The sequence below is a fragment of the Streptomyces sp. NPDC001717 genome, from assembly GCF_042892775.1.
Classification (GTDB): Bacteria; Actinomycetota; Actinomycetes; order Streptomycetales; family Streptomycetaceae; genus Streptomyces.
This window is the reverse complement of sequence record NZ_JBIAUK010000019.1, coordinates 1-53,426: the sequence shown is the minus strand read 5'-3', so window position 1 is coordinate 53,426 and position 53,426 is coordinate 1. Positions and strand designations below refer to the sequence as shown.

62 protein-coding genes and 2 pseudogenes (1 of these 64 running past the window's edge) are annotated in these 53,426 nt (G+C 71.6%); 34 read left to right on the top strand and 30 right to left on the bottom strand.

Going from position 1 to position 53,426, the window contains the following annotated elements; genetic code table 11:
• Nucleotides 1-1,092, bottom strand: the 5' portion of a protein-coding gene (locus ACFYZL_RS26245) for an FUSC family protein (protein WP_384747527.1). Its footprint begins 33 nt before the window's first position; only the first 1,092 of its 1,125 coding nucleotides appear in the window; it begins with the start codon at nt 1,090-1,092; its stop codon lies beyond the left edge, outside the window.
• Nucleotides 1,093-1,296: 204 nt separating this feature from the next.
• Here ACFYZL_RS26245 and ACFYZL_RS26240 point away from each other — a divergent pair, with 204 nt between their 5' ends.
• From ACFYZL_RS26240 to ACFYZL_RS26230, 3 genes are all read left to right on the top strand, one after another.
• Nucleotides 1,297-2,073 (top strand): ATP-grasp domain-containing protein, encoded by a 777-nt coding sequence (locus ACFYZL_RS26240; protein WP_384747537.1) that lies wholly within the window; start codon nt 1,297-1,299, stop codon nt 2,071-2,073.
• A gap of 237 nt (nt 2,074-2,310) precedes the next feature.
• Entirely contained in the window at nt 2,311-2,961 is a 651-nt protein-coding gene (locus ACFYZL_RS26235) for a DUF4360 domain-containing protein (protein ID WP_384747524.1), read from the top strand.
• A 190-nt stretch (nt 2,962-3,151) separates the two neighbouring features.
• The gene (locus ACFYZL_RS26230) at nt 3,152-3,424 is read left to right on the top strand and encodes a hypothetical protein (RefSeq protein ID WP_388682286.1); all 273 of its coding nucleotides are present in this window, start codon (nt 3,152-3,154) and stop codon (nt 3,422-3,424) included.
• 3 nt (nt 3,425-3,427) lie between these two features.
• Here the strand turns inward: ACFYZL_RS26230 and ACFYZL_RS26225 are convergent, their stop codons facing one another.
• Nucleotides 3,428-3,583 (bottom strand): hypothetical protein, encoded by a 156-nt coding sequence (locus ACFYZL_RS26225; RefSeq protein WP_388682283.1) that lies wholly within the window; start codon nt 3,581-3,583, stop codon nt 3,428-3,430.
• A 104-nt stretch (nt 3,584-3,687) separates the two neighbouring features.
• Here ACFYZL_RS26225 and ACFYZL_RS26220 point away from each other — a divergent pair, with 104 nt between their 5' ends.
• Nucleotides 3,688-4,197: a hypothetical protein gene (locus ACFYZL_RS26220; RefSeq protein WP_384747516.1), complete on the top strand. Its 510-nt coding sequence runs from the start codon at nt 3,688-3,690 to the stop codon at nt 4,195-4,197.
• A gap of 76 nt (nt 4,198-4,273) precedes the next feature.
• Here the strand turns inward: ACFYZL_RS26220 and ACFYZL_RS26215 are convergent, their stop codons facing one another.
• From ACFYZL_RS26215 to ACFYZL_RS26190, 6 genes are read right to left on the bottom strand one after another with little or no spacing between them, the layout of a single operon-like run.
• A complete protein-coding gene (locus ACFYZL_RS26215) occupies nt 4,274-5,530 on the bottom strand; it encodes a cytochrome P450 (protein WP_388682280.1) in 1,257 nt (418 codons plus the stop codon).
• Nucleotides 5,527-6,756 carry a cytochrome P450 gene (locus ACFYZL_RS26210; protein WP_388682278.1) on the bottom strand — a complete coding sequence of 410 codons (1,230 nt, stop codon included), beginning with the start codon at nt 6,754-6,756 and terminating at the stop codon, nt 5,527-5,529. Before ACFYZL_RS26210 ends, ACFYZL_RS26215 begins: the two co-directional genes overlap by 4 nt.
• On the bottom strand, nt 6,753-7,391 hold the full coding sequence (locus tag ACFYZL_RS26205) for an ATP/GTP-binding protein (protein ID WP_384747507.1): 639 nt from the start codon (nt 7,389-7,391) through the stop codon (nt 6,753-6,755). Before ACFYZL_RS26205 ends, ACFYZL_RS26210 begins: the two co-directional genes overlap by 4 nt.
• The gene (locus ACFYZL_RS26200; RefSeq protein WP_388682275.1) at nt 7,372-7,728 is read right to left on the bottom strand and encodes a DUF742 domain-containing protein; all 357 of its coding nucleotides are present in this window, start codon (nt 7,726-7,728) and stop codon (nt 7,372-7,374) included. The genes ACFYZL_RS26205 and ACFYZL_RS26200 overlap by 20 nt, the downstream gene beginning before the upstream one ends.
• Nucleotides 7,725-8,126 carry a roadblock/LC7 domain-containing protein gene (locus ACFYZL_RS26195; protein WP_384747501.1) on the bottom strand — a complete coding sequence of 134 codons (402 nt, stop codon included), beginning with the start codon at nt 8,124-8,126 and terminating at the stop codon, nt 7,725-7,727. The genes ACFYZL_RS26200 and ACFYZL_RS26195 overlap by 4 nt, the downstream gene beginning before the upstream one ends.
• A complete protein-coding gene (locus tag ACFYZL_RS26190) occupies nt 8,123-9,748 on the bottom strand; it encodes an ATP-binding protein (protein WP_388682272.1) in 1,626 nt (541 codons plus the stop codon). The genes ACFYZL_RS26195 and ACFYZL_RS26190 overlap by 4 nt, the downstream gene beginning before the upstream one ends.
• 260 nt (nt 9,749-10,008) lie before the next feature.
• Between ACFYZL_RS26190 and ACFYZL_RS26185 the strand changes: the two genes are divergently transcribed.
• The gene (locus ACFYZL_RS26185; RefSeq protein ID WP_384747496.1) at nt 10,009-10,278 is read left to right on the top strand and encodes a hypothetical protein; all 270 of its coding nucleotides are present in this window, start codon (nt 10,009-10,011) and stop codon (nt 10,276-10,278) included.
• 190 nt (nt 10,279-10,468) lie between these two features.
• Here ACFYZL_RS26185 and ACFYZL_RS26180 read toward each other — a convergent pair whose 3' ends face one another.
• Nucleotides 10,469-11,017 (bottom strand): GNAT family N-acetyltransferase, encoded by a 549-nt coding sequence (locus ACFYZL_RS26180; RefSeq protein WP_384747493.1) that lies wholly within the window; start codon nt 11,015-11,017, stop codon nt 10,469-10,471.
• A 345-nt stretch (nt 11,018-11,362) separates the two neighbouring features.
• Here ACFYZL_RS26180 and ACFYZL_RS26175 point away from each other — a divergent pair, with 345 nt between their 5' ends.
• Both ACFYZL_RS26175 and ACFYZL_RS26170 read left to right on the top strand, forming a co-directional pair.
• Complete coding sequence (locus ACFYZL_RS26175) at nt 11,363-11,866, top strand: hypothetical protein (RefSeq protein ID WP_384747491.1); 504 nt, start codon at nt 11,363-11,365, stop codon at nt 11,864-11,866.
• Nucleotides 11,867-12,136: 270 nt separating this feature from the next.
• Nucleotides 12,137-13,588, top strand: a complete 1,452-nt coding sequence (locus ACFYZL_RS26170) for an amidase (protein WP_384747489.1) — start codon at nt 12,137-12,139, stop codon at nt 13,586-13,588.
• A 184-nt stretch (nt 13,589-13,772) separates the two neighbouring features.
• On the opposite strand, the gene ACFYZL_RS26165 is transcribed toward ACFYZL_RS26170, so the two are convergent.
• Nucleotides 13,773-14,210 carry a glutaredoxin domain-containing protein gene (locus ACFYZL_RS26165; protein ID WP_384747486.1) on the bottom strand — a complete coding sequence of 146 codons (438 nt, stop codon included), beginning with the start codon at nt 14,208-14,210 and terminating at the stop codon, nt 13,773-13,775.
• A gap of 135 nt (nt 14,211-14,345) precedes the next feature.
• Between ACFYZL_RS26165 and ACFYZL_RS26160 the strand changes: the two genes are divergently transcribed.
• The 3 genes from ACFYZL_RS26160 to ACFYZL_RS26150 all read left to right on the top strand — a co-directional run bounded on the left by ACFYZL_RS26160 (nt 14,346) and on the right by ACFYZL_RS26150 (nt 16,379).
• Nucleotides 14,346-14,612: a hypothetical protein gene (locus ACFYZL_RS26160; protein WP_384747483.1), complete on the top strand. Its 267-nt coding sequence runs from the start codon at nt 14,346-14,348 to the stop codon at nt 14,610-14,612.
• A 206-nt stretch (nt 14,613-14,818) separates the two neighbouring features.
• A complete protein-coding gene (locus ACFYZL_RS26155; protein ID WP_388682266.1) occupies nt 14,819-15,529 on the top strand; it encodes a hypothetical protein in 711 nt (236 codons plus the stop codon).
• A gap of 37 nt (nt 15,530-15,566) precedes the next feature.
• Nucleotides 15,567-16,379 carry an alpha/beta fold hydrolase gene (locus ACFYZL_RS26150; protein ID WP_388682263.1) on the top strand — a complete coding sequence of 271 codons (813 nt, stop codon included), beginning with the start codon at nt 15,567-15,569 and terminating at the stop codon, nt 16,377-16,379.
• 34 nt (nt 16,380-16,413) lie between these two features.
• On the opposite strand, the gene ACFYZL_RS26145 is transcribed toward ACFYZL_RS26150, so the two are convergent.
• Both ACFYZL_RS26145 and ACFYZL_RS26140 read right to left on the bottom strand, forming a co-directional pair.
• Nucleotides 16,414-16,755, bottom strand: a complete 342-nt coding sequence (locus ACFYZL_RS26145; RefSeq protein WP_384747475.1) for a VOC family protein — start codon at nt 16,753-16,755, stop codon at nt 16,414-16,416.
• Nucleotides 16,756-16,889: 134 nt separating this feature from the next.
• Nucleotides 16,890-17,804 (bottom strand): hypothetical protein, encoded by a 915-nt coding sequence (locus tag ACFYZL_RS26140; protein ID WP_388682430.1) that lies wholly within the window; start codon nt 17,802-17,804, stop codon nt 16,890-16,892.
• Nucleotides 17,805-18,378: 574 nt separating this feature from the next.
• Between ACFYZL_RS26140 and ACFYZL_RS26135 the strand changes: the two genes are divergently transcribed.
• On the top strand, nt 18,379-18,651 hold the full coding sequence (locus ACFYZL_RS26135) for a hypothetical protein (protein WP_384747472.1): 273 nt from the start codon (nt 18,379-18,381) through the stop codon (nt 18,649-18,651).
• 51 nt (nt 18,652-18,702) lie between these two features.
• On the opposite strand, the gene ACFYZL_RS26130 is transcribed toward ACFYZL_RS26135, so the two are convergent.
• Entirely contained in the window at nt 18,703-19,296 is a 594-nt protein-coding gene (locus tag ACFYZL_RS26130; RefSeq protein ID WP_384747469.1) for a TetR/AcrR family transcriptional regulator C-terminal ligand-binding domain-containing protein, read from the bottom strand.
• A gap of 104 nt (nt 19,297-19,400) precedes the next feature.
• Here ACFYZL_RS26130 and ACFYZL_RS26125 point away from each other — a divergent pair, with 104 nt between their 5' ends.
• The 3 genes from ACFYZL_RS26125 to ACFYZL_RS26115 all read left to right on the top strand — a co-directional run bounded on the left by ACFYZL_RS26125 (nt 19,401) and on the right by ACFYZL_RS26115 (nt 21,700).
• Nucleotides 19,401-20,627, top strand: coding sequence for an alpha/beta fold hydrolase (locus ACFYZL_RS26125; RefSeq protein ID WP_388682259.1), 1,227 nt, complete (start codon nt 19,401-19,403; stop codon nt 20,625-20,627).
• A gap of 61 nt (nt 20,628-20,688) precedes the next feature.
• The gene (locus ACFYZL_RS26120; protein WP_384747463.1) at nt 20,689-21,081 is read left to right on the top strand and encodes a nuclear transport factor 2 family protein; all 393 of its coding nucleotides are present in this window, start codon (nt 20,689-20,691) and stop codon (nt 21,079-21,081) included.
• 397 nt (nt 21,082-21,478) lie between these two features.
• Entirely contained in the window at nt 21,479-21,700 is a 222-nt protein-coding gene (locus tag ACFYZL_RS26115; protein WP_388682256.1) for a hypothetical protein, read from the top strand.
• An 80-nt stretch (nt 21,701-21,780) separates the two neighbouring features.
• Here ACFYZL_RS26115 and ACFYZL_RS26110 read toward each other — a convergent pair whose 3' ends face one another.
• Complete coding sequence (locus ACFYZL_RS26110; RefSeq protein WP_384747461.1) at nt 21,781-22,104, bottom strand: DMT family transporter; 324 nt, start codon at nt 22,102-22,104, stop codon at nt 21,781-21,783.
• A complete protein-coding gene (locus tag ACFYZL_RS26105; RefSeq protein WP_384747458.1) occupies nt 22,101-22,754 on the bottom strand; it encodes an FMN-dependent NADH-azoreductase in 654 nt (217 codons plus the stop codon). The genes ACFYZL_RS26110 and ACFYZL_RS26105 overlap by 4 nt, the downstream gene beginning before the upstream one ends.
• A gap of 110 nt (nt 22,755-22,864) precedes the next feature.
• Between ACFYZL_RS26105 and ACFYZL_RS26100 the strand changes: the two genes are divergently transcribed.
• Nucleotides 22,865-23,470, top strand: coding sequence for a TetR/AcrR family transcriptional regulator (locus ACFYZL_RS26100; RefSeq protein ID WP_384747455.1), 606 nt, complete (start codon nt 22,865-22,867; stop codon nt 23,468-23,470).
• Between the two features lie 198 nt (nt 23,471-23,668).
• On the opposite strand, the gene ACFYZL_RS26095 is transcribed toward ACFYZL_RS26100, so the two are convergent.
• A complete protein-coding gene (locus ACFYZL_RS26095) occupies nt 23,669-24,280 on the bottom strand; it encodes a hypothetical protein (protein WP_384747453.1) in 612 nt (203 codons plus the stop codon).
• A 262-nt stretch (nt 24,281-24,542) separates the two neighbouring features.
• On the opposite strand from ACFYZL_RS26095, the gene ACFYZL_RS26090 reads away from it, so the two are divergent.
• Entirely contained in the window at nt 24,543-24,845 is a 303-nt protein-coding gene (locus ACFYZL_RS26090) for a hypothetical protein (RefSeq protein ID WP_388682251.1), read from the top strand.
• A 68-nt stretch (nt 24,846-24,913) separates the two neighbouring features.
• Here ACFYZL_RS26090 and ACFYZL_RS26085 read toward each other — a convergent pair.
• Nucleotides 24,914-25,254, bottom strand: a pseudogene (locus tag ACFYZL_RS26085) (winged helix-turn-helix transcriptional regulator).
• Between the two features lie 10 nt (nt 25,255-25,264).
• On the opposite strand from ACFYZL_RS26085, the pseudogene ACFYZL_RS26080 reads away from it, so the two are divergent.
• Nucleotides 25,265-25,523: pseudogene (locus tag ACFYZL_RS26080) on the top strand (Rid family hydrolase); the annotation flags it as partial.
• Between the two features lie 147 nt (nt 25,524-25,670).
• Complete coding sequence (locus tag ACFYZL_RS26075) at nt 25,671-26,045, top strand: UTRA domain-containing protein (protein WP_388682248.1); 375 nt, start codon at nt 25,671-25,673, stop codon at nt 26,043-26,045.
• Nucleotides 26,046-26,069: 24 nt separating this feature from the next.
• On the opposite strand, the gene ACFYZL_RS26070 is transcribed toward ACFYZL_RS26075, so the two are convergent.
• Genes ACFYZL_RS26070 through ACFYZL_RS26055 form a run of 4 tightly spaced genes read right to left on the bottom strand, consistent with a single transcriptional unit; the run spans nt 26,070 to nt 27,719 of the window.
• Nucleotides 26,070-26,648: a phosphonate degradation HD-domain oxygenase gene (locus ACFYZL_RS26070; RefSeq protein ID WP_388682245.1), complete on the bottom strand. Its 579-nt coding sequence runs from the start codon at nt 26,646-26,648 to the stop codon at nt 26,070-26,072.
• Nucleotides 26,645-26,932 (bottom strand): TauD/TfdA family dioxygenase, encoded by a 288-nt coding sequence (locus ACFYZL_RS26065; RefSeq protein ID WP_388682428.1) that lies wholly within the window; start codon nt 26,930-26,932, stop codon nt 26,645-26,647. Before ACFYZL_RS26065 ends, ACFYZL_RS26070 begins: the two co-directional genes overlap by 4 nt.
• A 32-nt stretch (nt 26,933-26,964) precedes the next feature.
• On the bottom strand, nt 26,965-27,450 hold the full coding sequence (locus ACFYZL_RS26060; protein ID WP_388682242.1) for a TauD/TfdA family dioxygenase: 486 nt from the start codon (nt 27,448-27,450) through the stop codon (nt 26,965-26,967).
• Nucleotides 27,354-27,719 carry a hypothetical protein gene (locus ACFYZL_RS26055; protein ID WP_388682240.1) on the bottom strand — a complete coding sequence of 122 codons (366 nt, stop codon included), beginning with the start codon at nt 27,717-27,719 and terminating at the stop codon, nt 27,354-27,356. Before ACFYZL_RS26055 ends, ACFYZL_RS26060 begins: the two co-directional genes overlap by 97 nt.
• A 301-nt stretch (nt 27,720-28,020) precedes the next feature.
• On the opposite strand from ACFYZL_RS26055, the gene ACFYZL_RS26050 reads away from it, so the two are divergent.
• The 5 genes from ACFYZL_RS26050 (at nt 28,021) to ACFYZL_RS26030 (ending at nt 31,204) form a co-directional block, all read left to right on the top strand.
• Nucleotides 28,021-28,677, top strand: coding sequence for a maleylpyruvate isomerase N-terminal domain-containing protein (locus tag ACFYZL_RS26050; protein ID WP_388682238.1), 657 nt, complete (start codon nt 28,021-28,023; stop codon nt 28,675-28,677).
• Nucleotides 28,678-28,748: 71 nt separating this feature from the next.
• Complete coding sequence (locus ACFYZL_RS26045) at nt 28,749-29,162, top strand: contact-dependent growth inhibition system immunity protein (protein ID WP_384747447.1); 414 nt, start codon at nt 28,749-28,751, stop codon at nt 29,160-29,162.
• Between the two features lie 73 nt (nt 29,163-29,235).
• Complete coding sequence (locus tag ACFYZL_RS26040) at nt 29,236-29,430, top strand: hypothetical protein (protein WP_388682234.1); 195 nt, start codon at nt 29,236-29,238, stop codon at nt 29,428-29,430.
• Nucleotides 29,431-29,604: 174 nt separating this feature from the next.
• Nucleotides 29,605-30,102 (top strand): restriction endonuclease, encoded by a 498-nt coding sequence (locus ACFYZL_RS26035; RefSeq protein WP_388682426.1) that lies wholly within the window; start codon nt 29,605-29,607, stop codon nt 30,100-30,102.
• Between the two features lie 91 nt (nt 30,103-30,193).
• On the top strand, nt 30,194-31,204 hold the full coding sequence (locus ACFYZL_RS26030; protein WP_384747440.1) for a helix-turn-helix domain-containing protein: 1,011 nt from the start codon (nt 30,194-30,196) through the stop codon (nt 31,202-31,204).
• Between the two features lie 91 nt (nt 31,205-31,295).
• Here ACFYZL_RS26030 and ACFYZL_RS26025 read toward each other — a convergent pair whose 3' ends face one another.
• Together ACFYZL_RS26025 and ACFYZL_RS26020 are read right to left on the bottom strand one after the other, a co-directional pair.
• Nucleotides 31,296-32,057 (bottom strand): hypothetical protein, encoded by a 762-nt coding sequence (locus ACFYZL_RS26025; protein WP_384747437.1) that lies wholly within the window; start codon nt 32,055-32,057, stop codon nt 31,296-31,298.
• Between the two features lie 3 nt (nt 32,058-32,060).
• Nucleotides 32,061-32,555, bottom strand: a complete 495-nt coding sequence (locus ACFYZL_RS26020) for a helix-turn-helix domain-containing protein (RefSeq protein ID WP_384747434.1) — start codon at nt 32,553-32,555, stop codon at nt 32,061-32,063.
• A 610-nt stretch (nt 32,556-33,165) separates the two neighbouring features.
• On the opposite strand from ACFYZL_RS26020, the gene ACFYZL_RS26015 reads away from it, so the two are divergent.
• From ACFYZL_RS26015 to ACFYZL_RS25990, 6 genes are all read left to right on the top strand, one after another.
• The gene (locus tag ACFYZL_RS26015) at nt 33,166-35,094 is read left to right on the top strand and encodes a helix-turn-helix domain-containing protein (RefSeq protein WP_384747431.1); all 1,929 of its coding nucleotides are present in this window, start codon (nt 33,166-33,168) and stop codon (nt 35,092-35,094) included.
• Nucleotides 35,095-36,252: 1,158 nt separating this feature from the next.
• Nucleotides 36,253-36,999 carry a hypothetical protein gene (locus ACFYZL_RS26010; protein ID WP_384747429.1) on the top strand — a complete coding sequence of 249 codons (747 nt, stop codon included), beginning with the start codon at nt 36,253-36,255 and terminating at the stop codon, nt 36,997-36,999.
• A 103-nt stretch (nt 37,000-37,102) separates the two neighbouring features.
• The gene (locus ACFYZL_RS26005) at nt 37,103-37,957 is read left to right on the top strand and encodes a class II aldolase/adducin family protein (RefSeq protein ID WP_388682230.1); all 855 of its coding nucleotides are present in this window, start codon (nt 37,103-37,105) and stop codon (nt 37,955-37,957) included.
• 9 nt (nt 37,958-37,966) lie between these two features.
• Nucleotides 37,967-38,776, top strand: a complete 810-nt coding sequence (locus ACFYZL_RS26000; RefSeq protein WP_388682228.1) for a TetR/AcrR family transcriptional regulator C-terminal domain-containing protein — start codon at nt 37,967-37,969, stop codon at nt 38,774-38,776.
• The gene (locus tag ACFYZL_RS25995; protein ID WP_388682225.1) at nt 38,773-39,648 is read left to right on the top strand and encodes an alpha/beta fold hydrolase; all 876 of its coding nucleotides are present in this window, start codon (nt 38,773-38,775) and stop codon (nt 39,646-39,648) included. The genes ACFYZL_RS26000 and ACFYZL_RS25995 overlap by 4 nt, the downstream gene beginning before the upstream one ends.
• A gap of 150 nt (nt 39,649-39,798) precedes the next feature.
• Nucleotides 39,799-41,715, top strand: a complete 1,917-nt coding sequence (locus ACFYZL_RS25990; protein WP_388682222.1) for a peroxidase — start codon at nt 39,799-39,801, stop codon at nt 41,713-41,715.
• Nucleotides 41,716-41,801: 86 nt separating this feature from the next.
• Here ACFYZL_RS25990 and ACFYZL_RS25985 read toward each other — a convergent pair whose 3' ends face one another.
• A complete protein-coding gene (locus tag ACFYZL_RS25985) occupies nt 41,802-42,737 on the bottom strand; it encodes an NADP-dependent oxidoreductase (RefSeq protein ID WP_388682219.1) in 936 nt (311 codons plus the stop codon).
• A 403-nt stretch (nt 42,738-43,140) separates the two neighbouring features.
• Here ACFYZL_RS25985 and ACFYZL_RS25980 point away from each other — a divergent pair, with 403 nt between their 5' ends.
• Nucleotides 43,141-43,779 carry a TetR/AcrR family transcriptional regulator gene (locus tag ACFYZL_RS25980; RefSeq protein ID WP_384756587.1) on the top strand — a complete coding sequence of 213 codons (639 nt, stop codon included), beginning with the start codon at nt 43,141-43,143 and terminating at the stop codon, nt 43,777-43,779.
• A 197-nt stretch (nt 43,780-43,976) separates the two neighbouring features.
• Complete coding sequence (locus ACFYZL_RS25975) at nt 43,977-45,194, top strand: hypothetical protein (protein WP_388682215.1); 1,218 nt, start codon at nt 43,977-43,979, stop codon at nt 45,192-45,194.
• A 138-nt stretch (nt 45,195-45,332) separates the two neighbouring features.
• On the opposite strand, the gene ACFYZL_RS25970 is transcribed toward ACFYZL_RS25975, so the two are convergent.
• Entirely contained in the window at nt 45,333-46,352 is a 1,020-nt protein-coding gene (locus ACFYZL_RS25970) for an alpha/beta fold hydrolase (RefSeq protein ID WP_388682213.1), read from the bottom strand.
• A 207-nt stretch (nt 46,353-46,559) separates the two neighbouring features.
• On the opposite strand from ACFYZL_RS25970, the gene ACFYZL_RS25965 reads away from it, so the two are divergent.
• Nucleotides 46,560-47,807, top strand: coding sequence for an NAD(P)/FAD-dependent oxidoreductase (locus ACFYZL_RS25965; protein ID WP_388682210.1), 1,248 nt, complete (start codon nt 46,560-46,562; stop codon nt 47,805-47,807).
• A gap of 229 nt (nt 47,808-48,036) precedes the next feature.
• Nucleotides 48,037-48,396: a UBP-type zinc finger domain-containing protein gene (locus ACFYZL_RS25960; protein WP_388682207.1), complete on the top strand. Its 360-nt coding sequence runs from the start codon at nt 48,037-48,039 to the stop codon at nt 48,394-48,396.
• Nucleotides 48,397-48,420: 24 nt separating this feature from the next.
• Here ACFYZL_RS25960 and ACFYZL_RS25955 read toward each other — a convergent pair whose 3' ends face one another.
• Nucleotides 48,421-48,891, bottom strand: coding sequence for a hypothetical protein (locus ACFYZL_RS25955; RefSeq protein WP_384756572.1), 471 nt, complete (start codon nt 48,889-48,891; stop codon nt 48,421-48,423).
• 173 nt (nt 48,892-49,064) lie between these two features.
• A complete protein-coding gene (locus ACFYZL_RS25950) occupies nt 49,065-49,901 on the bottom strand; it encodes a class II glutamine amidotransferase (protein WP_384756569.1) in 837 nt (278 codons plus the stop codon).
• 256 nt (nt 49,902-50,157) lie between these two features.
• On the opposite strand from ACFYZL_RS25950, the gene ACFYZL_RS25945 reads away from it, so the two are divergent.
• A complete protein-coding gene (locus ACFYZL_RS25945; protein ID WP_388682203.1) occupies nt 50,158-50,451 on the top strand; it encodes a hypothetical protein in 294 nt (97 codons plus the stop codon).
• Nucleotides 50,452-50,495: 44 nt separating this feature from the next.
• Here ACFYZL_RS25945 and ACFYZL_RS25940 read toward each other — a convergent pair whose 3' ends face one another.
• From ACFYZL_RS25940 to ACFYZL_RS25930, 3 genes are all read right to left on the bottom strand, one after another.
• Entirely contained in the window at nt 50,496-51,440 is a 945-nt protein-coding gene (locus ACFYZL_RS25940) for a hypothetical protein (protein ID WP_388682201.1), read from the bottom strand.
• A gap of 186 nt (nt 51,441-51,626) precedes the next feature.
• A complete protein-coding gene (gene dapE, locus ACFYZL_RS25935) occupies nt 51,627-52,760 on the bottom strand; it encodes a succinyl-diaminopimelate desuccinylase (RefSeq protein ID WP_388682198.1) in 1,134 nt (377 codons plus the stop codon).
• Between the two features lie 116 nt (nt 52,761-52,876).
• On the bottom strand, nt 52,877-53,332 hold the full coding sequence (locus tag ACFYZL_RS25930; protein WP_384756558.1) for a hypothetical protein: 456 nt from the start codon (nt 53,330-53,332) through the stop codon (nt 52,877-52,879).
• Nucleotides 53,333-53,426: the final 94 nt, after the last annotated feature.

Genomic DNA, 53,426 nt, shown 5'->3' with positions numbered 1-53,426 from the left:
GCTGCCGTCCGGATCCCCCCGCCCGGCGGCGCGGAGGCGGAGGTGGTCGGCGAGGGCTTCGTGGGTCAGGTGGAGTCCGGCCCTCAGCACCGCGTCGTGCCGGCCGGGGTGGGCCCTGCGGTGGGCGAGGTCGAGGGCGCGGGCCCGGTCGAGGAGCTCGGCGAAGTCGCTGCCGAGCAGCGCGGCGTCCAGGGCATCGGCGGTGACCCGGACCAGGGGTGCGAGGGCGTGGAGGGCCGGATCGGGCGTACCGTCCGCGGCGGGTCCGGTGGGCGCGGCGCGGCTGCCGTGCCGCGTCCGTTCACCGAGCTCCTCGGTGAAGTACTGGAGGGTCAGGGCCGTACGGGATGCCAGGACCAGGCGTCCGTCGAGTCCGTCCGGCGGGCTGCCGGCCCGGCGGCGCAGCAGGGACCGGCCGGCCGCCGCACGGTCGAAGGCGTCCCGGCACGCCTGCGGGCGCAGCCAGAGGCCCGCCCGCTCCGGCAGCGAGACCGGCGCCACCGCCGCCGCGGGGTCGGGGGCCGCCGCGCCCCGCTCCAGTGCGCCGGTGATCCCGCTCAGGAGTTCCCCCACCGCGATCCGATGGCCGTCCAGTCCCTCGGCGGCGGACCGGTAGGGGTCCGGAGGCCACAGCAGCGGCCCGAGGAGGACGACCACGGCGATGCCGACGAGGCTCTCCTCCAGTCGCGCCAGGGGGTACCCGGGGACCGCCGTCGCGTAGACCATGAGCGCCGTGATGAGCACCTGTTGGTTGGGTGAACCGGGCCGCCCCAGCAGGTACATCCCGGCACAGCCGCAGAGCAGCACGAGCGGGAAGGACCACGCCGGATCCGTCACCCAGTGCAGCAGGACGGTGCTCAGCACCACGCCCACGACCACCCCGGCGAGACGCTCCCACCCCAGCCGCGGCCAGGCGTACACGTCCTCCCGCAGGATCAGGACCGCCGGGAGCGCGGCGGGAACGGGGGTCGTGCTCGTGCCCCACCACAGACAGAGGTACCAGGACACGGCCGCGCACAGGACCAGCCGCGCGGCGGACCGCAGCCGGCTGACGGGGGTGAACACGTACGGAACGGCGACCAGACCGGACATGACGGACATCCTAGTGAGGGGTCGCCGGGGAAACGGTGTACCGGTGCGGCCGGTTGACCGCGAAGGGCGGGTTCGAATGCGTTGGACTGTCCGGCCGAACCGATGGCATCGTCGACGACCGTGACGAAGCATGGATTCCTGGCGTTGGCGCCGCAATACACCACCACGTCCGAGTTGCTCTCGGCGTCGGCGCACCGGCGGGGGATGGATGTGGAAGTACTCCCCGCCCATGGTGGTGCGGGCACTGCCGCGGGGAGGCGCGGTGGCCACTACTACGGCGGCCCCGCTTTCGCGGCGCGTGTCGTGGACGCCCTAGAGGTCGCGCTCTTGGAGCCGGCTGACGACTGGCTGGTCGCATTGCCCTACGAGTACACCCGACGGCGCATCGCCATGGCGACCCTGGGGGAGGCGCGCCGTCTGTCCCGACCGGCGTTCGTGAAGCCGCCGAGTGACAAGAGCTTCCCCGCCGCCGTCTACGCCGACGGCGGACGCCTCCCGACGGGGCCTGAGCTTTCACCGGAGGTGCCGGTGCAGGTCGGCGACGTGGTGACCTGGGCGGCGGAGTTCCGTCTGTACGTCCTGGACGGCGAGGTCCGTACGGGTTCGCAGTACGCCACCTTCGGCCATCTCGACGCCGAGCCGCTGGAGGGACACCGCCGTGAGGGCGCTGTCCGGGAGTTCGCGGACGACCTGCTGGCCACGTGCGGCGATGGCCTGCCCGGCGCGGTGGTGGTGGACGTCGGGCTCCTGGCCGCACCCGAGGACGGCGCCGCCGACCGGTGGGCGGTGGTCGAGGCCAACATGGCGTGGTTCAGCAACAGCTACGCCTCGGATCCCGACCGGGCCCTGGACGTCGTCCTGCGGTCCGCCGGCCCGCGGACACGGATGGCGGAGCGGGACCGCAGGTTCTGCCGGAGCGTCGAGGACACCCCCGCCGCGTCGCGCACTTTCGGTCAGCAGCGGGACGCGAGGCTCCCCTGAGGGACGAATGGCCGAACTGCGTGCTGGCCCGACCCGGGACCGGATCCTACGATGTCGCTGTCCGGCCCCGCGGACCGCCATGTTTGTCATGAACATGACGCAGATGCCTCCTCGCAGTCCCATGGCAACCGCCATGACAGCCCGACTCGGCCTCCGCCGGCTGTTGTGCCCCCACCCCGCGTGACCCAGACCGCGGCCCAGTGGCGCCCGGTTTCCGAAGCAGCGGATTGGAGAATCATGGCCGGAGGTTTTCTGGCGAGCGGCGCGATAGGCCTGCTGCTCGCAACGGCCCTGCCCGCCCAGCACGGCCCCTCGGCGATCACGGACCCGCCGCCGGACCGGATCGTCATCGACGTGGCGACGGTCAACGGGTCCGGATGCCCCAAGGACACGGCAGCGGTCGCCGTGTCCCAGGACAACACCGCCTTCACGGTGACCTACAGCCAGTACATCGCCCAGGTCGGCGCGGGCGCACCGCCTACCGCCGCGCGCAAGAACTGCCAGCTCAACCTCATCGTGCACGTGCCCCACGGCTTCACCTACGCGATCGCCAGTGCGGACTACCGCGGCTACGCTTCGCTCGCCCCCGGCGCGAGCAGCACCACGAAGGCCTCGTACTACTTCCAGGGCTCACCGCAGACCGCCGCCCGGGAACACACCTTCAACGGTCTGTACGACGACAACTGGCAGGCCACCGACTCGACCGACTGGGCGCAGCTGGTGTGGGCACCCTGCGGGGTGCAGCGAAACTTCAACATCAACACCGAACTCCGCGTACGCAAGGGCACCTCGGCACCCGAGTCCACCAGCTACATGACCATGGACTCCACCGACGGCGACATCAGCACCGTGTACCACCTGGCCTGGCGGGAGTGCCCCGCGACCTGACGTCCATCGGGCGGGGGCGCGCCGAGCCCCCGCCCGATCCGAGGAGCCGCAGCCGTGACCGGTTGACATCGGCGGTCGACGGCCCGACGTTCGCCGCCGGTCGGCCTCGGGGCAGGATGGGCGCGTGATGCCTCCCCGACTGCTGTGGTGTGACCCCCGGCCCATCCCCAGGTTCAACCGGCAGGAGCCGGTGACCACGATCCTTCGCGATCCCGGCTTCCACGAGCCGACCGACGAGGACGACTGTCGGCGCTTCGGATACGTCTGCCGGACGCATGACCGCCCCTACCGGCACGAGTCCTGCGGGGACGGGCCGCATCTCATCGCCCTGCACTGCGACGAGCACGGGCCGGAGAACATGTGGCCGCAGCCGCTGATGCTGATGTTCCTGGCAGGATTCGACCCCCCGCTGAGCGACGAGCAGCTGACCTGGGTGCAGGAACAGTGGGACGCCGACGACTAGTCGTCACGTCAGAGCATGGATCCGCGCTGCCGCCTCGGGCCGGAACCTCAGCAGATCACCCGGGACCGCCCCCGCCGTGATCGCGTTCCAGTCCACCTGTACCAGCACCGCCCACCTCCTCGATTCGCGCGCGAACTCCCGTACGTGAGCCGTCGACATCACCGAGATCCTCATCAGTACCGCAGCTCGCACCGGCGGTCCGCCGGTCCCGCGCCGGGTGTTGTTCCGGGTGTCCGCGGCGACCGCGTCCTACGGTGGGTTCCGTGGCGGAGCACGTGACGGACGCAGCGGGCACGGCAATGGCCGCGGCCCATCTCAAGGAGCGGCTCTACGCGACGATCACGATGATCTCCGTCGTGATCGGGCTTGCCGGCGGAAGCCATCTGGACGTCGTCGGAGCCTCGGCGACGGTCGCGACCGCCGCGGTGGGCCTGTGGCTCGCCTCGCTGGTCGCCGATCAGCAGGCTCATCGAGTGACGCACGGCGCCCTCGCACGGGGGCGGGAACTGCGCGCGATGCTCTTCGTCAGCAGCCCGCTGCTGCTGTCCGCGGTGGGGCCGCTCATTCTGATCGGCGTCTCGGCACTGGGAGTGATCGAGCTGGACACGGCGTTGTACACGGCGGCCGCGGTCAACGTCGCCACCCTGTTCGCGTGGGGGTGCTACGGAGGCATCCGCATGGGCGGGGGTACGGCGTTCGCGCTGCTCGCGGGCGCGATCGACGCGGCGATCGGGACGGCTGTCGCGGTGGTCAAGGCCGCCGCCGGCCACTGACGCCCCGTCCGGCCCGTACACGGGACGGCGCCGACCGGCGGTTGCCGGTCGACGCCGTCACGTGACGCCGGCGCCGTCAGGCCAGGACCACCGGGAGGTCGAACAGGTCGTTCTGGGTGACCACGGGCTTGTTGCGGAGCTCTTCGCGGGAGACCGCGAGGCGCAGCCCCGGGAAGCGCGCGTACAGGGCAGGCAGGGCCACGCCCGCCTCCAGCCGCGACAGGGCCGCGCCCGGGCAGACGTGCGGGCCGTGCCCGAAGGAGATGTGCCGGTTCGGGGTCCGGGTGACGTCGAACGCGTCGGCGTTCTCGCCGAACTGCTCCTCGTCCCGGCCGATCGCGCCGAAGGACACGATCAGGCCCTCACCCTTGGGCAGCACCCGGTCCCCGACCTCGATGTCCTCGGTGGCGAACCGGATCAGCACGTGCGAGGTCGGGGTCGACCAGCGCAGCGTCTCCTCGATCACGTTCTCCCACGGCACCTCGCCCTTGAGTACCAGGGCCCGCTGCTCCGGGTGGGTCTCCAGGGCCACCACCGCGTTGACGATCAGGCTGATGGTGGTCTCGTGACCGGCGGCGACCATCAACTGGAGGGTGTTCTGGATCTCCTCGGCGGTGAGCCGGTCGCCGTTCTCGGCGGCCGCCAGCAGCGCGCTGGTCAGGTCGTCGCCGGGCTCGGCGCGCCGCTCCTCGATGATGCGGCGGAACAGGACGCCGAGGTCGCCCAGTACCTGCAGCACCTCCTGCGGCGGAGTCTGCGTGGAGAAGAACTTGTCGAACAGGGCCTTCATCTGCGGCAGGTCGGCCGCGTCGACGCCCATCAGCCCGGCGATCACGTTCATCGGCAGCGGGTACGCGAACTCCGCCTTCAGGTCGACCGTTCCGCCCGCCGGGAGCTCGGCCAGCCGGTCCAGCATGCCCTCCGTCAGCGCCTCGATGTCCGACCGCAGCCGTTCCACCCGGCGGGCGGTCAGCGCCTGCGCGACCAGCGTGCGCAGACGGCGGTGGTCCTCGCCGTCGACGGTCAGCATGGACCGGCCCGGGTTGGCCAGACCGATCAGCGGCCAGTCGAGGGGTATCTCGCCGCGCTGCCAGGCGCCCCAGACGTCGATGTCCTTGACCAGCCGGGGGTCGGTCAGGAGCTTGCGCGTCTCGGCCTGCCGGGTGACGGCGTAGCAGGCGACGCCACCGGGCAGCACCACGCGGGCGAGCGGACCGGCCGCGCGCAGCCGGGCGCTCTCGCCGTCCAGGTCGGTGACGAAGGGGTCCAGCGCGATCGGGGCGTCGGCATCGGCCCCGCCGGCGGCGGCGGTGTGGTCGAAGGGGCACGTCATCGGGTGGCTCCAAGGGCGGGTGTCGGGGTGTAGGTCACGGGGAGGGCGGTGAGACCGCGCAGCCACGGCGACGGGCGACGGGCGAGGTCCTGCGCGGGCACCGCGAGGTCCATGTCGGGCAGCCGGTCGAGGAGGACCTCGATACCGGTGCGGGCGATGGTCTCGGCGATCTCCTGGGCCGGGAAGGGGCAGCGGTGCTCGCCGTGGCCGAAGGAGAAGAAGGCGTTGTTGCCGCCGGTGAGGGCGCCGCCGTCGGTCCGCACGTGCGGGTCGGCGTTGGCGGCGGCCAGGCCGAGCAGCACCAGGTCACCGGCGGCGATTCCGCGCCCGCCGAGCCGGGTGTCACGGGAGGCCCAGCGACCGGCCACGTTCTGCGTCGGGGTGTCCTCCCACAGCACCTCGTTCATGGCCTCCGCGACGCTGTGCCGGCCGCCGGCCAGGGAGGCCGCGAACCGGTCGTCGGTGAGCATCAGCCGCAGCGAGTTGCCGATCCAGTCGGCGGTGGGCTGGTGGCCCGCGGCCAGCATCACCATCAGGTCCTGGGCGACCTCGACGGGGGTGAAGCCCGACCGGTTGGCGAGCATCCGGGACACCACGTCGTCACCGGGGGCCTCCGACTTGGCGGCGAGCAGATCGCCCATGGCGGCGCTGATGTGGGCCTGCCCCTCCAGGGCCCGTTCCTGACCGTTGATCATGTCGTTCATGGCGGTGACCAGGCCGGGACCCTGCTCGTCCGGGAATCCGAAGATGCTGGCGAGCACCCGCAGCGGCAGGAGCATCGCGTACTCGGCGACGATGTCGCAGGAGCCCTTGCCGCACAGCCCGTCGATGAGCTCGTCGGCGAAGCGCTCCGTACGGGCCTTGAGGCCGAAGGGGTCCATCGCCTCCAGCGCGCCGGAGACCACCGCGGCGCGCTGCCCGTGGCGTTCGCCGACGGTGTACAGGATCGACGGCTGGTCGCGGCCGATCATGGGCAGCAGGGGCCAGTCGGCGGGGATGTGCTCCCACTGGTTCCAGAGCCCGGAGTCGCGGGAGAACAGCGCGGGGTCACTGGTGACCTGGTGCAGCTCCCGGTAGCCGAGGACCAGCCAGGCCGGTATGCCGCCGTCCAGGACGACGGGGGCGACCGGGCCGTGGTCGCGGCGCATCTGCCGGTACAGGTCCTGGGGGTCGGTCTGGAACCGGGGGCCGCTCAGTGGGACGGGCTGCGGCTCGGGGGTGGTCACGGGGCGGGCTCCGGGGTCTTCTGCTGGATCGGCTGCGGGGGGCGGGCGGCGACGGTCCGCAGGTGTTCGACGAGGGAGATCAGCACCTGCTTGCTGGACTCCCTGGAGCGGGCGTCGCAGAACACCAGCGGTACGTCCTCGGCGAGGTCGAGGGCGTCGCGGACCTCCTCCGGGGTGTGCGTCGGGCCGCCGAAGTCGTTGCAGGCGACGAGGAAGGGCGTGCCGTGGTGCTCCAGGCGGTCGATGGCGTACCAGGAGTCGGCGAGCCGGCGGGTGTCGACGAGGACCACGGCGCCGAGGGTGCCGGCGAACAGCCGGTCCCACAGGAACCAGAACCGTTCCTGGCCGGGCGCCCCGAACAGGTAGAGGACGTTGTGGGCGTCGAGGGAGATCCGGCCGAAGTCGAAGGCGACGGTGGTGGTGGACTTCCCGGCGATGCCCTCGGTGCGGTCGACGGCTTGACCCGCCTGGGTCATGGTCTCCTCGGTGTTCAGCGGGCGGATCTCGCTGACCGAGCGGACCAGGGTGGTCTTGCCGACTCCGAACCCGCCCACGACGACGATCTTCAGACCGTTGTCGGCGGTGCTGTGCAGGGTCAGGCGCTGTGCGGGCTGTTCAGAGGTTGCGGAGTCCAACGAGCACCTGCTCCAGGATGTCGGGGTCGAGAAGGCTGTGGGCGGTGGCACGCGGGTGCCGGGCGCTGATCCGCCCGGTGCCGTGCAGGTCGGCGAGCAGGATCCGGACGATGGACACGGGCAGACCGAGCTCCGCGGCGACCTCCACGACGGCCGTCGGGAAACGGCACAGGCGCAGGATCGCGGAGTGCTCGGACTGCATGCCCGGCACCGGATCGCACTCGGCGAGCACCAGGGTGACCAGGTCGAACGCGTCCGAACCGGAGCTGCTGCGGCCGCCGGTGAGGGTGTAGAGCCGGTCCGGGGAGTCGTCCCGGCCCGGCCTGCCGCGGCTCATCCCCTGGGCCTCGCGACCAGGTGCTCGCCCAACTGCTCCACCAGTTCGGCCATGTTGTGGCCGACGATTCCGGCGTCGGCCTCCTCGTCGGCGACGAGTGCGACGTGGGCGCCCTCTCCGGCCTCCACGATGAACAGGATGCCGCCGTAGAACTCGGCCATCGCGGAGCGGACGCCGCCGGTGCCGTCGCCGAACTCGACCGAGGCGCCGTGCGAGAGGCTCTGGATGCCCGCGGCGATCGCGGCGAGCTGGTCGGCCTGGTCGACCGACAGCCCGGAGGTCCGGCACAGCTTGAGTCCGTCCCGGGACAGGACCAGGGCGTGCCGGGCGTCGGGGGTGCGCTCCAGGAGGTTCTCCAGGAGCCAGCTGAGCGTCTCGTCGGTGGTGGTGCCGGTCATCGGGTATTGCCTTCCGGGTGCGGGGGGTTCGGGGTTGCCGGCTCGTGCGGGGGTACGAGCGGCTCGGATTCGGGCGCGTCGGGTGCGGTCTGGCCGGTGCCCCGGACCGCCTGGCGGAAGCTGCCGAAGCGGGCCACCGATCCGGCGGCCGCACCGGACCTCGGGGTCTGCGCGGCGGCCCGGGCGGTGGCCTCGGGACCGTCGGGGTGGGCCGCGGCCATGGTGCGGCCCCTCTTGCGCCGGGGGAGGGCGCCGTCGACGGGCAGGCCGTCGCCCTCACCGGGCCCGTCGTGGACCGCTTCCGGCTCGCCGCCGGACTCCGGGGCGGTCCGGGCGGCCGGGATGCGGACGGGGGCCCGGTCCTGGTCTCGGTCCTGGTCGCGGCGGCCCGTACGGGAGGGCAGCTGTCCCGGAGCCTCACCCGGCGCCGGGACCGCGCGGGCGGGCCCGGGAGGCAGGGCCACCGTGGGTGCGGCCGGCGTCACGGCCGGGGTGCGGCTGATCAGGTCCTGCGGGATCAGCATCAGCGCACCGGTACCGCCGCGGGCGGACGGCCGGAAGGACACCGTCAGGCCGTACTTGCGCGCCAGGCGGCCCACGACGGCCAGGCCGAGCCGGGTCCCGGACAGACCGGCCAGGTCCTGCGGGTCCGAGCCGACGGCGGCCTCGGCCCGACGCAGTTGCACGTCGCTCATGACCAGACCGCTGTCTTCCACGGTGATGATGACCCCGGCCGGGACCTCCTCCACGTACACGTGGACCTCGGCGCTCGGCGGGGAGAAGTTCGCGGCGTTGTCCATGAGTTCGGCCAGCGCGTGCATCACGCCCTCGGCGGCGTGCCCCGCGACGGCGGCCTCGCTGGTGGAGTGCAGCCGCACCCGCTGGTAGCCCCCGATCCGGCCCATCGCCCCGCGCAGCACCGACTCCATGACGATGGGTCGGGCCCAGCGGCGTCCGGACCGCGCGCCGGTCAGCACGGCCACGGAGTCGGCCAGCCGGCCGGCCTGGGCGGTGCGGTGGTCCAGGTGCAGCAGGTCCGCGAGGACGTCCTCGTCGGCGTGCCGGTGCTCCATGTCGCGCAGGTCGGCGAGCATGCTCGTGGCCAGTGCCTGCATGCGACCGGCGGCATTGGCGGCCGCCGCCAGGGCGGCGGCCCGGCCCGACTCGGCGCGGCGCAGGTCGGCCTCCAGCCGGGCCGCTCCGGTCTCGCCCGCACGCACCAGCTCGGCGGTCCGCTCCGCGTGCTCCCTGGTGAGCCTTTCGACCGCCTCGGTACGGGCGGCCTCCAGGGCGGCGGTCTCGGCCGCGTGCTGCTGCTGCCGGGCGCCGGCCTCACGGCCCGCCTCGTGGGTGACGTGGGCGAGGTACGCGTCGCGGGAAGCGAGCTCCCGGGCGAGCGACTCGGCATGCGATCGGTGCTCGCGCGCGGTGCGGCTGTACCAGGAGACCGCGAACGCGGCGGCGGCCAGCAGCAGCACGCCGAAGCCGGCGAACCAGCCGAGGGGCGCCTGGACTCCGGTGGGCGCCGCGGCCACCGCCGCCGTGGCGAGCGTGCCGCCGCCGACTGCCGTCAGCAGCAGGGCGATCACGGAAGGGCGGAAGGGGGTGGGTGACGCCGACATCAACCAGACTCTCAGTACGGACGCAAAGGGAAGGGCAGGTTCCAGCCGTTAACGAGAGGTCACTATAAGTGAGTTGTCGATCAATTAGGAATACTGTTGATCAAATGGATGCCCACGAATGACCGAGCGGCCCGACTACCCGCCCGCAACCGGCCGTTCGCGTCTCACCGATCGGACCGATCCGGCGACGGCGAGGGCCCGACCGAAGTGGGGGAGAGGCGGCGGCCCCCTCACGGGCGGCCTGCCGTCCCGTGCCGGACGTGGTCATCCTCGGGGCGGTGGCCACCGGGTCGGCGTTGCCCGCCGTACGGGCACGGCTCGTGGCGGCCCGCCGGAACGACCACACCACGTTCGGCACGGTGGACGGCACGGTGCGGATGCGATCGGATCACAAGCTGCGCTTCGCGCTGGAGGACGGCTCCGAACTGCTCATCGGCAACCCGACCGTCGAGCCGGCCGACTCGCCTTCGTCGCCGCGCGCATGGGAGAGCGGCCGGGCCGGCTGTGCGGTGCCCGGAACCGACGGCTGATCCGCCACGACGGGCAGCCGGTCGTCTTCGTCACCGACGAGGGCGAGGTCGCGTGGCTGACGACGGACCGCGAGGAGTGCGAGCGGGTCCTGGCGCCCGCCACCCCGGTGCAACCCGACCCGCAGCGCCCGGTACGACGACCCCGAGGGGAGCGGCACATCGGGCGGGTCGTCTGCACACAGCAGCCCGGTTACCCCTCGGCCTCCCGGCGGTCCTTCTCGCGCCACTCGTCTTCGAGGATGCCGAACACTTCGGAGTCCCGCCAACCGTCCCGGATCAGCGCGGTGTGACGGTGACGCCCTTCCCATGTCATGCCGAGCCTGCCGAGCACCCGTGCCGACCCGAGGTTCCGCGGGTCACAGGTGGCGTGGATGCGGTGGAGGCCGAGCTCTCCGAACCCTCGCGCGAGCAGTTCCATCCCGATCGCCGTCCCGATGCCCCGTCCCCAGAGCCCGGGATGCACGACGTAGGTGATCTCGCCCTGACGCTGCCCCCGGCTCCGGATGTGGAGCTCACCCATCCCGACCACGTCGCCCTCGGCATGCGCCGCATAGGCGAACCGCTGCTGAGGTGAGTGCGTCCAGGCGTCGACCGCGGTCGCCACGAACGCGCGCGTCTGCGCTTCGGTGTTCGGCCCCCAGGTCTGGAAGCGGCAGACCTGGGCGAGGGAAGCCCAGGAGTGAACAGCTCGCCAATCCGCGAGCTCGATCCTGCTCAAGGTCACCGCATGTCGAGCCACGAGCCGATCTTGCCGGCTGCGCTCGCGCCCGGCCTACCGGTTCGGCAACCGGGACGGCGGGGGTAACTCCCGGCCGCTTCGGCTAAGTTGGTGCCCAGCCCTGCGTTTTTGCGGTCACCGGCGCAGTCCTTGAGGTGCGCTGTCTCCAGCTCCGGATTCATCACGGGACGAGGAGGAGAAATTACCAATTTTCCGCGCACTCGCTTCGCGGCCGCCGCGGTGTCAATCGGCTCAGGTTTGCTGCTTGGGTTGACAGGTCCGGCCGCCGGGAAATGGGACAATTCTGCGGGCGTCGCCGTAAGCGCTGTCTTTTCCGGCGGCTGGTCGTGGGCGTGCTACGCATTCATGGTGGGCTATCTCCGACGCTCCAAGCTCGAATCGATCGTGTTTTCGTCGCTCGGTTTGACGGTGGGTGTGGCGGCCTACTATCTGTTCAAAAACATCAGCCCCGTCGTCCCGCCGGGGTTGGACGCCGGCGCCGTCGAGCCCGGCGAAGGAATTCTCCACAAGGTCCTCCCGTGGACGATGGGGGCGTTCGTCCTGGGGGCGCCCGTAGGACTTCTGGGGAACCTCGCGCGAGCGCCGAGGTGGGGCGGGCTTCTCTTCCGGCTGATCATTCCGTTCGTAGCCTTCTACGAGACGTCCATGAGGCTGGAAGTGGAGGCGAGCACCGCGGATCCCGTCACCGCGATGACCTGGGGTGCCGTTCGGCTCGTCGCAGGGGCTGCCGCGTCGGCGCTGGTGGGCCACACGATCTGGAGCTGGTGGCACGGACGCCGTGGTGTTCGATCGTCGTCCCGGGCCGTTCCGCCGCTGTCGGCATCGAACCACGAGCATCCGACCGATTGAGAAGGCCTCCACCCACCGCCCACGGGCTGCCGGCCACCGTTCAGCGGTCTTGGCCGGTCGACCCGCCGCGACCGAACCGCCGATGACGACCGCGTCCGAGTCCGAGTCCGAGTGCGGGGGCGACGCCCCCTGGGGCGCGGTGGCAGGCCCTGTGCGCCTCGCCGGCCGGCGTGTGGCGAGAGAGCGAGCGACACGACGAACCGGATCGGCCAAACCGTTGTGCACATCGGTATTTCGTGGCCTCTGCCGGCGCCGAGTACGGTCGGATCCATGGAGTGGAATTTTCAGACTGCAGAAGAACTCGCGGCCGCCTTACGCGCCGGTGACGTGACATCGGTGGAGCTGACCGACGAGGCGATCGCTCGTATCGAGCGGGACGACAAGGCGATCAACGCGATCTGCGTGCCGGACTTCGACCGTGCGCGGGCCGCCGCGCGCGATGCCGACCAGGCGCGTGCCCGCGGCGAGGACCGGCCACTGCTCGGCATACCGGTGACGGTCAAGGAGTCGTACGACATCGCCGGGCTGCCCACGACCTGGGGCATGCCGACGCACCGGGACTTCGTGCCGGCCGAGGACGCGGTACAGGTGTCGCGGCTGCGGGCCGCCGGTGCGGTGGTGCTCGGCAAGACCAATGTGCCGTTGGGGCTGCAGGACGTGCAGAGCTTCAACGAGATCTACGGCACCACCAACAACCCGTGGGATCACGCCCGCACGTCGGGCGGATCGTCCGGTGGATCGGCGGCCGCCCTGGCGGCCGGCTTCGGCGCCTTGTCCATCGGCTCCGACATCGGCGGTTCGTTGCGCACCCCCGCGCACTTCTGCGGCGTCTACGCGCACAAGCCGACGCTCGGGTTGGCGGCGAACCGCGGCATGGTCCCGCCGACCGCGCCCGCATTGCCGGTCGACCTCGACCTCGCGGTCGTCGGCCCTATGGCGCGCACCGCCCGCGACCTCGCGCTCCTGCTGGACGTCATGGCCGGGCCGGACCCGCTGACGCTCGGCATGGCGCACGAGCTGGCGCTGCCGCTCGCACGACACCAGCGGCTGGGCGATTTCCGGGTCCTCGTCCTCGACGAGCATCCGTTCATTGCGACCGGGTCCGCTGTACGGGCCGGCGTGAACCGGGTGGCCGACGCACTCGCCGACGGCGGCGCACACGTCGAACGGCACACTCCGCTCCTGCCCGACCTGGCCGAAGCCGCGACGCTCTACGCGCAGTTGCTGTTCTCGGGCGCCGCTGCGCGGTTCCCCGTCGAAGCGTACGAGCAGCTTCGGGCCCGCGCCGCCGGCCTGCGCGCGGACGACCGGAGTCTCGACGCGGCGCGGCTGCGCGGGATGGTGCTCAGCCACCGCGACTGGATCGAGGCGAACGACCGTCGCGAGCTCCACCGCCACGGCTGGCGGCAGCTCTTCGCCCAGTTCGACGTCGTGGTGTGCCCCATCACTCCGACTCCCGCGTTCCCGCACGACCACGACCCCGATCTGTTGGAACGCCGGATCGACATCGACGGCGTCGAGTACCCGTACCTCGACCAGCTCGTCTGGGCCGGTCTGGCCACCATGCCCGGCCTGCCCGCCACCGCCGTACCGACGGGCCTGTCTCCTGACGGCCTGCCGGTGGGAGTGCAACTCATCGGCCCGATGTTCGAGGACCGCACCCCGCTGCGGCTGGCCGAACTGCTCGAACAGAGGATCGGCGGCTTCCAGGCGCCGAGGTAGGGCGGACTACCGGGTGTCCGTCGAGGATGCGGTGGGGAGGAGGCGCGGACGACACACGCGGGAGTGGCCGCCCCGGCCGTACTGCCGGGGCGGCTGACCCCACGCCGAGGTGCGCGTCATCGCCGGCCGTGCGGTGCGGTGCGGTTGTGTCAGGCCGCGCCGCCCCGTAGGGCGTGCTTCGCGATCACGCGGACGGAGGGAGCCGATCGCGCACCCACGCCGGATCGGGGTTGGTGTGTGGCCGGCCCGCCACGACGACGGTCGGCACGGTCTCGTTGCCGTCGTTGGCCGCTCTCACCGCTGCGGCACCTGCCGGGTCGCGCCAGATGTCGACCCAGTGCAACCGGCGGGCGCCGCGGCCCAGCCGGAGGCGAAGCCGTATGCAGTACTTGCAGCCCGGCCGCCAGTAGACGACCGGTCGGCCGTCGACCGCGCTGAGGCGTTGTGCCTCCTGCGCACCGATCGACTTCGGGAAGATCAGGGGTGAGTTCACGGCGGCGAGCGCCAGGAAGGCCGGAAGGACTGCTGCGGCCGTGCCGGGGTTCCCGCTGAAGAGCTTCCCAGCCGCGACGGCCGCGCCGCTGAGCACGAGCAGTATCGGCAGGATCCAGGCGCGCATCATGGTGGTGCATGCTATCGACGAGTCGAAACGTTCTTCGAACCGGTCCGCTCGCCAGGGTGTTCGCCGGACCCCGCGGCGCCCCCGTCCCGCCCTCGAACCGGGCCGACCCCTTCGCCGTGCGTGTACGGTCGTGACATGGATGCCGGCCACCAGCCAACGCTCGACGAGATCGAAGAACGCTTCGCCGCGCTGGTCGACGGTCGGCTCTCCCGGGACGAGGCGGACCGCTGGGCCGGGTGGTGGGTGGCCGTCGACGGGCTTGACTGGGACGACACCTCCTGGTGGGCACTGACCCTCCTCCACGGAATCGACCTTCCCGCGGACGAGAGCGGCGCCTACCTGCACGACGACGAGCAGGTACGTTCGTGGCTCGCCGAGCTGAGAAGACGCCGGACGATGTGACGACGTGCTCATGGCCGGCTGTGGCTGCCGCCCAGGCGCCGGTCACTGCCAGGCCGCGGGCCACGCCGTGCTCGCGTTCCGCATACCGCCCGCCGGGGCGCACCCACCCCGCGCGGCGCCGGGTATCCCGATTCCCCATGACGGCGCGGCCATTCCGGCTACGGTCGTAGAGCAGCAAGACGTGGTGCGTGAGTGAGGGGCGGCCGATGCCGACGGTGGTTGTGGGGTTCCGGCTGGGTCACACGGTCACCAGTCGGCAGGTGACGGTACTGGTCACGGAATCAGGTGTACTGCATCGCTCCCACGGGCCGTACGGACAGCCGCCCGAACTGGATCCGCCGAAGCTCCCGCAACGCCCCGCGGACCCCCACCCGCGGCGGATCAAAGGGGAACACATCCTGACCGGCCCGATCAGCCGCCTGCGCGAACTCCACGCCACCGCCACCGAGAAGGGCTACACCCAGGTCCTCATCGCACCGGCCTGCGTGCGCCTGGACGTGGAAGAGCGCCCGCTGCCCCCGGCGCAGAGTCCACGCCGTGCCCGACCGCACCCCGAACTGACCGCAGCCTTCATCGGGACCGCACCCGGCACCGCGCAACCCCTCGACGCCGCCGTCGAAGAGTTCCGGACGGCGCTCGGGCTACCCGTCCGACAGCGCGACGTCACCTCGCACCCCCGCCAGGCACACATCCCACCGCGCACCGAGGCCCTGCTGCGCACCCTCGCCCAGGGCACGCCGATCGCCTCGCCCAACCGTCCCGCTGTGGGCTGGACGGTGACGCCCCGGTCCGTGACCCTCCGCGTCGGCCGAACCGCCGAAACCATGGACCGTTCGGCAGTCCTCGAACTCCAGGCAGCGCTCACCGCCTGGCTCCGCTTCACGCACCCGAACACCCCCACCCCGCCGCCCTCTTGAGGGCGGAGCCCTTCGAACGGGGTGGGATGGTCGCAGCATGAGATCGAATGGCAATGCGACCGGCACCCCCACGCATGAAGTCCTCCTCCCCGCTCCTGGCGGCGGTCGACTGTGGGCCGAGCGCAGCGGCACCGGCACTCCGGTGGTCCTCCTGCACGGCGCCGGCATGGACTCACGGCTGTGGGATGCCATCGTCCCCGAACTCGCCCGCCACCACGATGTGATCCGCTACGACGCCTGCGGCCTCGCGCGCTCCACGCCCCCGGACCGGATGTTCTGCGACGTCGAGGATCTGGGGGCCGTGCTCGACCACTTCGGCCTTCACGCGGCCGCGCTGGTCGGGTTGAGCATGGGCGGGGAGACCGCGCTGGACTTCGTCCTCGCCCATCCCGAGCGGGTCAGCGCACTGGGCCTGGTCGGCGCCTCGTTCAGCGGTCACACATGGCCGCGCGACGCGCAGTCGTCGGCCTACGCCGCTGCCCGCCGGGAACAGGACGCGGCGACCCTCGCCGAGTTGGAGCTGTCGATCTGGGCCTCCATGGGCCGCACGGCTCCCGGAGGGGAACTGATCGAGGCGATGGTGACGCAGAATGCCCACCTGCGGATCGCCGGCGAGCAACAGCTCGCGTACTTCCCGGACCGCGATGCCGAAGCCCGGCTCGACGAGATCGCCGCGCCGACCCTGGTCATCCACGGTGACCGCGATCACCCCGAGATCGGCGAGATCGCCGAACGGCTCGTCGCCGGAATTCCCGGCGCCCGGGGCCGACTGATCGCGGACGCGGACCACTACCTGCCGCTGCGCACGCCCGGGCCCCTCACCGAGCTGCTGCTGGCGCACCTTGCCTGAAGCCCGGACCGACAACGGCGGTGCCGCACCTGCCCTACGGGCCGACGTACTCGAAGACGCCGCCGTGCGGGTGGCGCAGCACCGCACGACGGCCGTTCGGGGTGGGCTGAACGGGCATCACGACTTCGGCTCCTCCTGCCTCCGCCCCCTCGACCGCGGCGTCCAGGTCGGCAACGGCGAGAGTCGCCGACACGCCCGCGACACGCTCCGCCGCCTCGTCGGGCCCGGCGAACAGAAGGAACGGCCCGACGCCTGCCAGGTCGACCCCGGCGAAGGCGAACCGCGATGCGGTGCTTCCGGTCAACTTCTCGTAGAACGGCACAGCCGCATCCAGATCCTCGACACGCTGACGCACGACCACTGAATCGATGGCCATGGTCAACATCATCACACCTGCACGCGTGCCCGCGAAGGTCGCTCTGTCGACCCCACATGACTTTGCTGCCAGGCGAGTTCAAGTCGAGGTCTGACGCCGGAGGCTGAACGACCCGGAGCCACCGAGTCCACGGCTCACTGGATCAGGGTCGTGTGCGGGTGCTCCGGGGACTCCGGGCAGACGTAGAGCTGCAGATGGTTGCCCTTCGAGACCTGGACCCGGGGCGGATTCGCCGCGTTGGCGCCGGGGAGGGCGGCGAGGGCCTGGTCCTCGTACGGGATCCAGCCGTGCGTGCCGCTGTCCCATTCACCCGAGGCGATCGTCAGCAGCGGATCCATCCCGTTTCCGCATGCGGTGCAGAACCGGGCGATGGGGTCCGTGAGGCCCCACGGAGCCCAGCCTCCGACCTTCCAGCCGGGGGCTTCGGCGAGATGGCTGCCGTAGAAGGCCTGCGGATACGGGGCGTACGAGGCGTCCAGGCCGGCACCGGCCGCCCGCCACCTGTCCCAGTCCTCCAGCTGCTGCCGCAATTCCGCGCTCAGCTCAAGGAAGTTGGGGTATTCGATGATCTGTTCCGGTGCGAGAACGCACGGTTCCGGCACGTATCCGTCCCAGTCCAGTTCGAACCGTCCGTGCGGCGCGGCGAGGACGTCGGTGACCTCGGCGGCGATACGCCAATGCAGTGCGGTCGGAGGCTTCTCGTCCGGCTCGTGCTCGAAGGGGCACCACAGCACCTGGAGGAGATCCGCCCGCCCGGGGGGCCGCAGGAGGGGTACGTCGCGCAGGTACAGCTGGGCGACGGGCAGCAGAGGGAAGCGGCCCTCGCGCTCGATCCACTCGCCGTCCAGCAGCTCGCCCCAGCCGTGCAGTCCGTCGCAGTACGGCCACGGCTCATCGGCGGGCCACAACAATGGGCCGCCGATCGAACTCACGTACGGCGACGTGGCCCCGGGGCGGGGGTGCAACCGGATCGCCGGGCGTGCCAGTGGGCCGAGTTGGGGGAAGACCGTGCTGACGTCCAGCGGCCGGGGCGGGGTGGTGCGGATCATGGTCATGGTGGTGATGCTGCCGGCTGTCACCGACAACCTGGTGCCGACTGATCCACATGTGCCGTCCGGTCGCCAGGACCAGCTGATACCGCTCCGGATCCAGCCGCCCGATGAGCGCCGGAATGCGCCGGGGCCGATGAGGCGAGTCGCAGGCGGGCCGGCGCACGGCGGTTCAGCGTGCCGATCCGGGGATGGAGGGTGAGGGGGCGAAGTGGATCTTCTGGGGTCCCTTCCCGTCACCCTTCCAGTCGAGGAACACGATCACGGGCCGACCCCGGCGGCGGCCGCGGCGACGGTGACCGCCACCAGTACCGCCGAGAGTCGCCGGGCGGGGGATGTCCTGAGCATGGTGGTGTCTCGTGGATCGAGTGAAGAGTGACCGGCACAACGAGGGGGCCCCGAGAAGGAAGCGCCCCGGTGCGGCGCGTCGACGAACCGGCCGGTTCGCGCGCTTTCCGCGAGTGGCCCCCGGGCACCGGCCGCGGCGATACGGTGGTGACACACCTCGGTTCTTCCCTCTGGAGGCCTCGATGCACGAACGGCCGGCCCCCGCCCAGCGCCAGGCCGTTGCCTGATGCCCATTCCGCCTGGGGCCCGCAGGGCCCGCATCGCCTTCTCGGACTCCGCCGCCAAGCAGCTGGAGAACATCTCGACCGAGGCCGAGCTCCACTCCCTGGACCGCACCCTGGTCGTACTCTCGGTCGATCCCGACATCGGCGAGCCGCTCCCGGGCGACACGGCCGGCCCTCGGCTGCGCCAGTACGTCGACCGGGTCGAAGCCGTTCGCGTCCTGTACTTCGTCACCGCCCTGCGCACCGTGGTGGTGGTGGCGTACATCGAGGTCTGACCCGCGGGGCCGCGCCATGCACGGGGCAGGCCGGGGAAGGCGAGGCGTTCCTCAGGCCGAGTCCGGTCCGTTCGCGCTGCCGAGGAGCCTGTCCACGAGGAGTTGCGGGTAGCCGGTGGCCGGAAGGTCGATGCCGAAGATCGCCCGGATGTAGAAGGGCGCGATCAGCTGGTCGAGGATCTGCTCCAGTGGTGGAGGGTCCTCACCCCGGGCCGTGGCCCGCTCGCGGATCTGCTCGATGGAGTGCATGCGCCGTCGGAATTGCCGGGCGCGGTCGGTCGGCGCCTGGGTGCTGCTCGGCATGGACAGGATGACGGCGCGTACGAGGGCGTGCCCCTCGGGTGTGCGCATGCTCGCGACGCTGGCTTCGGCCCAGGCGATGAGGTCACCGCGCAGGGAACCGGTGTCCTTCAGGGGCGAGTCGCGCTCCAGGCGGGTGGTGACCGTGTCCGCCAGTAGTGCGTCGAGGCTGCCCCAGCGCCGGTAGACGCTGGTGTGGTTGACGCCGGCGCGCTGCGCGATCGCGGGGATGTTGAGGTCTTCGCCCTCCGGGTCCGAGAGGAGGTCGACGACCGCTTGGTGGACGGCCGCGCGGACCTGTTCAGGACTCCTGCGGATGCGTGCGGCCGGTTGTTTCTGAGTCACACCCCAATCATAAGCACAGATATTTGCTTCCAGCCGTGCGAGGCCCTACAGTCGACCCCGCAAGCACAAATCTGTGCTTGCGGTTGCCGTCGAAGGAGACCGCCATGAAGCAGCTGCTGTTCCCGAACAACACCCAGTTCTGGTATGAGACCCTGCGCTCGATGAGCCACATCGCCTACGGCGGCGCCGACTTCGGCGAGGTCGTCTCCACCGCCGCGCGGATCACCGAAGGCGACTACGACAGCTGGTACACCGAGTGGTTCGCCACCGCCGGTCGCGTGTCGTCGGAAGCCGAGAAGGCCCTGGCCGCCGGCCACCGGATCAGCGCCCGCGACGCCTTCCTGCGCGCCTCGAACTACTACCGCTCCGCCGAGTTCTTCCTCCACGGCAAGGACTGCGACCCGCGTCACGACCACGCCTACGACCGCTCCGTCGAGTGCTTCAAGGCCGCCGCGGCCCTCTGCACCACCCCGCGCATCGAACCGGTCGAGATCCCGTACGAGAACACCACGCTGCCCGGCTACCTCTACCGCCCCGACGACTCGGGCACCGCCCGCCCGACGCTGATCATGCACAACGGCTTCGACGGCACCGCCGAGGAGATGCACTTCTTCGGTGCCCTCGCCGCCGTCGAACGCGGCTACACCGTGCTCGTCTTCGACGGCCCCGGCATGCCCGGTCCGCGCCACCACCAGGGTCTCGTCTTCCGCCCGGACTGGGAGAACGTCATCACCCCCGTGATCGACTTCGCCGAGACGATCCCGGAAGTCGACAACAGCCGCATCGCCCTCCTCGGCCTCAGCATGGGCGGAGTCCTCGCCCCCCGAGCGGCCGCCTTCGAGCACCGGTTGGCCGCGCTGATAGCCGTGGACGGCCTCTACGACCTCGGTCAGACGTCCGTCCGCAACATCCCCGGCGACCGCGACGAGGCCGAACGCCTCCTGCGGGCGCCGTCCGCCCCGGAACTCGACGCCGCCCTCGAACAGATCATGGCCAAGGACCCGATCGCCCGCTGGGCGCTCAACCACGGCATGTACGTCATGGGCGTCGACACGCCCCGCGCCTTCAACGCCTCCTACCTCGACTACACCCTCGCCGGCGGGATCGCCGAGAAGATCCAGTGCCCGACCCTCGTCTGCGACGCCGCGGAGGACGAGTTCTTCAAGGGCCAGCCCGAGCAGCTCTACGAACACCTCACCTGCCCCAAGACCCTCATGCTCTTCACCGCCGAGGAAGGCGCCGGCGCCCACTGCCACCCCGGCGCCACGCGCCACGCCAACGCCCGCATCTACGACTGGCTCGACGACACCCTCGCCCACACCCGCCCCTGACCCCCGCCCCACCGGGCACCGCCGAGAACCCGACCGTCCGAACCCACCCGAAGGACCACCCATGCCCCGCACCGGCATCAAGGCCGCCCTCACCGACCTGCTCCTCAACGAGGACATCACCCTGACCGAGGCCGCCGACCGGCACTTCACTCCCGACTACCGCCAGCGCACCGACGGCGAATGGGCCGACCGCTCCCAGTTCCTCGACCACATCGCCCACCTGCGCACGCTCGTCGCCTCGGGAGAGGTGGAGGTCCACGAAGAGCTCCACGACGGCGACAAGTACGCCGACCGGCACACCTGCCACATCACCAAGAAGGACGGCACGACCGTGAGCATGGAGGTCTACGTGTTCGCCGACATGGCCCCCGACGGCCGCTTCCGGCGCATCGAGGAGACCACCTTGCTGCTCAAGGGGTCCGACGCCGACCGCAACCTCGGCAGCGCTCGCTGACCGCCCCACCCCGCGAGGACACCGCGCACCGCCGCGAACACCGCACCCGTGACGCTCCGCCGGGCGCCGGACCCCGAGTCCGGCCCCGCGGCGGACGTGTGTTCGTTTTCGTGTGCGAGCGGTGTGGCGCCGGGCTGACCGCCCCGTTGTCCCAGGTCGCCCTGCCGGCCCACGCCCATCAGAAGTACGGGAACGGGCTGCAGCTCCCCGTGCTCATGGAACCGGGGACGTTCATGGCCTGCGTGGCGTGCGGCCTTCTCGTGGCGAGCAGGATCGACGACTGCTCGCTCCCCCGTCGAAGGCGCCGACGCCGGGCTGCTGTCCTGGGCGGACCTGCTCGCCGAGGGGGCGGGCGTGCCCCCGTCCGACCCCGCCCGCTCCGGCTCCCTCGGTCCCGTTGCCGTTCGGCGTGTGGCTCCGGCTGGTCCACCCCGAGCCACTGCCGCCCGTCCCCGCCTCGGGTTCCATGCCGGAGGACGTCCTCCGCGACGACCCGCCCCCGCCGAGTACCCATGACGTGTTCCGGATCGACTGGCAGGTCTTCCACCGAACCCTCGCCCGAATGCCGGCCGTCCGCACCCCATGGCTACGCGAGTTCACCGAGAACCTCATGCGGTAGACGCGAGCCGGCCCGCTCCACACCCATCCGCGCCGGGACAGCTGCCGTCAGCGGCCAACCCGAAGCGGTGTCCGCGCTGTTCACTCGGCCGAGGTGGTCGCGTGGGACAGTGCCACGCCGCCGATGATCAGGGCGAGGGCGAGGAGGCGGCCCGGGGTCGCCGGGTCCTTGTGGACCACGACGCCCAGTGTGATGGCGCCGGCCGCGCCGATCCCGGTGAAAACGGCGTAGGCCGTCCCGACCGGCAGGCCTTTCATCGCCAGGGACAGCAGATAGACGGCGACGGCGGCGAGCGCGAAGCAGAGCAGCGTCGGCAGCGGGCGGGTGAACCCGGCCGTCGGTTTGATGCTCTGCGACCAGGCGACCTCCACCAGGCCGGCGGCGATGAGGAGGAGCCAGCTCACAGGGATGCTCCCGTCGTGCGGGCGGCCTCCAGGGCGGCCGCGCGGGACTCGTCGTGCGCTCCGCGCCGACCGGCGAGGGCGGGGTCGGAGAGGGAGTTGACCAGCTCGGTGCCGAGGAAGGTCATGGCTTCCTCCGGCACGGCGAAGTGACCGGCGAAGAAGTCGCGCAGGTAGCGCTCCTGGTGGTCGTACGGGTGGCGCGGGGTGCCGGGGCCGTACGCCCCACCGCGGGCGTACGTCACGACGAAGCGCCGTCCGGGCAGGGACATGCGCGGGAAGGTGACCTGGTCGATCCAGGCCTTCAGGGCCGCCGGGATCGAGTAGTTGTACATCGGCGTGGCGATCAACACGACGTCGGCTGCGACGAGTTCGGACAGCAGCGGCTCGACGACGGCCCAGGCCGCCTCCTGCGCGGGAGTGCGCACGGCTTCCCGGTAGCGGGCGGGATCGGTGATCTCGTGCTCCAGGACGTAGTCGCACAACTCGGTCCATGCCTCGCCGATCTGCGGGACGGGGGACAGCGCCAGGTCGCGGTGGACGTGGATGCCGGCGGGGTGGTGCGCGCGCCAGGCGGCGGCCACGGCATCGCCGACCTCTCGGCTGAAGGACTGGCGGCGGGCGCTTGCATCGAGGTGCAGCAGCGTGCTCATGACGGAACCCCTCGGTCGACGGAAACAGTAACCGGACACGGCGTCCAGTTATACCCGACGAAAGGCGCAACCGGACACGGTGTCCAGTTATTCCGGTAGGCTGGGATGCCATGGAGACGAGTGAACGCGCGGACGCCGCCCGCAACCGGGCCAAGGTGCTCTCTGCCGCCGCCAGGCTTTTCGCCGCGGGTGATCCGCGCTCGGTCACGATGGAGGACATCGCACGGGCGGCGGACATCGGCCGCGGCACGCTCTATCGCCGCTACCCGGACGTCACGTCCATCGCGGCGGCCCTCCTCGACGAGCACGAACGCCGCCTGCAGGAAGAGCTGTTGCGTGGCGCCCCTCCACTGGGCCCCGGTGCGCCCCCACTCGAACGGCTCACCGCCTTCTACGCGGCCATGGTCGATCTGCTGGACACCCACGGCCACCTGGTACTGGGCGCCGAGACCGGCGAGAAGCGCTTCACCGTCGGGGCGTACGGCTTCTGGCGCGTCCATGTCCTCGTCCTGCTGCGCGAGTCCGGCGTCCCGGACCCGGAGGCACTGGTGGACAGCCTGCTCGCGCCCCTGGCGCCGGAGGTCTTCCTCCAGCAGCGCGCACAAGGAGTGACGCCGGACCGGATCAAAGAGGCGCTGGGGCGACTGGCACGCGCGCTGCCGACCGACGGAACAGACCGCGGGACCGGCAGCGGGACCGACCCGGCCGCTCCCTGACGAGCGGTGCGCTGGGGCTTTCCGCCGATGGGGTAGCGGGCCGGAGTCCGCTCCGTGCCCACCCCGCCAGTGGCATCAGCGACGGGTGGGCGTGAACAGCGCGAAGCGACCGGCGAGCCGGCCGCGGTCGCCGAGTTCCTCGCGAGAGTCCGACTCATGGCCATCGCCCAGCCGACGTGGGGGGACGGTGGCCGCCGGTCAGCGCTGGCGGGTGAGGATCCCGGTTGCCGCTCCGGTCTGGTAGCGGACCCGGTTGTCGTCCAGCAGGGTGAGCGTCTGCTCGCCGATGCTCTTGCACCTGCCGCTGGGGATGCTCTCGGTGACCATCGTGTCGAGTTCGATCGTGCTGGAGTCGGCGGCCACGAGGGTGCCCGTTCCCCTGCACTGGATCGAGCTGCCGGTCGCGTTGCTGGTGGTGCGCGTGGTGACCATTTCGTCGCCGACCTTCCCCTGCCGGATGGTCAGGCGCCGATGGTGTTCCCCGGTGTCGTCACTGATGGACCCCTCCCATACACCCAGGAAGACCGCCGGCACGGCGCCCGCGGGGGCGGCGGACACCGAGGGCGCCTGGTCCGGTCCCCGGCCGGCCGACGACGGGGTTTCCGGCGGCGTGCTGCGCGGGATCTGGGCCGGGGGAGGGGGGCTCGGCGCCTTGGCGGAGGTGGTCCATACCGTGGCTCCGATGCCCAGGACCGGTATCACGATGCCGATGACCCACCAGGCCCATCTGGGTGGATGGCCACCCGGGTTGCCCGATGCCAGGGGCGCCTGCCCGACGTGCGCCGTCTCCTCGTCACGCGTGTGGCTCATCTCTTCCAACTCCCCCTCCAGGACCGGACTCTGATCAAGGCTAGCCGGCGAACCGCAGGTCCCCGGCCTGAAGGGACGGATTCGCCTCGACGAACCCCCTCTCGACGGCAGCGGTCCGCAGGTCCGTCATGCCGCGCGCCGACACGACGTCCTGCGGCCGTCCCCACCGGCGCGGCGACGCACGGCAGTCGGCGTCCGTCGCTGCTGTGCCCTGCGCACCGGCAGCGGGCGGTCCCGGCCCCGTGTGCCTACGATTCGGTCCATGACGATGACAGGTGGCTCCCGCTGGTCCCTCTGCTCCCGGAACTCGTTCCTGTCGATCGGATCCGTCGGATCGACGCTGTCGATCGGATCCGTCGGCTCGTTCCTGTCGATCGGGTCGGTCGGCTCGGCCGCGTCCGTCCTCTCGGTCGGCTCGTGGGCGAGCCTCGGCTCACTGCTGTCCGCCGAATCCCGGTGGTCGGTCCTCTCCTGGCGCTCCCGCTCCGGCGTCATGGCCGCAGGCACGGCCGTGGCCTTGGCCTTGGCGACGACACTGGCCGTCACCCGGCGCGGCACCGAATGACGGACGTCGCGATCCCTTGACGCACTGCCGTTGGGCTCCACCGGACGGACCCGCCAGGCGGATTCCCCCTACGCCCCGTCGAAGTGGCGGCGGGCCGTTTCGATGTCCGCGATGTAGTGGTGGGTCCAGTCGCACAGGCTCGCCACGGTCGCGCGCAGGGCGCTGCCGGGCTCGGTGAGGGTGTACTCGACGCGCGGCGGGGCGGTGGGGTGGACCGTGCGTTCGACCAGGCCGTTGCGTTCCAGCAGGCGCAGGTTCTGGGTGAGCATCTTGTGGCTGATGCCCTCGACCTCGTCGCGCAGCGCGGTGAAGCGCAGCGTACGGTCCCCGATCGCCTCGATGATCAGCAGCGCCCGTTTGTTGGCGATGTCCGTGAAGATCTCCCGCGCCAGGAATCCGCTCGGGTCACATCGGCTTCGGCCGCGCAGGTCGAGCAGGCCTACGCCAACATCGACACCGCGATGACCGGGGTCGGCGGGCTTCGACGACGTGGCGAAGCCGACCGTCCACGTCGTCGACTGGACCCCCGACAAGATGCCCGCGCTCGTGGACGGCGTCGCCCGCGCGGCCAAGCGGTTGGGTGTCACCCTGGCGCCGCCGGCCACCCTGCTCGGAGTGGCGGCGCCGGCCGCTCCCGAGTACCTCGTCGAGATCGAGGCCACCGCCGTCCTGCACTGACGGCCGTCCGCCGTGGGGGACCTGGGGCGTGTGGACGTCGAAACCCATGACCGGGTGGACCGCCGGGCAGGTGGGAGCCGACGATCTCGGTCGCGCGGCGGTCACCAGTGGTCGGTCCGATGGGCTCGTGGTCCCGCGCCCGAGCACATGACAGGGTGGGGGCGTGAGCGAGGGACGGCCGAGGACACCCCTGTATCTGACGGTCGCGGTGAGCTGCGCAGCTTCACCCGCTGGGCGCGGTCCTTGGGCGAGGAGCCCGGCGGCCGGGTGGTCGCGCTTGACCAGGTGGCGGCGGACGAGGAGGAGGCGGAGCGGCTCCGGCTGGAATCCGGCGCGTTCGTCTACCGCGTACGGCGGCTGCGCACGCTGTCGGGAACGCCCGCGATGGTGGAGCGCACGACGTATCCGGAGCGGAGCGGCGAGGTCGAATGGTCCCAGGACCGCTACCTCCCGGGCACGGTCGCGTTCACCGTGCAGAGCTCGACGGCGACCTCGGCACTGGGGCGCCGGCTCGACCTCTGAACCGCCGCTCCGGCGCCCGCCCGCTCAGGCAGCCGGCACCGCAGGGGGTCGCAGCAACCCCTCCAGCAGCGGGCGGAAGTGGTCGAAGCCCGGCGTCGGCAGCTCCGGATCCTTCGCCCGCTCGTCCCAGCGGCGTACGGCGACGGCGTCCCGTGCGCCCGGGTCGGCCTCGAAGGCGCGCGCCTGTTCCTCCGTCATGGGGCCGCCCTGGACGCGCGCCGTGTGGACGGACGCCTCGGAGAGCAGGTCGAAGTAGCCGGGTTCGACGGCGCAGAGGTAGCGCTTCGCGGCGACGTGCAGCCGGACGGGCTCGGTCACCTCGGGGCCGAACCACTGCCCGAGCCAGTCGGCCCCGGTGTGGCTGTGCCGGTTGTCGGTCCCGTTCTCCATCAGGTCGCGTCCGGTGACCGCGCCCTGGAAGTGACCCACGTCGTGCAGCAGCGCGGCGGCCACCAGGTGGGGCGGGGCACCGGCCGCCTCGGCGAGGGCGCCGGCCTGGAGCATGTGCTGCGCCTGGGTGACCGCCTCGCCGAAGTACTCGGCGCTGCCCTCGCCCTCGAACAGCCGGGCCAGGACGTCGACGGGGTACGGGGCCGTGCTCATGCGGTGACTGCCTTCCTGCGGAGTACGGCGAGGGTGAACGCGAGGCCGTCGATGTCGGCGTAGGCGCCCTGGAGGTGCCGCTCGCCCGATTCGGCGAAGGCCGTACGGGCGTGCAGCAGCCGGGTGTTGTCGAAGATCAGGCAGTCGCCGGGGGCGAGCCGGAACTCCAGCCGGCGCTCGGGGCGCGACAGCAGCTCGCCGAAGCACCGGTAGGCGGCGTAGAACTCCTCCAACTCCGCGGCCGGCCGGCGCAGGGTGCCGATGGAGCGGTTGTTGAAGCGGATCTCCCGAATCCGGCCGGCCGGATCGGTTCCGATCAGCGGCCGATGGGCGACCAGCGTGGGCGGTCGTCGGTGAACGTGAACGGGACCGGTACCCGGGTGAGGACCTCGTACGCCTGCGGGTCCTGCGCCCGCAGCAACGCGGCGGCATGCAACCCGTCGACGAGGCCGGAGTCGCCGCCCCGGGCCGCGTTCGTCAGACAGTGCAGCAGCTGGAGGGTGGGGACCGGGTCGCGGTAGGGGTTGTCCGTGTGCGGCGTGATGCGGGCGCCGGTGAAGGCGAGGTTGTTGGGGTCTGCCTCGACGCGAACCTCGAACAGCTCGCCGTAGTTCGTCTCCCGCACGAACCCGAAGGTCCGCGCGACGTCGAGGACCTGCCGGTCGCGAGCGGGAACGCCCCGCAGCAGGACGAAGCCCAACCTCATCACGCTTTCGAGCGCGCCGGCGGCGACGGCGGGATCGGCGGTGTACGCGGACCACTCGGCCTCGGGGAACGGCCCGCGAGCCCCGCGGCGTCCCACAGCTCCTTGTCGTCTTCGCCGCGGCCGTCGCCGTCGGCGGGGCCGTTGCCGGGGCCCGCGGGGGAGCCGGGCAGGTGGGCGTCGAGCCAGGTGTCGGCGTAGACGGAGCGGTGGCCGTCGGGAGTCCAGACGACCTCCCGCGCGGGCGCGCCGTCCGCCGTGAGGGCCTCCAGGACCGCCCCCACCGCGAGACCGGCGGGCAGGTCGGTGATCTGGAACAGCTTCTGGCCGTTGCGGGTCCCGGCAGTCGGTGCAGGGACAGTTGTCACGCAGCCAGAGCGGCGGGGCGGACGAGACGGTGGGCATGAACGCGGCTCCATGTTGTTCGGACAACTTCTCCGGTGCCGGGAGCCTCACGCAGCGGGGTGACGCCGCGATGACCGCCAGATGGCCGCCGCTCATCGGCATCCGCGGCACAGACCACGGCCCGCTCCGTGCGCGGCCGGCAGGCCCGCCACCGCTGTCACCGCTGCCACGTGGCAGCGTGGCCCGTCCCCACCCGCCTGCCCGAGCCGTGCGAACGGATCTCGAAAGCCGCGCGTGACCGGATCGCCGGGCTACCGTTCCGTCATGGACCTCTTCTCACGTTCATGGACGGCATTGCGGGCGGCGGTCGACGAACTCCCCGATCAGGACTTCGAGCGGCCGTCCGGCTGCGCGGGCTGGCTCGTGCGGGACCTGGTGTGCCACCTGGTCATCGACGCCCAGGACGTCCTGATCACCCTGGTCACCCCGGCCGGGGACGCCGAACCGACGGTGGACGCGGTCACCTACTGGAAGCTCGTCGACCCCCCGACGGGCGAGGACCCGCTCGACGCGCTGGTCCCGCGGCTGGCGGCGGCCTACGGGGAGCCGCGGTGGCTCAAGTTCCACCTCGACGACGTCGGTTCGGCCGCGGGCCGGGCGGCCGTACTCGCCGACCCCACGGCCCGTGTGGGCACGCAGGGCGAGGTCCTGACCGTCGCCGACTACCTGTCGGCGTACGTCCTGGAGTGGACCCTGCACCACCTGGACCTGATCGTGCACCTGCCATCCGCGCCGCCCCCACCCGCCGAAACCCTCGCGGCGGCCCGCAGCGCCCTGGAGCAGATCGCCGGTGCCCCCTTCCCGGCCGCGTTTCCCGACCGGGACGCACTGCTGGTCGGCACCGGCCGCCGCACGCCGACCGCGGAGGAACGGTCGGCCCTGGGCACGCTCGGCGCGAGGCTGCCGCTGGTGCTCGGCTGACACACACGACGCAGCCGCCACCACGCCGGGCCCGCCTCGTGATCCAAAAGGTGCGGCCTAGCCTTGTGCGTATGGACCACCTCCTGCATCTCGGCCGCACCCTCGACGAATTGGACCCGCCGCGCTGGGCAGATCCGGCTGGAGACGCGACCCACCTGGTCAGGAAGGTGCATGCGCTACGGCGCGTGCCGCTGGGCGACCTAAGGCCGGCGGACCTCCGCACGCTGATCTCGCAGCGGGTGGGGCTGCAGTACGTACTGCCGCTGGCGGTTCAACTGCTCATGGACGAGCCGCTGTTGGACGCCTACTTCTACGAGGGCGACCTGCTCCTCGCAACGGTGAACGCGCCGACTTCGGCATGGGCGGCGCTGCCGGAGCTCGCCGCGCAGCTGAGAGCGGTGATCGCGGCTCAGCCTGCGGCCGCGGTGAGGGGCCTGCCGATGGGCGCCGAGGCGGACCTGACCCGCTTCGTGGCACAGACCTGACCTGAGCGACGTAGCCCGACCTGATCCGCACGAAACGGGCCTCGAACCAAGCGATCGTGCCGCCAATCCCCACGTGGCGGTACTCCTGGCGTTCATCGTCTTTCTGCGGCTGCGCCGCCGCACCGAGGCTCGTAGCCGCTTCGACGAGAAGATGACCGTGGTCATCGTTCTGGCGCTGGGCGTCATCCTTGCCCCCACTGACGTCGGTCAGGGGATCGCCGGCTTCCTCGGCCAGTTGGTCAGCGGCGTTTCCCAGGCCGGCCAGTGATCCCCGGACGCCGCCCCCAGCGGGAGCTCGACGGCTCGGCGCCTGCCCGTTCGGGAGGTAACGGCGAGCGGCCGCCGCCCCGCCCGGCGTCACGGGCGTCGAAACCGCAGGCCCAGTCGGAGCAAGAATCAGCACTTGGAGCAGGCAGTACTCGCCGCGCTCGCAGCCGCAGTCATGTTCAGCCTGGCGGCGGCAGCCTTGGAGTGGCCGGCCGCACATCCCTGGACCGTGGCTGTCGTTGTGTTGGCGGCCGCAGCAGGAGTCGGTGCCTGGGTGTGGCGGCGCAGGGACGTCGCCCGATGGGACCAGGTGCGGGCGAGCGGCTTGCGCTACGCGCTCGAACAGCTCGACAAGTTGCACCACCGGGCGTTCGAGTTCGCGGTGCGGGACCTGATGCGCCGCGACGGCTGTACGGATGCGCGGCAGGTCGGCGGTCGCGGGGACAGCGGCGCCGACGTCAAAGCCACAGACCCCTTTGGGCGTCGTTGGGTCATCCAGTGCAAGCACAGGAAGGACAGCTGGTCCACGGGATCGGCCACGACACCCTCTGGCCGACGCTGCGCGCCGGGGCCGACGCATGAACGGTTTCGAGCCATACGTGACGTATCGGGGGGGCAGGGGCGGCGCCGCAACGGACCGATGGCCGAGACGCGGCAGAGGGTGTGTGTCTGATAAGCGATCATGGGGCGGTGGGCGTGGAGCACGGCTGTGTGACAACCGGTAGAGGACTGGACAGACGCCACGTCGAGGTGTGGGGGATTGCATGGTGTTGCGGGCTACGTCGGATGCTCTGGAACGCACGGACAGATTCGATTGGTTTTGCGAGAGGGTGTCCAGTGATGTGATGCCCATTGCGCTCAACACCCGGCATGCGGACGATTTCCAGGCGAGCCTCGTCTCCTTGGACCTGGGCGTCGCGCAGTTGTCTTCTGTCGCCTGCTCACCGGTCTTCTCCCGCCGTAGCGCGGCCCATGTCCGGCGCGGCGATCCCGAGAACCTGCAGCTCGCCCTCATTACGCAGGGCTCCTTCAGGATCTCGCAGCGAGGCAACGAATCGGAGGTCGTCGGAGGCCTCGTGCTCACGGACACCTCGCGGCCGAGCGAGGGGTCGTTCACGGGCGGGCAGGTCGAGTCGCTGGTCATGCAGATTCCCCGCCAGGCCCTGGCACTCGGCTCGGACCGGGTGGACCGCCTTCTGGCGCAGGGCCTGGCCGCGGACGTGGGGTCAGGGGCGATCCTCGCCGACTTCTTCAAGTCGTTGGTCACGCGCGGCCCGCAGTGTTCCCCGGAGGAGTTGCGGGCGCTGGGGGCCGTCACCCTGGACTTGGCCACCGCCTTCCTCGCGCGGCTGCTCGGTGACCCTGGCCAGGCGCCTGCCGAGGCCAGGACACAGGAGGCACTGCAGCGGGTCTACCGCTTCATCGAGAACAATCTCGGCGACCTGGGTCTGAGTCCTCAGATGATCGCCGATCGGCACAACATGTCCGTGCGCCGTCTCCACGCCCTCTTCGGCGACCAGCCCCTGACCGTCGCGGCACGCATCCGCCAACGCCGGTTGGAGCGCGCCCACGCCGACCTCGCGTGCGGGGAACTGAGGAGCCGGCCCGTTCAAGTGATCGCGCATCGCTGGGGCTTCTCCAGCGCCACCGTGTTCAGTCGGGCCTTCCGCGAAGCCTACGGAATCACCCCCACCGAACATCGTGCGCTCTCGCTGGCCGCCCCACAGCGCTCAGAGCACGGAACCCAGGGCCTCAACGCACATCGGGCTCGTTGAGGCTGTTTCCGCATCCTGGGAGTCGATCCCCAACGCGTCGGGGTGGCCGTCGGGCCCGGCGTCCGTTCGGTGGATCGGGGTCGGACGGCTGCTAGCCCGTCACCAAGGCCTTCTTCTGGCGCAGTCGCTCACGGAGGGTGCCGACCATGGGGAGCGTCAGGCCCGCGAAGAGGAAGAGCACCGCCAGGCCGCTCAAGGTGGGGCTGATGAACTCCTCGGCCTTCAGCGACCACGGGCTGTCGAGGGTGAAGAAGATGATGTAGCTGCCCTTGGTCAGCGCGTACGCCAGTCCGAGGACGGCCGCGATGGCGGACAAGGAGAACCCGGCGCCGCTCCAGGGACGGATCCCCCAGTTGCGTCGTGCCGTCCTGCCGCACATGAACGCCAACTCCCCACAGGTGATCATGACGTAGGAGAGGTAGAGCAGCAGATAGGCCGCGATCTTCGGGTCGTCGACGTAGGCGGTGGTGAACTCGACGTCCGGTGCGTTCGTGGCCAGGAAGAGCGGCACCATGATCGCCAGCTCGACCACGGCGGCGAAGCCGCGCTGGAAGATCGCCGACCTCACGTATTCGGGGCGGTAGGCCAGGTCCACCATGGTGATCTGCAGTGCGGCACACCACAGGATCGCGCAGACGTGGGCCACGAGCTTGCCGAAGTTGGCGACGCCGGTGATGCCCTGTGCGGCCTGGGCGACCACGGGGACGGCGCACAGGACGCCCATGGTGCACACCCCGAACGCCGTGGCAATGGCCCATGTGGAGATCCGCGGGTTCCCCAGGGCTCTCCGCGTGCAGAGCACGGTGACCAGCAAGCCCGCCACCGTGCACGTCCCGAAGACTATGCCGTCCACTGCCTACAGCCCTTCCAGTGAATCGGCCGCATACCGCGCGGCCTCGTCCGTACTCCGCCGTCGTCGGCGCTTGCTCGGCGGCGTCTCGGCCGCACTGCGCGTAACCGGGTCCAGGCCCAGGTGAGCCCTTCGCCGTTCCAAGTCCGTGATGACGCCCGCCAGCTCACTTTGCGGGAGACCGCCGAGTAGTGCCAGGACATGGCGCGCGAGAGGGTCCTCGAATGCCTCGAGCGCCTCAAGATCGTCATAGGCACCGTGCGGGAGCAGGTGAGCGGGTGGGACGCCCAGAGCTTCGCACAGGGCCAGGAGCGTGCCGACGGTCGGGTTGTCCTGGGAGCCGTTGGCGATCTTGGCGATGGCGGCGAAGGAAACGGACGGGTGGTCACCGGGCAGGGTGTCGACGGAATCCGAGAGCGACCGCGATGAGTGGCGCCGGCCTCGCCGGCCGGCCATGAGGGCCTTGAGCTTGTCCGCGATCGACAGACGGCCGTTGCTCACCTCGGGCGCAGGGTGCCGCTCACGGCCCCAAGGAGGTCCCGCTGATGAATGCACACAACCACGTACCGGTCTTCCGCTCTGCCTGCCCTGTGCATGTGTACTTTAGTTGACACGGTTGGGTGTGCAAGGCAGGATCCCGATCAGGAACGCAACCTTACGCACCCATGTGTGTGTACAGGCTGTCAGGCCTGCGAGCAGGGATTGTGGAGCCGCCACGGCCCTCGATCCGTGGCGGCCCGGCAGGTCGGACACGGCGGAGAGACCGGCCGGAAGCGGCCGTGCGTCCGGCAGCTCGCGCCTGCCTGCTCGGTGCTGCACCACACAGGGGGAGAGTTGAGTCCGCAGTTGGCATCCAGGGCCGACGGCCGCACGCCGGCAGCCATGGCGCGGGAGGCGTGTCCTGCGGCGGTGGCAATCCGGCCGCCATCCCGCACGCCTGAACGCCCTTTCCGCACCGTGGGTCGCGCGGGCGCGATGTCGCTCCCGTACGGGCGCTCCGTGTTCGCGGGAGATCGGTCGTGAGGTCGTGACCGGGGTGCCGATGCCGTCCTCGCAGGCGGCACGGGCACCCCTTGGGCGACAACTTCCGGACCGCTTGGAGGAGCGCGCGATGCCAACCCTGGGCGCACTGCCCACCCTGGGCACACTGCCCTCCCGCAACCCCGAACTCGAACTGACGCTCGTCGGCGAGTGCGGCGCTGCCGCCCAGGCGGCAGAGGTGAAGGGCGTCTTCTCGGTGACCCCGGAGAAGCTCCTGGAAGAAGGGGTACCGGCCACCCTGGCCGACGGCGTCGTGGTCCTGATCACGGGCTCGGTCCCCTTCCGGCTGCGCGGCCGCATCACCACGGTGCTCGAGGTGCTGCTCCAGCGCATGAGCCGCGACCGCAGCGCCGGACTGATCGTCAGCGCGCAGCCCAGCTCCCGCCAGCCGTACCCCCAGTCCATCGTCGACCTGGCCGAGAGGCTGGGCATCCCCCTCCTGGCCACGACCGCGCCGGTGGAACAGTGGCGGGGGGTGCACGAAGACATCCAGCAGTTCCGGCTCGCGTTCGCCGAGCGCCGGGCCGCCCAACTCGCCTCACTCGTACAGGAACTTCCCGCACAGCTCGCCGACCAGCGGGCCATGCAGCGCATCGCCGACTGGCTCGCCAGGGCCCTCGACGTCCAGGTGATGGTCAGCGAACCCGACCGCGTCCTGGTCGCATCACCGGCCACGGCCGCGGAGGAACTCGCGCAGGCCATCATCCGCCAATCCGTGAACGGGAACGCTCCTGACGCCCGTTCGGGTCCGCACACACGGCTCATCTCCCTGGGGCCGTCCTCCGCCGCGGACACCGTCCTCGCCGTGGCCCGGCGTACGCCCTTCGACGACGCCGATCTGCGGCTGTTGCGCCATGCCGCCAAGCTCCTGGGACTGGTGGACCAGGCGCGCCGCGAATACCGGGCGGCATCGGACGCCTCCCGGGCCGCGCGCGACGCCGCGGTGGAGCTCCTGCTGGACGGCGAGGTCTCCAAGGCCCGCCGGGTCATGAGGAACCTGGCGCCCGGGCTGCTCGACCCCGAGACGGCCCGCGTCTTCGTCGTCGAGACCTCGCCCGCGCGACGGGACGCCGCCATGAGCCGCTGTGAGTCCGTCACGGGCAATCGCGCCCTGGTCGTCGCCGACTGGCGCCGCCACGACCGGATCCTGGTGATCCACCCGATCCGGGGTGGGGAGGCGGACGACAGGGTGGCCCTCGCCCTCACCCATCTGGTCTCCGCCGTCGGTGCCGGGGCATCGCTGGGCGGCAGCGGGGTCTACTCCATGTCCCTGCTCGCCCACGCTCTCGACGAAGCGACCGCCGCCCAGCGGTTCGCCCTGTACCAGCCGGACTCGGTGGCCCTCTCGGTGCAGGACACCGACCTGGTCAGCCTGCTTCCGGCGCACGACGCGCAGGTGTGGGCCCGCCGGCTCCTGCATCCCCTCATGGAGACCGAAACGCAGTGGGAGCTGCTTCGCGAGACCCTACCCACCGCCCTCGCCTACCCCTACACCGTGGCCGCCCGGCGTCTGGACCTGCACCGCAACACCGTCACGCGGCGCGTGGCACGCGCCGCCGAACTGCTGCACATGGACTTCGCGACTCTGGCCGACCGCGTCACCGTCGGCCTGGCGCTCGAACTCGTCACCCATCGGGAGCTCCCCGAGTCCCCCGCCGGGAACCCGGAATCGGATGCACCCACGCTCCGAGGGCTGCTCCACGGGCAGCAGATCCACGCCTGGGCCGAGACGCTGCTCAGGTCTGCCGGGGAGGACAGGCGTGGGCTGCTCGCCACGGCGACGGTCTGGCTCGCGTCCGACGCGCACCTGGAGACGACCGCGCGTGAACTGGGCCTCTCGGAGGCGACGGTACGTTCACACATCAGGGCGCTGGAGGGACACTTGTCCCGCGACCTGTCCTCGCTGACCGGCATGCGCGACCTGATGTTCGCGCTGCACCTGATGACGGGAGCGCCCCGACTCCCGGAGCCCTCCCGCGAACTGTGCGCGGCTGCCTGAGCCGAGAGCCGTACGGTCCGGAGCCGGCGCGCTCACGGAAACAGGTGTCACCGGACCGGGCGGCGCTCAGCAGAGCCTGACACGGTGCGGATTTCGATTCTTTCCCCAGGCCGGCGATGGCGTGGGCCAATGGTTCGGAAGAGTCGCGGGAGATTTATTCGGAAACGCCGAACCGTGGGCGCTGGTGCACGTATGTGAACCCGCCCGATAGGGCGTTTCTGTCGACCGCTCGAAAGATTGTCGGTTTCCTCCTGGGTGGGCGCCGTGCAGATCCGATGTGGAGACTGTGTGGGCGTCTCGGCCATTCTCTTCGCCGACGGTGAAGGCGCGACGAAGGGTTGGATTGGATTCGGCCACGGCGTGAGTCGCGCGCGAGGACGATGCGCTCCACCTGCATCTTCGTGGACCGGCAGGGGGTCTTCAGGTGGCTGAAAATGGCCTTGAAATGGCCGTAAAAATGCGGCGCCCACAGATTTCCCGCACCTCGGGTGTTTCAGCGAGTCGCGAATTCAACCATCTGGCTGAAAATCGAAGCGGCGCCCCGATCGGAGTGATGGAAAAGGCCCGATGTGCAGTTCCGTAAATCCGAAGTCGCGGCATGTGCATCTCTGCGGCACGCGCCCTTCGAGTGGTGCAGAACCCAAAGGTCGTGCCACGCGGTTTGTGCACCTGTGCAGTGGCGGCTCTTTGTGTGAATGCATAGCGTTGTCGGTGCAAGCACGGCCGGATCCCATTCCAAGGTCCAGGCGACCGGAGAACGAGAAACCGCGCAGTGCCGGACCACGGGGGTGTACGGCACGGGGGCGGGCTCGGGAGAAGGCGAAGGCAGTGCTTGCGGCGACCTGGTCGTCGTGAACACCGGTAGGCGGGTGCCGGTGGGAGGGGTTCCAACCACTCCCACCGGATCACCCGCCACCCGTGTGAACCAGGCTTGTTCCGCGAGTCCGTCGCCCGCCGCGCGCGACGTCGACCACGTGAGCGCAACGAGGTCCGTCACGGCACGCCGACAGCGCCCGTGGCCCCGTCGGGAAACCACGCCCGACCCGCCTGTTACCGTCCCGCCGAACGCGTCCGGGAGCACGGGTCGGCCAACGTACGTTGATCATTGCAGAGGACGAGGGAGTGGCGCACCGCGCGGGTGGAGAAGAGGAGGCTCTCATGGGAGCGGCCGATGAGGGACGGCGCTGGCCGGACGAGGTCAGTACCGACAATGCGAGGACGACGCTGGTACAGCTCCTCGCGCGGGCGGGAGTCGGCCCCGGCGACGCGTGGCAACTGATCGGGCTGGTCGAGGCGGGCGCGCTGGCCCTCGCGCACGCGGAACTGGCGGAACTGAGCGGCGGCGGCGCCCGCGCCACGCCCGGGGACGGCGGCGGCGCGTACGGGGCGGGCCGACTCGACGGTGCGGAGGAAGTCCTGAAGGGGCTGGGCGCGGTTGCCGAGCGGTCCTTGGTCCGGGCCGTGGGGGCGGTCGCGGAGCCGGGCCCGGCGGGGGAGCGCCGGCGGGTCCGCCGCATGGAGGTGGAGCGGGCGCGGGTGGCGCTCACACCGCTGTACCTGTCGTTCACCGAGGCCTCCGACCTCGATCCGGAGGTGACCGAGGAGGTGCTCGTCGCCGTCCTCGCCACCCTGACCCCGCGGGAGCGCGCCGGATACCCGGGACGGCTGACGGAGTTCGCCGCGCTCCACGCCACCCGGCTGACCCGGCTCTTCGAAGCGTTCGGACCGGGCAGCGCCATCACCGTGCACGGCCGCTATTCGCTGCTCCACTCCGTCACGAGCATCGCCGTGCTGGAGCGGCTCCTCGCCGCGCCGTCGGCGCTACGGGCGGAGTGGAACGCGGCGGAGTTGCCGCCCGCGTGGCTGGACGGCCTGATGACCGCATGGGACGACGACCCGGCCTGACGGGGTTACGGATCGCACCGGTCCACGGCGGCCCCACCCCTTGTGCAATGCGTCCACTGGACGCATGATGTGCGTCCAGTGGACGCACAAGGGGAGGATCGGTATGGAGGAGCGAACGGCTGAACGGTCGGCTCGGGGTGGGGCGGCGGCCGGTGCGGCAGGCGGTCTGCGGACCAGCGCCTTCGTCCCGCGCCAGGAGGACGTGGAGTTGCCGTTGCCGCCGGTGTTCGATGACCCGGAACGGGAACGCGAGCACCGCAAGCAGCGGCTCGCCGGAGCCTGCCGCGTTTTCGGCCGGTTCGGATTCTCCGAAGGCGTGGCGGGGCACATCACGGTGCGCGACCCGGAGCATCCGGACATGTTCTGGGTCAACCCGTTCGGCATGTCCTTCCGGCACATCAGGGTCTCGGACCTGATCCTTGTCGACCACGAGGGCCGGGTCCGCCATGGCCGGCGCCCCGTCAACCGCGCCGGGTTCGTGATCCATTCCGCCATCCACGCGGCCCGTCCCGACGTGGTCGCCGCCGCCCACGCGCACGCCGTCCACGGCAAGGCCTTCTCGAGCCTCGGCCGCCCGCTGGATCCGATCACCCAGGACGCCTGCGCCCTGTACGAGCAGCACACCGTCCACCGGGACGGAGCCGGCGCCGTGGTGGTCGAGGAGGAGGCGGGCCGCCGGCTCGCCGCGGGGCTGGGACCGCACAAGGCCGTCATCCACCAGAACCACGGCATCTTCACCGTCGGCGAGTCCGTCGACGAAGCCGCCTGGTGGTTCATCTCCATGGAGCGCAGCGCCCAGGCGCAGTTGCTGGCGCAGGCCGCCGGGACTCCCCATCTGATCGACCCCGAAGCCGCCCGTCACACCCGTGACCAGACGGGCTTCCCCCTCGCGGGCTGGTTCTCCTTCCAGCCCCTGTGGGACGAGATCGTCCGTACCGACCCCGACCTCTTCGAGTAGGCCCCCGCCATGGCACCCGCCCCGGACGCAGGTCCGTCCCCGGACACAGGTCCCTCCCCGGAAACGGCACCCGCCCCCGACCCCCACCCGGCCGCTGGCGCCGCCCCGAGCCCCGCGGAGCCCGGTTCCGCCTCGTGGTGGCGGGCACGCTACGCCGAGCGCGACCGGCGTCGGCCCCGCGCGGGCGGGCTCACCCTCGCACGGATCACCGCCGGTGCGCTCGAACTGGCCGACCGCGACGGGCTGGACTCGGTCACGATGCGCAGCCTCGGGGAGCACCTCCAGGTGCGCCACACCTCGCTCTACCGGCACGTGGCGAGCCGGGAGGAACTCCTGATCGAGACCGTGGACCACATGCTGGGCGAGATCCGGCTGCCTTCCCTCGACGGGGACTGGCGGGCCGGTCTGGAACGGGGGGCGGGGGAGTTCCGCCGGGTCCTCCTCGCCCACCCGGCCCTCGTACCGGCCCTGACCGGTGGACAGTTGCTCGGGCCCAACGCCCTGCGTGCCCGCGAGCACGCCCTCGCGCAGCTCCTCGCCCAGGGGTGGGCCCCGCGTACGGCCGTGCACGTCTACCTCACCGTCACCCACTTCGTGATCGGCTCGGCAGTGCTCGACACCGGTGGGGCGGCCCGGACGGGCGCGCAGCGCGCGGCGATGGCGGAGCTCTTCGCCGGCCTGTCCCCGCAGACCCACCCCGTGGTCCGCCGCCACGCCGACCTGCTCAACTCACCCGATCAGGAGCAGGAGTTCGCCTTCGGACTGCGCGTGCTGCTGTCGGGCCTGGGCCGGCTGCACGCCGAGGAGGCCGGAGCGTGAACGACACCCCGGTCCTGCCGCCCCTCGACCAGTGGACCCGGGCCGGCGCCCGCGTCCCGGTCGGCGGTCACGAGGTCTTCGTACGCCAGGACGGGCCCGAGGACGGGGCGCCCGTGACCCTGCTCCACGGTTTCCCCACCTCCTCCCACGACTGGGCGCCGGTCGTCCCCGCCCTCGTCGCGGCAGGGCTACGCGTCACCACCCTGGACTTCCTCGGTTTCGGGGAAAGCGACAAGCCGCGCAGGCACACGTACTCGATACTCGACCAGGCCACGCTGGTCGAGGACGTGTGGCGGCGGACCGGCACCGGGCGAACCGCCCTGGTGGCCCACGACTACGGAGTCAGCGTGGGGCAGGAACTGCTGGCCCGGGACCCGTCGCGGATCACCCGCATGACCTGGCTCAACGGTGGGCTCTACCCCGACCTGCACCGGCCGGTGCCGACCCAGCGCCTGCTGCACGGCCCGCTCGGTCCACTGCTCGCGCCCCTGACCACCCGCCGCCGGTTCGCCGCGGCCCTGCGCGGTGTGCTGGGGCGCGAGCTCGGCGCCGCGGACGTGCGGGAGCTGTGGGCGGCTGCCTCCCGGGCGGGCGGCCACCGGCTTGCGCCGCGGCTGCTGCGGTACATCGACGAACGCCGGGACCAAGCCGGCCGGTGGACCGCGGCCCTGGAGGAGTACCCGGGCCCCGTGCTCTTCGTATGGGGGCCGGCCGATCCGATCAGCGGTGCCCATGTGCTGGCGCGGGTCCGTACGAAGATCCCACGGGCATCGGTCGTCGAGCTCGCCGGACCACCCGCCGTCGGGCACTATCCGCAGCTGGAGGATCCGCAGGCCGTCGCAGCCGCACTGGTCTCCTTCCTGGCGCCCTGAGCGCGGGACGGCCGACCCGAGTGGAGTCCTCGGATGTCGCGGGCGGGTGATTCTGGGACTCTCCACCGGTGCGGTGCCACGTACTCGAAGCGGCGCTCGTCAAGGGTCAGAGGTCGTTGGCTCATGCACCCTTTGCGTCTCGGAGGATCGATGCAGTTCACCCGCCGGACCGTCGTCCAAGCCGGAGGCTGCGCCGCGGCCGCGCTGGCGGTCGGGAACGGCTCCGCGATCCCCGCCTCGGGAGCCGCCGCCGCTCCCCGCCCCGAAAGCACGGGCGAGGCGCTGCCCCTGCGGTCGGACACCACCACGCAGGGCGACGTCCTCGCCGGCTTCCGCAAGGACCACGCATGCCTCCTCTTCATCCGGTTCGGGCATTTCGCCAAGGCGCGCCGTTGGCTGGGTGATCTGCTGCCCCAGCTGGCCACGACCGAGCAGGTGGCGCGGTTCAACGAGCAGTTCCATCGTGCCCGTCAGCTCCGCAACGGCGTCGATCCCACCAGCATGGCCGCGCTCTGGACGGGCCTCAGCCTCACCCACGCCGGGCTGGGGCACCTCGCCCAGCAGGACCCCTTCCCGGCCGTCCCGCCCGGGGGCACCGCCGAGGCGTTCTGCGACGGCCCGGGCGCGCGCGCCGGGCAGCTCGGCGACACCGGTCCCAGCGCCCCCGATTCCTGGCTGTTCGGGGCGGAGGCGGACAGCGTGCACGCCGTGCTCACCCTCGCCTCCGACAAGCCCGGGCAACTCCAGGCGGCCATCGGCCGGCACCGGGACGCGCTGCTGCGGATCGGCGCCGACGTCGTCTTCCGGCAGGACGCGGCCACGTTGCCGGGGGAGCTGCACGGCCACGAGCATTTCGGGTTCCTCGATGCCATCAGTCAGCCCGGCGTACGAGGGTTCCACGGCGCGGACGCGACCGGCACGGGCGTGCAGGGCAAACCGGGCACCCGCCTGATCCCCGCCGGTGAGTTCATCGTGGGGCAGGAACGGGTGGGGCAGCGTCCCGCCGGGCTGCCCGTCTGGGCCACCGGCGGGTCGTTCCAGGTGGTCCGGCGCCTCGCCCAGGACGTTCCGGGGTGGTGGGAGCAGGCCCGTGTCCTGCTGAAGGAGCTGCAGAAGTCGGGGGCCGCGCCGGCCGACGCGACTCCCCAGTGGCTCGCCGCCCGCTTCGTCGGTCGCTGGCCGGGTGGAGCCCCCGTCGCCACCTGCCCGATGGCGGAGAAGGCCGTACCGCCCGGGGGGGACCCGGGGAACGACTTCGATTTCCACGACGACCCCCAAGGGTGGACCACACCCCTCTTCGCGCACATCCGCAAGGCCAGTCCGCGCGGCGGGCTGGTCACGGCCCCCGGACGACCGCCCCTGCCCGCCTCGGCGCTCGACAACCGCCGCATCATCCGTCGCGGCATCCCCTACGGCCCGGCGCACCGCGAGGGTTCCAGGCCCGCCGATCGCGGGCTGGTCTTCGTGAGCTACCAGGCCGACCTCGTCGAGCAGTTCGAGTTCATCGCCCGGAAGTGGTGCAACAGCACCGACTTCCCGCCCGCACGGCACCCGCAGCCGGGCTCCGACACCGTCATCGGACCCGCCTCCCCCGTCTGCTTCGAGTCCGCCGCCCCCAGCGGCAGCCGCGCCACGACCCTCGACTTCCAGAACTTCGTGCGCACGGAGGGGGCCCTGTACGCCTTCACTCCGTCGATCCCCACGCTCCGGGCGCTGGCCGAGGGCTCGCTCGACAACGCCATCGAGGTGCATCCGGGTACGGTCCTGCGCCCCGGCGACGGTCTCGACGCGGGTGCGGTACGCCTGCGCTTCGACGCCGCCGGCGGACTGACGCTCCAGGCGGAGGACGGGCGGACGCTGTGGAGCGCCACGACGGCCGGGGCCGGCGTCGACGCCCTGTTCGCCGCGAACGGCGAACTCAGCGTGCGCGATGCGACCGGCAAGCCGCTGTGGTCCTCCGGTACCGGCGGCGCGCCGGGCGCCCGCCTCCTGGTCCGTCCGGCGGGGGACGCCGTCATCCTCAGGGACGGCCGTCCCGTGTGGCGGGTGTCCGGGCCGTCGTCCTGAGCGGACGCCCGACGCGTCGTCCGGGCATCTGGCTCCCCTGTCGGTCGGGGGCCGCCACCGTCGGCAGCCCCCCGAGCGGGGTCCGGTCAGGCGCGGACTCCGATGACGGTCTTGCCGCGGGCGCCGCCCCGTTCCACCTTCTGCAGGGCCTCGGAGGCCTCGTCGAGCGGGAAGACCGTCTCCACGATCGGCCGCAGCCGGCCGGCCTCCACCAGGCCCGCGAGGTGGGCGAGCTGCTCGCCGTGCGGGCGCATGAAGAAGCTGCGGGCCTCGACGTTCCACCGGGCCTTCCTGGCCTCGGCGTCAGCGATGGGAACGATCGAGACCAGAGTGCCGCCGGTCTTGAGCACGGCGAACGACCGCTCCTGGGTCTCGCCGCCGATCGTGTCCAGGACGACGTCGACGTCGGAGACGACCTCGTCGAACTTCTCGGCCCGGTAGTCGATCACCCGGTCGGCACCGAGTTCGCGGACCAGTTCCACGCTGCCGGCACTGGCGGTCGCCACGACCTCGGCGCCGAGCTGCTTGGCGATCTGCACGGCGGCGGAGCCCACGCCGCCGGCGGCGCCGTGGACGAGCAGGCGAGTCCCGGCCCGTACGTCGGCCTGCTCGGTCAGCGCCTGCAGGGCGGTCAGCGCGGCCAGGGGCAGCGAGGCGGCCTCCTCGAACGTGAGGCCGGACGGCTTGGCGGCGACCAGCGACTGGTCCACGGCGGCGTACTCGGCGAAGGCGCCGCCCACCCGGGGGTCGACGCGGGTGAAGACCTCGTCGCCCACCGCGAAGCGGGTGACCTCGGAGCCGACCTCGGTCACGACACCGGCGAGCTCGTTCCCGATGACCAGCGGCTCGGCCGGCTCACCCGCGCTCATGAACCCCTTGACGATCAGGTGGTCCACCGGATTGACCCCGGCCGCGCGGACCTCGATGAGCACGTCGCGGGGGCCGACGGCGGGGACGGGTGCCTCGGTGACGCGGACGACGTCGCGGACCTGGCCGTACTGGGAGATGACTGCTGCCTTCATGGGAAATTCCTTGATCGGGTCTGTGCCGGGCCGCCGAGCGGCCCTGCCGTGTGCGAGAGGGGGGATGGGTCAGGCGGTGGGGGCGGGGCGGCGAGGAGGGCACCCTGGAGCACCAAGGTGCCGTCGGTGAAGTAGTGCGCCGGCAGGCGCTCCTTCACTTCGGCCTGGAGTCCGTGCCGCCGGGCGAGCCAGAGCAGCCGGTGCGCCTGGAAGGTGTTGGTGGCCAGGGCTCCGAATAGATCTCGACCTTCACGACGCTCGCTCCTGACGGGTCTGTCTCACGGATGGGCCCGGCTTCTCCTCGCAGGGGTTACGGACCGCTCGTTCCATAACGTAACCGATTCTGGAACGAGCGGTCAAATACGTGCTGCGGGGGCTGCCGACCTTCGCTACCGTGGGGTGCATGGCGAGACCACGCACGTTCGACGAAGAAGCGGTCCTGGACCGGGCGATGATCCTTTTCTGGCGCAAGGGCTACGAGGCGACCGCGATGAGCGACCTCGTGGAGGAGCTGGGCCTGGGCCGCGGATCGATCTACGCGGCGTTCGGGGACAAGCACCAGCTGTTCATCCGGGCCCTCGGCCGCTACCTGGACCACCAGACCCGGCTGCTCGGCTCCGCGCTCGACGGGGAGGGGCCGGCGCTCGCCACGCTGCGGGACGTCCTGGGCCGGCTCCTGGCGGCCGACGCGGCCCCCGGCAGCGCCGGGTGCTTCAGCGTCAACAGCATGGCCGAGCTGCTGCCGCACGACGAGGAGGTCGCGAAACTGGCCCGCGGCAACCTCCGGTACGCCGAGCAGGCGTTCACGGCGCAGTTGGAGCGGGCCGAACGGGACGGGGAACTCGCCCCGGCCGTCACCCCGCGGCAGGGCGCGCTGCTCCTGCTCAACCTGGTCCAGGGCCTGCAGATCATGCGGAAGGTCGACCCCGACCCGGCGAGCGCGGCGGCTTGCCTGGACTCCGTCTTCGCCCTCCTGGGCCGCTCGCCGGCCACCGCCGAAGCGCCCGGCGACGGCCCGGCCATGGCCTCGGCGGCGCCGTAGCGGCCGCCCGCCGGCCGATCAACGGCCGATCAACGGCGGTGCGCCCGCCATCAGGTGTGGCCGACCGCCCACTGTTTGGTCGGTCGCAACTGACGTACAAGTGAAGGCCGGGCGGCACCGACGACGACCCGTGCCGGGGGAGGGCGCGGCGGTCCGCCGCACCGTGATCGTCTCGACCGATCGTTTCAGGGGGCATCATGCGCATACCGTTACGTGCCTGGAGTCTGGCCGCCGCGGCCCTGCTCGTCGCGGGGGCCGGTCCGGTGCAAGCGGCTGACACACCGCCGTCCGGGTCGGCGGCCGGAGCCGTGCAGTACGCCGTCCAGGACCTCGGCACCCTGGGCGGTACCCGCAGCAAGGCGACCGCCATCGACGGAAACACCGCCGTCGGGAGCTCACTGATCAGAGGTGACACCGCCGAACACGCCTTCGCGTACGACCTGCGCAGCCGCACCATGACCGATCTCGGCACGCTCGGGCACTCCAGCCGGGCGACCGGGGTGGCGGGGGATCACATCGTCGGGGAGTCGGAGCTCACGGCCGACGGCCCGACGCACGGATTCGCCTACGACATGCGGACCCGCCGGCTCGTCGACATCGGCACCCTCGGCGGCAGCAGCACCGACATCACGGACCTCAGCGGTGACATGGTGGCGGGGACCTCTTCCCTGCCCGGCGACGCCGTCACCCACGCGTTCGCGTACAGCCTGCGCACCGGGACGATGACCGATCTCGGCAGCCTCGCCGGCCCTTCGGGCAACAGCACCGCGGCGGCGGTCAGCGGTGTGACCGTCGTGGGCAGCTCCTCCCTTCCGGACACGCCCGCCCGCACCACGCACGGGTTCGCGTACAACCTGCGCACCAGGACGATGACCGATCTCGGCACCCTCGGCGGAAGTTCGAGCACGGCCAACGACGTCAGCGGTTCAACCGTGGTCGGCCAGTCCCGAACGGCCGACAGCCGCCTCACCGGATACGCCTACGACCTCCGCACCGGCATGCGCACGGATCTCGGGTCCCGGTTCCTGAAGGGACAGTTGATCAGCGGGAGCACCGTGGTCGGCGGCGACGGCCTGCTCGCCAGCACCTACGACCTCACGACGCACGTGAGTGCCGTGATCGGCTCCGGGCGCGGTGTCACCGAGGCCAGGCAGGTATCCGGGAACCTCGTCGTGGGCGACAACTTCGCCCCCAATTCGTTCGGCTTCGTCGCCCGCGCCGACAACGGCGGCTTCACCTACCTGCCCTCCCTCGGCGGCCTCAACTCCTCGGCGGCGCAGGCCAACCGCTTCGGCGTCGTCGCAGGCAGCGCGGCACTTCCCCCCGCTGACCAGACCTCTGCCAACGGCCCCGTCCACGCCGCCCTCTGGGTGCCGCAGACCGTGGCCGGGGGGACGGACGGGGACACCCGGTAAGGACGTGGGCGGCCTGGGCCCGAGGAACGGAACGACGGTCTCCGCCCAGTTCAGTGCGGTGGCGGCAGCGGGCTCAGGGCGTCGGTGACGGTGCAGCCGCCCTCTCCGGGCATCCGCTGGATCCGGCGCGGACACCGGTCACCGGGCAGGCGACCCTTCCGCCGGCGCCGTCCCCGACGGGGCCGGCGGCCCGTGGCGGGCCCGGTTCAGGACCAGGTCCACCGTGGCGGTCACCAGGTCGGGGTCGTGGAGCTGCACGTAGTGGTCGCTGCCCGTGGCCAGGACGTGCGGCGTGTTCGGGCCCAGCGCCACCAGGCCGTCCTGGAGGCGCGGCCAGGCCGCCTCGACCGCCGTCATCAGCGTGCTCGAGGTGCCCGGCGCCACCGCGAAGGGCGCGGTCTTGCTGATGACCGCCATGGGTACCGAGGGCAGGCGCGGCCCCTTCGCCACCGCCGCCATCGCGCCGTCGAGGTCGATCGTCTCGAAGCCCGGATCCTTCTCGACGGGCACCCCCGGTCGGTTGACCAGGCGGGCGTAGGCAGGCCAGTCGGCTCCCAACCCGTCCCGGATCTCGGGGCCGAAGGCGTCGACGAACACCAGGCCCGCCGTCCGTTCGGGGTGGGTCTGCGCGTAGAGCCGGGTGATCATCCCGCCGAAGGAATGACCGACGAGCAGGTACGGGCCCTCCTCCCCGGCCGCCGTCAGGGTCTGGTCCAGCTCGGTCACCAGGGCCGGCAGGCTCCGCGGCATGGCCACGGGGCTGCTCCGGTCGGTCAGCGTGGGCGGATTCGTGTAGCGGATCGTGCCGGGCCGGTCGTACGCGCACACGCGCGCACCCCGCGCGATGCCCGGCAGGACGGCGGGGGAGGCGGGCACGGGCGGCCGGGTCTCGGTCAGGCTCCAGACGTCGGAGGAGTCGTGGATGCCGGATTCGAGGACCACGGTGGGGGAGCCGTGCCCCCGGCAGTCCACGTAGATCTTCCGACCGTCGGGCAAGGTCACCTGCCGGCCGCCGTCCACCCGACGGGAGGCGGCGGGAGGGGCTGTCGGGGGAGGATCGGCCGGGGTGGCGACACCCGAAGGGCCGAGCAACAGCAGCCCACCGACCGCGACCGCCGCCGGTCCGCGCGGAACTCGTACCAGGCGCCCGCGTGCCATGCGTCCAGTATTGCCCCGCGCCGCAGGCCCCTCCACCGGACCGGCGCCGCCCGACGGCTCGATCGCGCCGTGCGTCTCCGCGGCGGCGTGCCGCCGGTCCGGCAGACCGGGGGCCCTCGACGGTGCGCCCCACCGGAACCCGCCCCGGCGCCGCGTAGCGTGTGGTCGACGTTGGCTGACCCATGACTGAAGGGCAGGTGGTCGTCCATGCGGCGGGAACGTGGTGCCGACGACGCGGTGATCGTGATCGGTGCGGGCGCCGCCGGACTCGCCTGCGCGGCCGATCTGCTCGCCGGAGGCCTCAAGGTCATCCTCCTGGAAGCAGGGGACGCGGTCGGAGGGCGCATGCGCACCGACCGCGCCTCCGGTTTCGTCACCGACCGCGGGTTCCAGGTCCTCAACACGTCGTACCCCCAGGTGAAGCGCCGTCTCGCCCTCCGCCCGCTCCGACTGCGGCCCTTCACCCCCGGAGTGCTCGTGCACACCGGTGAAGGACGGCTGCGCCGCTTCGTCGACCCCACCCGACGCCCGCGCGAAAGCGGCGACCTGCTCCCCGGCAGGCTCGCCTCGGCCCGCGACCTGGCCGCCCTGGGGGTCCTGACCGCACGGGACGTACTCCTGCCACCCCGGTGGTTGCGGGCGCGCCCCGAACGGACCACCCTCACCGCGCTGGCGGAAGCGGGCCTGTCGGACGAACTGGTCGAGAGCTTCTTCCGGCCGTTCCTCTCCGGCGTCTTCCTGGAGGACGAACTGGAGACCTCCTCACGGGTCTTCGACCTCGTGTGGCGCAGCATGCTGCGCGGCACTCTGTGCCTGCCCGCCGACGGCATCGCGGCGGTTCCGGCCCAGCTCGCCGCGCGCTTCCCGGCCGGTGTCCTGAGCCTGGAGACGCCGGTCGCCCGACTGACCGAGGACGGCGTGGCGCTGGCGGACGGCACACCGCTGCGGGCACGCGCGGTGGTCGTCGCCACCGGCCAGAGCGCGGCGGCCCGACTCGTACCCAGGCTCGCCGTCCCGGCCGGACGCACCGTCACCACCCTCTACCACGCCACCGCCCGTTCCCCTCTGCGCGAGCCCACGCTCCTCGTCGACGCGCGGCGCCGGTTCCTCAACACCTGCGTCGTGAGCGAGGTGCACCCCGGCTACGCCCCCGACGGCCGGGCGCTGATCTCCACATCCGTCCTCGGCGCACCCGACCCGGCGCAGGAGGCGGTCGTCCGGGCCGCCCTGGCCGAGGCCTACGATGCCGACACCGACTCCTGGGAGCTGGTGCACCGGTGCACGGTACGGGACGCCCTCCCGGCCATGCCCCCACCGATGCCGCTGATCAGGACGACGCGCCTGGAACCGGGTCGATACGTCTGCGGGGACCACCGGGCGACCGGATCGCTCCAGGGCGCGCTCGCCTCGGGTACCAGGGCCGCCCGCGAGGTGCGCGCGGACCTCCGGGGCTGAGCACCACGCTCGCATGCGGCGCGCCTCGAACGCGGCGCGCCGGACGCCGATCCGCCTCCCGTGCATCCGCAGCCCGCTCGGCACCGGAAGACGAGAACGGAGACCACATGCGAGGGCGGCCATGACACACGCGGGCGATAGAACACGTGCCACATCCGCGGAGACGGGTTCCGGCAACAGCGGGCCGGCGCGCACCGCCGACGCGCGGGGCCCGGGCCGGGGCTCCGTGGTGCGCCTGCCGCAGGCGGGCTGGCGGACCGCCCCGGACGGAGGACGGCCACGACCACCCGCCTGCCGCCACCTCGACGAGGAACGCCCGACCCCGTCACGGCTGCGGGTGACAGGCTGCGCCGAATGCCTGGCCGCGGGCCGACAGGACTGGGTTCACCTGCGGATCTGTCTGGATTGCGGCCACAACGGCTGCTGCGACAGCTCCGCCGGGGCCCATGCCTGGAAGCACGCTGCCGGCACGGGCCACCCGATCGCGGTGGCGGTCGAGGAGCCGTGGGCCTGGTGCTACGCCGACGAGGTCTTCCTCGTTCCCGACAGCGCAGGACCGGACGTCCGAAGCGGCACCGGCAGGACCTGACGCATCCCTTGGCCGCGGTTCGGCTCAGTAACGCAGGGCCGTTCCGACGTTCGCCCGCACGTCACCCGAGAGGCTGCGGGTGCTACGGGCGGTGCCCTGTCCCGTGGCCGCGGGGGCGACGTCGGACACGGTCACCACGACCGTGTCGAGGAGGTTGCCGCCGGTGTCGCGGAAGTTGACCTGGACGGCGAACGACTTCTGGTCCTTGGCGGTGTTGGACACCGTCACGGGGACGGTGCTGTGCCCCTCGGAGTCCTTGGACGGTGTGCCGAGGCGCACATCGGACTTCGCGTCCGCTCCGTCCTTCACACTGTCGAGCTTCTTCTTGGCCTCACCCGCCGCAGCCTCCAGCTCAGCCCCGGCCGACTGTACGGCTGAGGCCGCCTTCGACGCGACGTCGGACGGTGTGCCGTCGTTCGAACATCCCGTGGTTGCGGTGGCGAGAGCCGCCAGAACGGCGACCACGGTCAGCGTGCGCGTCCACGCGGTGTTCATGCGGGCCTCCATGGGCTTCCCTGGGCCGCCACGCACGTACCTCGCCTCCATCGACACGTCGTCGCAAAGCCGTCCGCGGATGTGCCGACGGACCGCCGGCAGCCCCATGATGCCGCCTGACCCCTCGGGTCGCCGGTCGCCGCCCCGAAACGAACACCGCCGGTGTCGACGAGTTACGCCGCCGCGGGAGCGAACGTGTGCAACTCGTCGGCGCCGGCATGCACGACGCCGTAGGTGCTCTCGGGTACCGCGTTCCAGGCGCCGGGCAGATCACCGAGGGGTTCGGACACGACCAGGCGGGTCTCGTCCGACACTTCCCGGAGGAAGCCCATGTCGGGGTGCAGTCTGCGCAGCGTGTCCACCCGGGTGCTGTAGAACAGCGACCTCGATGCACGTTGGCTGGAGTAGCGGAAGGCCCAGAGGCGTTCGCCATCGCTGACGGCGAGTGTCATCTGGAGGGGGAACTCCACTCCGTGCCCGCGACCCGCGGCCTCCACCGCGCCGGCCATGCGCGCCACCGCGCCCGGCGGGTCGTCTTCGAGGCCGAAGGTGAGTGCCAGGTAGAACATCACCTCGGAGTCCGTCGTCCCCTCGATGTACGGGAACAGCGTGGCGTCGATGAGGAGGACGAGATCGCGGCGTAGGAGGTGGAAGTCGGCGATGGCGCCGTTGTGCATGAACATCCAGCGGCCGTATCGGAAGGGATGGCAGTTCGTTTGCTGCACCGCCGTACCGGTCGTCGCCCGGATGTGCGCGAAGAACAGGGGCGAGCGGACGTGGTCCGCGATCTCCCGCAGGTTGCGGTTGCTCCAGGCGGGGCCGATCTCCCTCAGGATCGCGGGACCGCCCGTGTCCTCCTCGGTGTACCAACCGACACCGAAGCCGTCCCCGTTCGTGGTCTCCACACCCAGTTTCGAGTGCAGGCTCTGATCGATCAGAGAGTGGGCCGGCTTGTAGAGGATCGTGTCGAGCAGCAGAGGAGTTCCCGAGTACGCGAGCCATCGGCACATGAGCGATCACCTGTTGTCTCTGGTGCACGTGCGACAAAACCGTGCGCCCTCGGTCCCGGGCCCGCCGGGGGAGCGCTCGTCCCGCCCGTCTCATTCTCGTCCCCATCAGGACGCACCGCCAGGCGGACGCGGACCGTACGGCGCCCGCTTCGGTCCCGGAAGCAAGGCGGGCCGGGAAGCCGTCGCCGACTTCGGCCTCGGCCGGCCGCCGTGCGTCGCCGTCCGTCCACCGCTCGTCACCCGGTCCGCGGGGGCCGTGGACCGACCGCCTCAGGACCGGTGGGCCCGGTGGGCGTACAGGTCCCGGAGCAGGGATGTCGTCGTCGCCGAGCTGTCCCGACCCGTCGAAGCGGACGACGAAGGCCGGGCCGGGCTGTTCGGCAACGACCGCGATCACCCGGAACGCGAAGGGTGCAGGGCCGCGTTCGCCGCGCATGCCTCCGAGCTGCGCGCATTGCTGGAGGACGAGGGTCTTCCGGACGGTCTGCGCAGCGCGGACGACCGCGAGTGCCTGCTCAAGGCCGCGGAACCGCAGCGAGAGAACTCCTGAACGAGCTCCACGAGCGCCGCGAGTGCCGGTCTCGCGACCCGGAGCTACCCGTCCGCGCCGGTGCGCGGCGGGAAGGCGAGGCCCGTGGGGGTGTTGAGACCGCTGGGGTTCAGCACGGTCTGGGTGCCGTTCGAGCGGAGGCGGAGCACGCGGTTGTTGAAGGCGTCGGCCACGTAGAGGGTGCCGCGGTGGTCAAGGGCCAGACCGAGCGGACTGCTCAGACCGGTGAAGGGCACGGTGGTCTGCGCGCCGGTCACGGCTGCGATCTTCACCACCCGATTGTTGCCGCTGTCGGAGACGTACAGGTCTCCGGTGGCGCTCAGGACGAGCCCGGTGGGCTGGGAGAGGCCTGCGACGGGGACGGTGCTCTGGCCGCCGGCAGCGGCCACCCTGACGACGCGGTCGTTGACGAAGTCGGAGACGTAGAGGTCCCCGTTGGGCGCCAGGGCCAGGCCCCAGGGGTGCAACAGGCCGGTGGTCGGGACCGTGGTCTGGCCGCTGCCGTCGGCGGGCACCTTCACGACGCGGTCGTTGAAGCTGTCGGCGATGTAGACGTTGCCGGACGCGTCGACGGCGAGGCCCAGCGGGCGCGAGAGCCCGTCGGTGGGAACGGTGACCTGCCCGCCCCCGTCCGGCAGCAGCCGCAGGACACGGTTGTTGCCGGTGTCGGCGATGTACAGGCTGCCCGCCCGGTCCCAGGCGAGACCCGTCGGGCGTACCAGGCCGTCGAGGAGCAGTACGCTCTCGCCCCCGCCCCGGGTGGGCAGGGTCACCACCCGGTTGTTGCCGTAGTCGGACACGTACAGCCAGCGGCCGGTGTACGGGTGGCGTGCGTCGTGCGGTTCGGCGGCGTCCACGGCTTGCGCGGGCAACACGCACAGGAGCAGCAGCCCGGCGAGGGCGGCGCGTCGCCGGATCAGTCGCCGCCGGCTCTGGTTCGAGGGGACCAGGGGTTCGTCTTCGTACGGCCTGACCGTGATGCGTTCCACGATTCACCCACCTGTTCCGTGACCGGCCGGCAGCCCTCCGTCGTGCCGGCCTGCTCCCGCCGACCCTAGGCAGCGGCCGCGGGCGTCAAGAGAGCCACGCCCTCAACGGCGCCGCGAGCCACTCCGATGCACGGCTTCCGATCATGCCGGTACGCGCGCCGGGCCCGCTCCGGGCCCGCCCCGGGCTCAGTGGGGTCGGGGGTCGCCGGGTCGGTGGCCGGGCTCGAGGGCCGGTCGTGTCAGCCAGTCGCGCAGCTTCTGCTCGCAGTGGAGGATCGCCTCGGTCTCCACTCGTTCGTCACGTGTGTGGGCGAGCAGGGCGTTCCCCGGGCCGTAGTTGACGGCCGGCACGCCCAGGGCACTGAACCTGGCGACGTCGGTCCAGCCGAATTTGGGCATGGCCCGCCCGCCGACCGCCTCCATGAAGGCCGCTGCCGCAGGGTGGCTGAGTCCGGGCAGCGCGCCGGTGCGGGCGCTGACGAGGGTGAACTCGTCCACGTCGCAGTCCGCGAAGACCTCACGGACGTGTGCTTCCGCTTCTTCTGCCGTCCGGTCGGGGGCGTAGCGGAAATTGACGGTGACCGTGCACGCATCGGAGAGGACGTCGCCGGTGACGCCGCCGTCGATCCGTACGGCATTGAGGCCCTCGTGGTACTCGAGGCCGTCGACCACGGGCTTGCGCGCCTCGTACGCGGCGAGGCCGGCCAGGATCGGGCCGACGGCGTGGATGGCGTTGGCGCCCGTCCCGTCGAGGGCTGAGTCGGCCCGCCCGCCCTTGGTCTTCAGCCGTACTTGGAGCGTGCCCTGGCAGCCGCCCTCGACATGGGCGTTGGAGGGTTCGAGCAGGATCGCGAAGTCCGCGGCCAGCAACGCGGGATGGACCTCGGCAAGGCGACCGAGGCCGTTGAGGTGAGGAGCGGACTCTTCCTGATCGTAGAAGACGAAGGTGAGGTCGCGGTTGGGCTCGGTGACGGTGGCCGCGATGCGCAGCTGGACCGCGACACCGGACTTCATGTCGGTCGTGCCGCAGCCCCACAGCACGCCGTTCTCGTCCAGCCGGGAGGGGACGTTGCCGGCGATCGGCACGGTGTCGAGGTGTCCGGCGAGCACGACGCGCTCGGCGCGGCCGAGCATCGTACGGGCCACCACGTTGTTGCCGTACCGGTCCACGACCAGGTGCGGCAGGGCGCGCAGCGCGTCCTCGACCGCCTCGGCGAGGGTCTCCTCGGTGCCGCTGACGGAGGGGATGTCGACGAGTCGGGCCGTCAGTTCGGCCGCGTCGAGACGGAGGAGATCGAGCGCGCGGGGAACGGGTCGCATGCCTCGATGAAACCAGGCTGCCCAGCCTCGTCGAAACGGTGGACCGTGCACCGCCGAAGGACGAGGAACCGCCGAGACCTGTGGATCGCGTCAATTCCGGGGCGTTGCCGCGGGCGTCAGGTTCGGCGGCTCGCCGCGTTGCGGACACGGCGGGTGCGTCCGTGCTCGGCCAGCAGGCTGAGCGCGGCGGGCGAGGTGACGTGCAGGATGGTGGCCGTGCGCTGGAACCAGTCGGACGCGGAAAGCAGTTGCTCGTCGGTCCACGGCTCGTCCAAGGCGATGGCCCTGAGCAGAGTCCACTCGCGCAGGCGGCCGGCGAGGAACGCACGATCGCCGACGACCGTGGCCATCATCGTGGCCCAGGCGGGAAACCGGGGGCCGGTCAGCTGCTCGGCCGCCCGGCGTTCGAGGTGATGGTTCACGGCGCTTTCGGCCATGGCCGCGTCTTCGTCGCGAAGGACGGCGGCCAACAGGTCGGCCTCCTCCGCTTCCGCGACGCTGTCCAAGGCCCGCACGTACCGGGCATGGCGCCTGTGCTCGGGGGGTTCGTCGTCCGTGTGAGAGCCGGTCATGGTCGGGGTTGGTCAGGACGACATGATGAAGCGCAGGGCGAGGCCGGAGGCCGTGATCCAGTAGGTGACGCGGGCACCGTCGTCGAACGACACC

Coding starts and splice junctions, on each gene's coding strand:
- ACFYZL_RS25955 (WP_384756572.1), bottom strand. CDS start 48,891: ATGAACACCGCGTGGACGCGCACGCTGACCGTGGTCGCCGTTCTGGCG.
- ACFYZL_RS26215 (WP_388682280.1), bottom strand. CDS start 5,530: ATGACGTGCCCCTTCGACCACACCGCCGCCGCCGGCGGGGCCGATGCC.
- ACFYZL_RS26095 (WP_384747453.1), bottom strand. CDS start 24,280: ATGAGCCACACGCGTGACGAGGAGACGGCGCACGTCGGGCAGGCGCCC.
- ACFYZL_RS26170 (WP_384747489.1), top strand. CDS start 12,137: ATGGAGTGGAATTTTCAGACTGCAGAAGAACTCGCGGCCGCCTTACGC.
- ACFYZL_RS25930 (WP_384756558.1), bottom strand. CDS start 53,332: ATGACCGGCTCTCACACGGACGACGAACCCCCCGAGCACAGGCGCCAT.
- ACFYZL_RS26160 (WP_384747483.1), top strand. CDS start 14,346: ATGGATGCCGGCCACCAGCCAACGCTCGACGAGATCGAAGAACGCTTC.
- ACFYZL_RS26100 (WP_384747455.1), top strand. CDS start 22,865: ATGGAGACGAGTGAACGCGCGGACGCCGCCCGCAACCGGGCCAAGGTG.
- ACFYZL_RS26135 (WP_384747472.1), top strand. CDS start 18,379: ATGCCCATTCCGCCTGGGGCCCGCAGGGCCCGCATCGCCTTCTCGGAC.
- ACFYZL_RS26090 (WP_388682251.1), top strand. CDS start 24,543: ATGACGATGACAGGTGGCTCCCGCTGGTCCCTCTGCTCCCGGAACTCG.
- ACFYZL_RS25970 (WP_388682213.1), bottom strand. CDS start 46,352: ATGGCACGCGGGCGCCTGGTACGAGTTCCGCGCGGACCGGCGGCGGTC.
- ACFYZL_RS26030 (WP_384747440.1), top strand. CDS start 30,194: ATGGTGTTGCGGGCTACGTCGGATGCTCTGGAACGCACGGACAGATTC.
- ACFYZL_RS26000 (WP_388682228.1), top strand. CDS start 37,967: ATGGCACCCGCCCCGGACGCAGGTCCGTCCCCGGACACAGGTCCCTCC.
- ACFYZL_RS26050 (WP_388682238.1), top strand. CDS start 28,021: ATGGACCTCTTCTCACGTTCATGGACGGCATTGCGGGCGGCGGTCGAC.
- ACFYZL_RS26235 (WP_384747524.1), top strand. CDS start 2,311: ATGGCCGGAGGTTTTCTGGCGAGCGGCGCGATAGGCCTGCTGCTCGCA.
- ACFYZL_RS26155 (WP_388682266.1), top strand. CDS start 14,819: ATGCCGACGGTGGTTGTGGGGTTCCGGCTGGGTCACACGGTCACCAGT.
- ACFYZL_RS26045 (WP_384747447.1), top strand. CDS start 28,749: ATGGACCACCTCCTGCATCTCGGCCGCACCCTCGACGAATTGGACCCG.
- ACFYZL_RS26225 (WP_388682283.1), bottom strand. CDS start 3,583: ATGTCGACGGCTCACGTACGGGAGTTCGCGCGCGAATCGAGGAGGTGG.
- ACFYZL_RS25985 (WP_388682219.1), bottom strand. CDS start 42,737: ATGAAGGCAGCAGTCATCTCCCAGTACGGCCAGGTCCGCGACGTCGTC.
- ACFYZL_RS25980 (WP_384756587.1), top strand. CDS start 43,141: ATGGCGAGACCACGCACGTTCGACGAAGAAGCGGTCCTGGACCGGGCG.
- ACFYZL_RS26175 (WP_384747491.1), top strand. CDS start 11,363: ATGGTGGGCTATCTCCGACGCTCCAAGCTCGAATCGATCGTGTTTTCG.
- ACFYZL_RS26105 (WP_384747458.1), bottom strand. CDS start 22,754: ATGAGCACGCTGCTGCACCTCGATGCAAGCGCCCGCCGCCAGTCCTTC.
- ACFYZL_RS25975 (WP_388682215.1), top strand. CDS start 43,977: ATGCGCATACCGTTACGTGCCTGGAGTCTGGCCGCCGCGGCCCTGCTC.
- ACFYZL_RS26035 (WP_388682426.1), top strand. CDS start 29,605: ATGTTCAGCCTGGCGGCGGCAGCCTTGGAGTGGCCGGCCGCACATCCC.
- ACFYZL_RS26240 (WP_384747537.1), top strand. CDS start 1,297: ATGGATGTGGAAGTACTCCCCGCCCATGGTGGTGCGGGCACTGCCGCG.
- ACFYZL_RS26010 (WP_384747429.1), top strand. CDS start 36,253: ATGGGAGCGGCCGATGAGGGACGGCGCTGGCCGGACGAGGTCAGTACC.
- ACFYZL_RS26150 (WP_388682263.1), top strand. CDS start 15,567: ATGAGATCGAATGGCAATGCGACCGGCACCCCCACGCATGAAGTCCTC.
- ACFYZL_RS26075 (WP_388682248.1), top strand. CDS start 25,671: ATGACAGGGTGGGGGCGTGAGCGAGGGACGGCCGAGGACACCCCTGTA.
- ACFYZL_RS26015 (WP_384747431.1), top strand. CDS start 33,166: ATGCCAACCCTGGGCGCACTGCCCACCCTGGGCACACTGCCCTCCCGC.
- ACFYZL_RS26165 (WP_384747486.1), bottom strand. CDS start 14,210: ATGATGCGCGCCTGGATCCTGCCGATACTGCTCGTGCTCAGCGGCGCG.
- ACFYZL_RS26190 (WP_388682272.1), bottom strand. CDS start 9,748: ATGTCGGCGTCACCCACCCCCTTCCGCCCTTCCGTGATCGCCCTGCTG.
- ACFYZL_RS25990 (WP_388682222.1), top strand. CDS start 39,799: ATGCAGTTCACCCGCCGGACCGTCGTCCAAGCCGGAGGCTGCGCCGCG.
- ACFYZL_RS26125 (WP_388682259.1), top strand. CDS start 19,401: ATGAAGCAGCTGCTGTTCCCGAACAACACCCAGTTCTGGTATGAGACC.
- ACFYZL_RS26195 (WP_384747501.1), bottom strand. CDS start 8,126: ATGACCGGCACCACCACCGACGAGACGCTCAGCTGGCTCCTGGAGAAC.
- dapE (WP_388682198.1), bottom strand. CDS start 52,760: ATGCGACCCGTTCCCCGCGCGCTCGATCTCCTCCGTCTCGACGCGGCC.
- ACFYZL_RS26120 (WP_384747463.1), top strand. CDS start 20,689: ATGCCCCGCACCGGCATCAAGGCCGCCCTCACCGACCTGCTCCTCAAC.
- ACFYZL_RS25950 (WP_384756569.1), bottom strand. CDS start 49,901: ATGTGCCGATGGCTCGCGTACTCGGGAACTCCTCTGCTGCTCGACACG.
- ACFYZL_RS26200 (WP_388682275.1), bottom strand. CDS start 7,728: ATGAGCCGCGGCAGGCCGGGCCGGGACGACTCCCCGGACCGGCTCTAC.
- ACFYZL_RS26140 (WP_388682430.1), bottom strand. CDS start 17,804: ATGATCCGCACCACCCCGCCCCGGCCGCTGGACGTCAGCACGGTCTTC.
- ACFYZL_RS26145 (WP_384747475.1), bottom strand. CDS start 16,755: ATGGCCATCGATTCAGTGGTCGTGCGTCAGCGTGTCGAGGATCTGGAT.
- ACFYZL_RS25965 (WP_388682210.1), top strand. CDS start 46,560: ATGCGGCGGGAACGTGGTGCCGACGACGCGGTGATCGTGATCGGTGCG.
- ACFYZL_RS26005 (WP_388682230.1), top strand. CDS start 37,103: ATGGAGGAGCGAACGGCTGAACGGTCGGCTCGGGGTGGGGCGGCGGCC.
- ACFYZL_RS26070 (WP_388682245.1), bottom strand. CDS start 26,648: ATGAGCACGGCCCCGTACCCCGTCGACGTCCTGGCCCGGCTGTTCGAG.